A 55576-nucleotide genomic window follows, 5' to 3' on the forward strand; every position below is an offset into this window, starting at 1 on the left:
GGGCGTGCCCTATGTGACCATTCCGGTCGCCAATCTCGAAGCGGCGGGCCGCATCCGTCTGGACAACCAGGCGTGGTCGGAACTGGCGCCGCGCAAGAGCGAATGGGCCTTCGCCAGCCCCTACATCTATTGCCGCGAGACCGTGAACCACGAAAGCGCCTTCCATGTCCGCATGATCGTGCCCGGCACGCCGTCCTATGAAGACCCGGCGACCGGCTCGGCGGCGGCGGCCTTCGCCGGCGCCATCATGCATTTCGACGGCCCGACGGATGGCATTTCACAGCTGTGGATCGAGCAGGGGCTGGAGATGGGCCGGCCGTCGCGCATCCGTCTCGAACTGACCGTGCAAGGCGGAAAACTGGCCTCGGCGCGCATTGGCGGCCATGCGGTCAAGGTGGCGGAAGGCAAGCTTTTCGTCTGATCGCGGAAAGGGTTTGTCGATTTGTCGGGAAATGATTCCGGCAGGGCTAGACATGACCGATGGTGGCGGCTATATGCCCGCCAACGCCGGTTTTTGCCGGCCGAGTGGGTGCGTAGCTCAGTTGGTAGAGCAGCTGACTCTTAATCAGCGGGTCCACAGTTCAATCCTGTGCGCACCCACCAAATTTCCGCTGATATTTCAACATGCTACAGGCGATATGGGGAGCCAGTTTGGCCCCGCCAAATCTCCAAAAAGGTAAAATCCCCGGTAACAGGCCTGCGAGGGCGGGCAAGACCGCCGTACATGCCGACAACAAGGGCGCGATCCTGCATTGTCCAACGGCAACTCCCAGCGCTGGGCTAGGGCTAAAACCCAATCCCAAGGTCATTCATCCCGCCAGTATGGGTGGGAACAGCTGAATTGGCGCGAGCCAACCAGACGGCGTTTGGTCCCCGATATCGTTGTTTGGACCTGCGGATCATTCGCGGTCATGTCGGGTACGACAATGTAACCCTGATCGACAAGCTGCAGTTTCAGCTCTGCCAGGTGGCGCCTGAATCCGTTTTCGACGTAGCTGCGAGGATACCGCCATCCGTTCCTGCATGCTCGCACGAGGATGTCGGAATACAGTTCAGCGCTGGCAGCTTTCACCGCTTCTTCGGAAATCAGTTTGCCGTTAGTTTGGGTGCCTTCGGACAAGCATGGCCCCGCCGACACCGATAGCACCAGTATTGCGGTCAAGACAGACAACCTTGTCATGGAGGCCCTCCGTGCTCTGAATCGACCAGGGCCTGCCAAGCGACCAGACCCTGCCGACCTGCGGAGGCTAGGATGCTGACCCGTCGGATGGAATCGTGCAAATGCAGTGTTTTCGATGTCGCATCTGTAGTATTTCACTAAGGCAAGGCCATCGGTTCTCAGCCACAGGTCGGCAGCGGATGGGGAGTTCGAAACAATGCTTCGCGCCGTAGGCAATCCACTCGCCGGCTTGTCGGAGCGGGAGTTGGTGGTCGCGGCAAAGTTCGCGGAGGGAATGACCTATCGCGAAATCGGCGAAACGCTCTTCATAGCGCCTACCACCGTTCGGACCCATCTTTCGGCCATTTATCGGAAGCTCGATGTTCGCAGCAAAGTGGCGCTTGCTGCGCTACTTGCCGCTCATCGCCAGCAGGACCTCAGCCAGGCACTACCCGGAAGCCTTTCGACCGACGAGTCGGGTCCACCGGTCCTCGCAGTTCTCCCGTTCGACAATCTAAGCGGAGAAGAACGCTGGACTCGTATCGCTGATGGTTTGTCGGCGGACCTCATAGTTGATCTCGCCCGCTACCGGGACCTTGCGGTGATCGCCCGCCAAACAATGCTTTCCTACAAGGGACGGCGTGTTGACGTGCGAGCCCTCGGACGAGAGTTGAATGCCGACTACGTGATCGAGGGAAGTTTTCAAGTGGACGGGCAGCGGGTGCGCATCCGCGTTCAACTCGTCGACGCCCATACAGGGGTCGATGTTTGGACGGTGCGTTACGATCGTTCCGCGAACAACCTGTTTGCGATGCTGGACAGCGTGACCGAAAACGTCATCAATGTCCTTGCAACTTGCCACGGTCAGCTCGCCAATCTGCGACGCGATGCGGCTCGTCGGAAGCCTCCAGCAAGTTTGCAGGCCTATGACTGCTATCTGCTTGGGCTTGAACAGAAGCACCTTTTCACCCGTGAGTCGAACAAGGAGGCGATACGGCTACTGGCGCGTGCAATCGAACTCGACCCGGGTCTAGCAAGAGCCTGGACCGCGCTGGCACTTGCGCATGCTGTGGATGCTATCAACGGGTTTACCGACAACGTTTCCGGCTCGATCGAGAGCTGGAGCAAATGTGTCAAGCAAGCGCTGGCGCTCGATCCGGCCGATGTTTACGCCCGCATTATGCTTGCCGATCTTCGGGCATTGCAGGGCGATGTCGAAGCTGCTGTCGAAGAACATGACCGAGTGTTGGCGGCTGCTCCAAATGACGCTGACTCGCTTGCCCTTCTTGCGGGTAGCCTTGCTCTTGTTGGTAGCGACCCGAAGCGTGGCTACGAACTGGCCAAGCGAGCGGTCCAGCTAAATCCTTATGTTCCCTGGTATTATGGAATGCTTGCGCGATGCAGCTACGTTCTAGGCCTTTATCGGGAATCGCTGCTCGCGCTACGTCAATCTGCGCCAGATTCGCCCGCCACACTTCTGTTTCTGGCAATGGCTCATGCGATGCTCAATGAAACGCCTCAGGTCGCTAAGATCAATTCGCGACTGAAGGACGAGTTCCCGGACTTCACGCCCGAAGTGTTCATCAGAACCTATCCGGTTACCAATCCTCTCGCCATTGCTGCGATCAGAGAAGGCGCCCGTTGTGCGGGTTTGGCATAGCCTCGAATAATCAAGATGACGTTATTTCGATGTTTCAACAGTGTTGAAATTTCGATGGAGTTTAATTCTCCGACACACCAGCCTCGGCAAAGCTTGCCATCCTTGCATGGCACTCCAGCGCCGAGCGGACGATGTTGACGGCGAGGCAGGCGCCGGAGCCTTCGCCGAGCCGCATGCCGAGATCGAGCAGCGGCGGCAGGCCGAGCGCTTCGAGCAGACCACGGTGGCCCGATTCCGCCGAGACATGGGCCGCGATGGTGTGGGAGAGGCCAGTCGGATGCAGCCTGGCCAGCGGGGCAGCGGCAGCCGTGCAGACGAAGCCGTCGAGCAGCACGGGTATGCCGAGGTGGCGGGCGGCAAGCGTGGCGCCGAAGATGGCGGCGAGTTCGCGGCCGCCGAGTGCGGCCGCAATGCTCAGCGGATCGGCAAGGGCGGCGGCATGGCGCTTGAGGCCTGCTTCGATGGCGACCACCTTGCGCTTGAGACCGGCGTCGTCGACGCCTGTGCCGCGTCCGGTCCATTTTTCCGCGCCACCGCCGAACAGCGCCGCTGAGATGGCGGCCGCCGGCGTGGTGTTGCCGATGCCCATTTCGCCGAAGCAGATCAGGTCGAGGTCCTTTGTCACGGCGTCATAGCCGGCTGAGACGGCAGCGAGGAAGGCCTTCTCGTCCATTGCCGGCACTTGCGTGAAGTCGCCCGTGGGATGATCGAGGTCGAGCGGGATGACGTCGAGCTCGGCGCCGGCGATGCGGGCAAGCTGGTTGATGGCGGCACCGCCGCCAGCGAAGTTCGCCACCATCTGCACGGTGACTTCTGAAGGGAAGGCCGAAACACCTTGCGCGGTGACGCCGTGATTGCCGGCGAAGACGAACACCTTCACCCGGTCGAGCCTGGGCATGTCCCGGCCTTGCCAGCGCGCCAGCCAGGCGGCGATGGTTTCCAACCGGCCGAGGCTGCCTTGCGGCTTGGTCAGCGTGTCCTGGCGGCTGGCAACCGCCTTTGCGGCGGTATCACTGCCGGCGGGCAGATCGAGGCAGGCGGCACGCAATTCATCGAGGGATTTGAAGGGCATGGGGGCAAGGTCTCCAAAAGGGAATCAGGTCAAGGGGAATCAGGAAAGCGCGACGGAAGCGACGAGAAGCACCGCGATTTCGCTGACCTGCTGCAAGGCGCCGATCGTGTCGCCGGTCTGGCCACCGATCTGGTTGAGGCAAAGGGCATGGAAAGCGGCAAAGAACAGGCCGAGCAGGATCAGCGCGGCGACGGCGCCGCCGACCCCGAGCAGGAGAAGCGGGATCGCGCCAAGCACGGCGCCGGCAATCGCGGTTTCAAGCGAGACGGTGCCGGCGCCGGCCGAGAGGCCGTCGGAGCGCGCCGGGGGCAGGAGGTGCATGAAGGCGCCCAGCACGCCGCGCGAGGCCGAATGCGCGGCAACAAGGGCAAAGAGCGCCTGCGTGGGATCCACGAGCTCGGAAAGCACGTTCCAGCGGATCAGCAGCGACAGGGCCAGCGCCATGGCGCCATAGGCGCCGATGCGGCTGTCGCGCATGATGTCGAGTTTGCGGCCGCGCGACTTGCCGCCGCCAAAGCCGTCGGCGACATCGGACAGTCCATCCTCGTGCAGGCAGCCGGTGGTGATCACGGTTGCAACAAGGGCAAGTGCTGCCGCCGGCCCCATGGCGAGGCCGAATCGCTCCGCCGTGGCAAAGACGATGGCGCCGATCAGCCCGACGACGAGGCCGGCGATCGGTGCGGCCCAGATCGCGGCGGCGAGGCTGCGACCGCGAAAGTCGAAATCGGGCAAGGGCAGGCGGGTGAAGAAGACCAGGCAAAGCGCGACGTCGTCGAGGATTTGCCTGGGTGATAGGGTCAAATTCGGGAGCTTCATGCGCTGGCCCTCGCTATCGCATGGAAGAAGGTGCCGCTGACAGGACCGCGTCGGTAGCCGGAGGCGCCGATCGGATTGCCCTGGCCGTCGGCGAGGTCGGCCAGCGGTTCGTCATTACCGGTGGCCGTCATCTGCGCATAGTGGAATTCATGGCCGCGGATCAGCGCGCCTTGCGAGCCCAACGGGCAATCGGCGCGCAGCCGCGCCTCGCGATAGCCGAGGTTCATTTTTCTCCTGGCGAAACTGGTGGCATGGCCGAGCAGGCCGAGCATGCGATGCGTTTCGCCGGCGGCATCCTCCAGCGCTTGACCAAGCACCATGAAGCCGCCGCACTCGCCGTGGACGGGTTTTGTCGCGGCGAAACGCGCCATGCCGGCATGGAAATTCGTGGCAGCGGCAAGCTTCCCGGCATGAAGCTCGGGATAGCCGCCGGGCAGCCAGCAGACATCGCAGCTGTCGCTAGGTGCCTCATCGGCAAGCGGCGAGAATGGAACGATCTCCGCGCCGGCCTTGCGCCAGCAGGCGGCGACATGCGGGTAAAGGAAGGTGAAGGCGGCGTCCTCGGCCAGCGCGATGCGTTGGCCGGGCGGTTGCAGCGCATCGCCAAAGCCGCCGGCTGCCGGGGCGAGGGGCGTTGCCAGCCTCATCACGGCATCGAGGTCGAGCGATTTCTCCGCCATGTCCGCCAGCCGGTCGAGATGGGCCATCAGATCATCATATTCGCCGGCCTGGACCAAGCCGAGATGCCGCTCGGGCAGACTGAGCGTGGGATCGCGTAAGATGGCGCCGACGACGGGCAGGCCGATGGCCTCGATGGCGTCGCCGGACAGGCGGCGATGACGCTCGCTGCCCAGCCGGTTGAGCACGACGCCGGCCATGCGCACATCCGGGTCGTAGGTGGCAAATCCCTTGGCGACGGCCGCCGCCGTGGTCGACTGGCCGGACACGTCGAGTACCAGCAGCACCGGCAGGCCGTAGAGCCGCGCGAGGTCGGCCGCCGAACCGGTGCGCCCCGGCGCGGCCGGAATGCCGTCGAACAGGCCCATCGCGCTTTCGAGGATGACGAAATCGGTGTCGTCGGCCTGTTGCGCGGCGAGCGCGTTGAGCAGCGAGGGTGGCATCGCCCAGCTGTCGAGGTTGACGCCGGAAAGCCCGGTGGCGGCGGTGTGGAAACCGGGGTCGATATAGTCGGGGCCGGACTTGGCGCCGCGCACTTTCAGGCCGCGCCGGGTGAGCGCGCGCAAGATGCCGATGGTGACGCTGGTCTTGCCCGAACCGGAGCGCGGCGCGCCGATGATGATGGCGCGGGCGGTCATGCTTGCTCCATTAATGCCGCGCGCATGGCGACGATGCCGCCGACGACGATCAGCGCCGGCGAGGTCAGCCCGGCGGCGGCCGCTTCCTCGGCGATGGTGGCGAGCGTGGCGACGACGGTCCGCTCCTGCGGCGTGGTGGCGGCGACGATCACCGCCGCCGGTATCGACGGCGCCAGCCCGCCATCGAGCAGCGCTGCCGCGATCAGCGGCAGGTTCGCCATGCCCATATAGACCACGACGGGCTGGCCGGTGCGGGCGATTGCGGCCCAGTCGATGTCGTCGTCGGTGCCGGCGGCATGGCCGGTTGCCAGGATCACCGCCTTGTTGATGCCGCGCATGGTGGCCGGGATGCCGGTGGCGGCGAGCGCACTGAGCCCCGATGTCAGGCCTGGCAGCACGCGGAACGGGATGTTTTCGCGTGCCAGCGCCAGCGCCTCTTCGCCACCGCGGCCGAAAATATAGGGATCGCCGCCTTTCAGCCTGACGACACGACGGCCCTCACGCGCCAGCCGGACCAGCAGAGCGGTGATGTCGTCCTGCTTCATCGACGGTTTTCCGCCGCGCTTGCCGGCGAAGAAAAGCTCGGCGCTTGCAGCAACCGCCACGACATCCGGTGAAACCAGCGCATCATAGACCAGCGCGTCCGCCTCCGCCAACGCCGCCAGCACTTCCAGCGTCAGGCAGCCGGGGTCGCCGGGGCCGGCGCCGGCCAGCCAGACATGGCCCGGCTCCAGCGGGCGCGGCTTGAAATTCAGCCGCGCGAGCGCCTGTTCGAGCGTGGCGTTTTCGCCCTTGGTTTTGGTGCTGCCGCTCACAATCCGTCCCGTCCGCGAAAACGCCGCTGATAGTGGGCGTCGTACAATGAACTTTCGCCAAAACCTTCCGCCGCCAGCGAGCGGCCGACGAAGATGATCGCGGTGCGCTCCATCGGATCGGCGGCAAGCTTCGCCTCGATCGTTTCCAGCGTACCGGTCAGCACCCGCTCGTCCGGCCAGGAGGCGCGGAAGACGATCGCCACCGGGCAATCGCCGCCATAATGCGGCGTCAGCTCAGTGACGACGCGATCGATGGCGTGGATGGCAAGATGAATGGCGAGCGTGGCGCCGGTGCGGCCGAAGCCGGCCAGCGTTTCGCCGGGCGGCATTTTTGACGCGCGGCCGGAGACGCGGGTCAGCACCAGGCTCTGCGCGACTTCGGGAATGGTCAGCTCGCGCCGCAGCGCTGCGGCGGCAGCAGCGAAGGAGGGCACGCCCGGCGTCAGCGTGTAGGGGATGCCGTGCTTGTCCAGCCGGCGAATCTGCTCGGCCACCGCGCTCCACACCGACAGGTCGCCGGAATGCAGGCGGGCCACATCGTGGCCTGCCTTGTGGGCCTCGACATAGGCAGCCTCGATCTCGTCGAGCGACATCGGCGCGGTGTCGATCAGTTTCGTGCCTGGCGCGCAATACTGCAGCAATTCGGGGGCGACGATCGAGCCGGCATGCAGGCAGACCGGACAGCTTGCCAGGAGTTTTGCGCCGCGCAGCGTGATGAGGTCGGCGGCACCCGGACCGGCGCCGATGAAATGGACGGTCATGGCGCGTCTCCGCTGATGGCGATGGCGCAGGTGACCGGGCCAAGCACGGTGCGAGGGCCCAGCAGTTTTGCCCCGGCGCCAGCGACCGCAAGGGCTGACGCTTCGGAAACCGACGGCGTGCCGGCCAGTTCCTGCGAGAGGCTGGAGCTGCTGAGCGTCGCTGGCGAGGCGGCCTGAAGTGCTGCGTCATCGACGATGATGACCGGAAGGTTCAGTGCGCGGCCTGCGGCGGCGATTGCGTCTTCGTCCTTCTTGAGCGCGGCTGTTGCCAGCGCCGAAAGCGCAGTCATCGCCAGCCCGTGCGCTTCGAGAGCGGTTTCAATCGCGGCAAGCACGTCTTCAACGCTCACGCCTTTTCGGCTGCCGATGCCCGCGACCATCATGGCTTCACCCAGCTCCATTGGGTGACCGGCAGGGCCGGCCGCCAGGCCTGCATCGAGCCGACCGGCGAGGCGCGCGAAATGTTGATCCGGGTAAGATCGCCGCCCAGTTTCAGGTGCTGCGCGAGAAGCAGGGCCTCCATCTCCAGCGTCACAGCATTGGCGACGAGCCGGCCGCCGGGGCGCAGCGCCTTGATGGCGGCGTTCAAAACGCCGGTGTCACTGCCGCCACCGCCGATGAAGATCGCATCCGGCGTGTCCAGCCTGGCCAGCGCCTTGGGTGCGCTGCCTTCGACCACGACGAGGCCGGGAACGCCACAGGCGGCGGCATTGCGGTGGATACGGGCGGCGCGGCTCGGGTCGGCCTCGATGGCAATGGCGCGCATCTGGGGGTGGGCGAGCATCCATTCGATGCCGATGGAGCCGGAGCCGGCGCCGATATCCCACAGCAATTCGCCGCGCCTCGGCGCCAGCGACGACAGGGTGATAGCGCGGATTTCGCGTTTGGTGATCTGGCCGTCATGGTCGAACAGATGATCGGGCAGGCCAACCGTGAGCGGCAGGATGCGGGCCTGCTGATTCGAATCAATTTCGATGGCCAGCACGTTGAGCGGATTGATGTTTTCGAGGTCGAAGGCATCGGCGCGGGCGGTCCGCTGGCGCTCTTTTGGGCCGCCCAACGCTTCCAGAACCGTCAGCCGCGATGCGCCGAAATCGAGTTCGGTGAGCAGGCGGGCAATCGCTGCCGGCGCTTCGGCATCCGACGTCAGCGCCAGGATGCGTGCATTGGGCTGCAGCAGCGGCCGGATCAGGTCGAGCGGACGGCCATGCAGCGAGACAGTCTCAATATCCTGCAACGCCCAGCCCAGTCGAGCGGCTGCCAGCGAAACGGCCGACGGCGCCGGGATGACATGCATCTCCTGCGGCTCGACCTTGCGGGCGAGGGTCGCGCCGACGCCGTGGAAGAAGGGATCGCCGGAGGCGAGCACGCAGACGTTTCGGCCGGCAAGGGCCAGCACATCAGCCATCCCTGCATCGAAAGGCACCGGCCAGGGACGTGGCTCGCCCTTGGCGAAGGACGCGACCAGCGCCAGGTGCCGCTTGCCGCCGAAGATGATCTCGGCCTTGGCAATCCGCTGCTTGGCCTCGTCGCCGAGACCCGCTAAACCGTCCTCGCCGATGCCGATCACCGTCAGCCATTTCGACGTATAGCCGGCTCCGCGCGGATTTTCAGCAGGCATGATGACCCACCGTATTCTGATCCTCGGCGGCACCACGGAAGCCCGGCAACTGGCCGGAAAGCTGGCGGTACGCGCTTCGGTCACGCTGTCGCTGGCTGGTCGCACCGAAAGCCCCGTGGCGCAAGGCGTGCCCGTGCGAACCGGAGGGTTTGGTGGTGCCGATGGTTTGGCCGCCTACCTCAGGGAGACAAGCACCGATCTGTTGATCGACGCCACGCATCCCTATGCGGCGCGAATCTCCGCCAATGCCGCGCAAGCGGCGCAAGCGACCGGCGTGCCGATCTTCGCTCTGCGCCGTCCGGGCTGGGAGCCCATCGAAGGCGACCGCTGGACTGAGATCGATAGCGTCACCGATGCCGTGCAGGCACTTGGACCGGCACCGCGCCGTGTCTTCCTGGCGCTTGGCCGACAGGAGGTCGCGGCCTTCGAAGCCGCCCCCCAGCACCATTACCTCATCCGCAGCGTCGATCCGGTCGAGCCGAAGCTCGCCGTGCCCGGCGCTGACTACCTGCTGGCGCGCGGTCCGTTCCGCGAAGCTGACGAGCGTGCGCTGCTGGAAAGACACAGCATCGATGTTGTCGTGTCCAAGAACAGCGGCGGCGCTGCCACTTACGGCAAGATTGCCGCCGCGCGAGCGCTTGGCATCGAGGTGATCATGGTCCGCAGACCTGATCTGCCGGAGGTGCCTTCGGCTGAAACCGTCGATGAACTCACCGCGATTGTTGACCAATTTGGGGTCGATCATTTTGTCGAACCCGCAGCCGAACGTGGCGTGTAGACCAGCGCTGGCCTGTCACCGCGCTTGATGATGCGGGTTTCCGGTGAGCCGATGATGATGCAGGTCGCCATATCGGCCTTCTGCGCGTCGACATCGGCCAGCAGATAGACCTCGATGCGCTCGTCCGGCCGGCCGGCGGCGCGGCCGAAAATGACAGGCGTGGTGCCGGGCAGGATCGCGGTCAGGCACTCGAAGGCGCGGCCAAGCTGCCAGGGGCGCGCCTTGCTTATCGGATTGTAGAGCGCGATGACGAAGCCGGCGCCGGCGGCCGCCAGGAGGCGCAGCTCGATCAGATCCCAGGGCTTCAGATTGTCGGACAGCGAGATGGCGCAGAAATCATGGCCGAGCGGGGCGCCGATACGAGCGGCAACGGCGAGCATTGCGGTGATGCCAGGCACGACCGCCACGTCGACAGCGCGCCATTCGGCCGGCCCGGCCTCGATCGCCTCGCAGACGGCGGCGGCCATGGCGAACACGCCGGGATCGCCACCCGAAACCACGGCGACGTCATGGCCCTCGGCGGCCTTGATCAAGGCATCCTTGGAGCGGGCGAGTTCCTCGCGATTGTCGGAGGCAACGCGGGTCTGGTCCGGGCGCAGGTCCAGCCGGTCGAGATAGGGCTTGTAGCCATAGAAGAATTTTGCCTCGGCCACGGCGCGGCGGGCTTCAGGGGTGACCTGATCGGCATTGCCAGGCCCAAGGCCGATGACGGTGAGACGGCCGCTCATGCCTGCGCTCCCATGGCACCGGGCCGGCCGGACCAGCCGGCGACCAATATGATGGCGAAGTAGGGCGCCTTGTCGTCCTGTTTCTCGGCGAGCTTCATCGAAACGCTGCCGGCCATGGTGCCGCGCTCGACATAGACGGCGCGCGTCAGCTTGCCGGTGGCTTCCAGTGCCCGCCTGATCTTGGGCAGGTTGCGGCCGACCTTCATGATGACGGCGGCATCGGTGTCGGCCAGCCGGCGCGTCAGCTCGAACTCGCTCATCGTGCCGGGCAGCACGGTCAGCACGTCGTCGCCCTGGACGATCGGTACCCCGGTCTGCGACCAGCAGCCGGACATGGCGGTGACGCCGGGAATGACTTCGGTCGGGAAACGATGGGCAAGCCGCACATGCAGATGCATGTAGGAGCCGTAGAACAGCGGATCGCCTTCGGACAGGACGGCAACCATTCGGCCGGCTTCAAGGTGTTCGGCGACCTTCTCGGCCGACTCCTCATAGAACCCGGTGATCTGCGAGCGGTAGTCGTCGTGATCCTTGTCGATCTCGGTGGTGACGGGATAGAGCAGCGGCAGTTCCAGCATGTCAGGCCGGAAGCGCGCCTCAACGATGGCCCGCGCATTGCTGTTGTTGCCGCGCTTGGCGAAATAGGCGACGACATCGGCCTCGGCCAAGGCGCGCGCGGCCTTCAGCGTCAACAGTTCGGGATCGCCGGGACCGGTGCCGACGCCGACGAGCCGGCCTTTGGGGAGCGCGTTCACAGGCCCGGCCTCGCCAGCGAATTGAGCGCGGCTGCGGTCATGGCGCTGCCGCCAAGCCTGCCGCGCACGATGGCATAGGGCACGCCATAGGAATTCTCGGCCAGCGCATCCTTGGATTCGGCCGCGCCGACGAAGCCGACCGGCATGCCGATGATGGCCGCCGGCTTCGGCGCGCCGTCGCGCAGCTTCTCCAGGAGATAGAACAGTGCCGTCGGCGCATTGCCGATGGCGACGACCGAACCGGCCATGCGCTCGCCCCACAGGTCGATCGCGGCCGCCGAGCGGGTGTTGCCGATCGCCTTGGCAATGTCGTGCGTGCGCGGGTCGCGCAGCGTGCAGATCACCTCGTTGCCGGCCGGCAGCCGGGCGCGGGTGACGCCATGCGAGACCATCTCCGCATCGCAGAAGATCGGCGCGCCGGCGGCAAGGGCCTTGCGCGCGGCGGCGACGAAGTCGGGCGAAAAAACGAAATGGCTCGATGCTTCGACCTGGCCGCAGGCATGGATCATGCGGATGGCTACATCGGCCTCGGCTTCGGAGAAGCGAGACAGGTCCGCCTCGGCGCGGATGATGGCGAAGGAGCGCTCGTAGATCGCCGTGCCGTCGTGGATGTAGTCGTAGGCGGCCATGCTCATTTCCGTTTTTCAGTTTGCGCCTGTTGGTAAGTCTCGGCGATTGCCGCCGGCCCGAGCCTTGTCAGGCAAGCGGCGGCGGTCTCGCCCTGAAATCGTGCGCTGCGGATCACTGCTGCGACGCGACTGAAGCCGCGCGCGGCGTCATAGCCCGGCCTGTAGCCGGCAGGAAGGGCCTTTGCCGTCGCGTTCACGACAAGTCCGGCTCCATTTTCGCCGCCGACGATTGTCAGCGCCGCCGGACCGGGATGCGCGCAGCCCTTGGCGCAGCCGGAAATGTGCAGCGTGAAGTCGAGAATATCGGCGTTTTCGGCGGCGATGGTCTCGGCGATGTTGCGCGTCGCAATGCGGCCGGAGGCGCAGGCCGGCGTGCCGGGGCACGCGGCGATGCGGGTGCGCGGATCGGTGGGGGAGGTAACGAAGCCGAGGGTGGCGGCGGTGGTTTGGAGGGGGAGGTTGGTATCCGCCGGTTGGCCGACGAAAAGCATCGCACGACCTGGGGCGAGGCGGATTTCGGCGGTGCCGAGGGTGAGGGCGCTTTTTGCGAGGCTGATGATCTTGTCTGCTGGCATGCTGCCGTAGGGGAGGCCGATGCCGAGAGCGAAAGTGTCGCCGGCTAAGGGGAAAATGCCGATGGGGTTGCGCGAGGCGCCCCCCTCTGTCCTGCCGGACATCTCCCCCACTTGGGGGGAGATCACACTGTCATCTCGGCTTTCGCCAATCTTCGGCGTTGTTAGAAGAGAGCCGACGTCCGAGCTGCCAATCTCCCCCCTAGTGGGGGAGATGTCCGGCAGGACAGAGGGGGGCGCCTCGCGCAAACCTGTCAAGCATGCCCAACCGGCGAGAGACGCCAATTGCCTCTCAGACAAATCACGGGCATGAGCGTCGCGCCCCTTCTCAGCGACCATCCTCAGTGCGGCCACGGCGATGTCTCTCGCGGTATCCGCATCGACCTTTGCCAACACCTTCGCGTTTTGGCCGTCGCCGGCAACCGATACGCTCCAAACGATGTCGTTGTCGGCTCGCACCGCCTTCAGCCGCACATCGGCCGTCACCGCATTCATCGTCAGTTGCCCACCACCGTCGACAACCACTGACACCTTCGGCCCCAGCCTTAGCGTCAGTCCGGCGTCCTCGAGCGCCACCCTGATCCGCTCAGCCAGCGGCCGCGGATCGGCGATCTCTTGCGGGTCGATGCCCGCGAGCGGTCCGGTCTCCACCGGTACGCCGGTGCGCACCGCAATGCCCAGTGCGTCCACCTCCGCTGCCAGCAGCGCAGCACTTTCTGTTGTCAGACCGCGTATCTGCAAACTACCCCGTGCGGTGACTTCCATGATGCCGTTGCCATGCCGCAAGGCGGATTCGGCCAGTCCGATCAGAAGCTTGGGCGACAATCCTCCCGAGATCGGGTTGAGCCGCACCAACAGCCCGTCGCCGGTCTGCATCGGTGCCGACAAGGCCGGGCAGGCGCCGCGGCGCGAGAAGGCGTTCATGCCGCCACTCCCAGCGCCTCGGCCTCGGCAATCAGCGCGGCGAGATCGTCGTCGATGGAATTGCGCAAGGGATGCCACAGGCCACGCCGGCGCGCCGACAGGAAGCGCTCGGCGATGACCTTGGCCGCCGCCGGATTCTCTCGCAGGATGAAGGCGCGAACTTCCGCGTCGCCGACATAGGCGTCGTGCACGGCCTCGATCAGTGCGCCTGAAATGGCATGGGTGGTTTCGGCGAAGCCAACCAGCCGGTCGACGGTCTCAGCGAATTCCGAGGCGCCGCGCGGGCCGTGCCGCATCTGGCCTGAAATGAAGCGGGCATTGACGGCGCGGGCGCGCACCACCCGCGATACGGCCTCACCGACCGAGCGTGGCTTTGGCTTTTGCGGGTCTGTCGTGTCGAGCACGATGACGTCGGCATTCCGGCCAAGTGCTGCAAGCGCGGCCGAAAAACCGCCGATGAAGGCGACGTCGGCGGAGCCTTCGAGGATGTCGCGGCCGGGATCGTCGCCGGTGTGGACGAGAAGATCGGCCTCGGCGATGCGGGTTTCGAACGCGCCGGGCGCCGAGATGCCTTCGCCGCCGGCACCGCCATAGGCGTGCGAAGTGGCGTCGAGATAGGCGCGGCCGATCTCTTCGCGCGCACCCCAATCGCCTCTGGACAAAAGATCCTCGACGCCGGCGCCGTAAGTGCCGGGCGAGGTGCCGAAAATGCGTGGGCTGATCTTGCCGTCCGCTCGGGTCCGGGCCGCGAGCGGGTTCTCCGAAGCCTCCTCGTCGCGGGCGGCGACAGCGTTGGCGGCGGCGTCGATCAGCGCGATCTGCGTCGGAAACATGTCGCGGAACAGGCCCGATATGCGCCAGGTGACGTCGACGCGCGGGCGGCCGAGTGCTGCCGGCGGCAGCACTTCGATGCCGGTGATGCGGCCGGTGGCGGCATCCCATTGCGGCCGGCAGCCCATCAGCGCCAGGCCTTGCGCGATCTCCTCGCCGCCGGTGCGCAGCGAGGCCGAACCCCAGAGATCGATGACCAGCGAGCGCGGCCAGTCCCCATGCGACTGCATGTAGCCGCGCACGACCTCTTCCGCCGCCGCGCGGCCTAGGTCATAGGCAGTAGGCGTGGGCATGGTGCGTGGGTCCGAGGTGAACAGATTGCGGCCGGTGGGCAGTACGTCGGAACGGCCGCGTGCGGGCGCGCCGGCCGGGCCGGCCTTGACGTGGCGGCCATCGAGCGCGGCAAGCAGCGCGGCCTTTTCAGCCTTGGCGCTTTGCCGGCGCATGGCATCGGGCTCGTCCTCGGAGGCGCGGCCATAGATGTGCAGCCCGTCCTTGATGGCGAAGTCCTTGAGGTCGCAGAGCCAGGCGTCGATACGGCGCAGCGCCTCGTCGGGCGCGTCGGTCCTGGCGACACCGGCTTCGGCGGCGAGGCCGGTTTTTTGGGCGGTGTCGACGATCAGTTTTGCCAGGCGGTCACGGCGGCGGCGGTCGAGACCGTCGGCCTGGGCGTATTCGTCGACCAGCCGTTCGAGTTTGTGCTGATCCTCGTCCAGCCCGGCGCCGGTCAGCGGCGGCGGCAGGTGGCCGAGGGTGACGGCGGCGATGCGCCGCTTGGCCTGTGCCGCTTCGCCCGGGTTGGAGACGATGAAGGGGTAGATGACGGGCAGGGCGCCGGTGACGATCTCGGGGAAGCAGTTTTGCGAGAGCGCAACGGTCTTGCCCGGCAGCCATTCCAGCGTGCCGTGGGCGCCGACATGGATCAGCGCATGGACGCCGAGCAACTTGCGCAGCCAGAGACCGAAGGCAAGCAGGGCATGGCGCGGCGGCAATGTCGGGTCGTGGTAATCGGCGCGGCGATCAGCGGAGCGGCCGCGATCGGGAGCCAGCGCCACGGTGATGTTGCCGAAGGTCGCGGCGCGGAAGGGGAAGTGCTGTTTGGTTGATAGCGAAGGTTTGCGCGAGGCGCCCCCCTCTGTCCTGCCGGACATCTCCAGGACAGAGAGGGGGGCCTCGCGCAAACCTGTCTCTTCTGCCTTTCCCCATGCCGCCTCAACGGCAGTCATTGCCTGAGCAGGCAGTTCCTTAGAGAAATCGAGATACTGCCCCAACTCCAGCCCTTGCGCGCCTCCCTCCAGCAACCCCAGCAGCGCCCGCGGCGATTGCGGAATCCCCTCAACCACATAGCCCTGTTCGCTGAGGTCATGCAGCATCGCCAGCACGCTGGACGGCACATCGAGGCCGACCGCATAGCCAGTCCTGCCAGGCGCACTCGGGTAATCCGGGATCAGGATGGCCAGCTTGCGTGCGGCACGGGGCGTCTCCTGCAGCTTGATGAAGGCGACCACACGCTCCGCCACCTGCGCCACGCGATCCGGTTCCGGCCGGTTGGCGAAGGCACGATGGCCAAGTGCCGGATCGACATCGCTTTCGCCCTTGAAGGAAATGGCGCCGGCGAGGATGCGGCCGTCCAGTTCGGGCAGCACGACATGCATGGCGAGGTCGGCGGGGGCCAGGCCGCGCTGGTTGTTTTCCCAGACGTCGCGGCGGGTGGTGGCGACGATGACCTGGAAGACGGGAACGCCGGCGCGGTCGAACAGGGTTTGAACGCCCGGTTCGGCGCCGGAGGCGAAAGCGGTCGCGGTGATGATGGCGGCGGGTCTGAGCGTGGCGAGTGCCGTTTCCACGAAGGCCAGGGATGTCGGGTCTTTCAGGCTGGAGGCGAAGATGGGAACAGGCGCCATGCCGCGCTGCCGCAGTGCGTCGAAAAGGGCGTCGATGGGCGCGACGTCGGCGGCCAGCAGCATCGAGCGGTAGAAGAGAATGGGCACGAATTTTCCCTCGCCCTTGAGGGAGAGGGGGACGACGCCGCGGCCTGGCTCGTAGTAGCCGGCTTTTGGCACCGCCACCGGCTCAACAATGGCCGCGTCCTGTCCGGCCAACCCCGCCAGCCGCAGCACCAGCGCGCCCATATTGGCCGGCCCGCCCTCGCGGAAATAGCTGAGCAGCGTGTCCAATTCCCGGCGCGGCAGCGTCGAGGCTTCGATCAGCCTGATATCCTCGTCGTGGCTTTCACCGGGAAGCAGCGCCAGTTTTATGCCGCGTTCGCGGGCGATCGAGGCCAACTGGTCGCAGCCATAGCGCCACCAGTCGTAGCCGCCGAGGATGCGCACCAGGATGATCTTGGCGTGGCGGGCGACGCTGTCGATCCAGAGGTCGACGGACATGGGATGGCGCAGGTCGCGCAGAGCGGCCAGTCGCATCGAGGGCAACCGGCCGGCGTCGGCCTTCCACGCGGCCGCCAGGCCGGCGAGGTCGCTGTCGGTGAAGGACAAGGCCACGATATCCGCCGGCGTCTGCCGCAGATCGACCGGCTCGGCGAGATCGTCGAGCGAGGCGGAGGTCGTGGTGAGGATATGCATCGCGGCCCGTGTCTGAAATCAGCCGGCGAGTATACGCTCGATCGCCGGGCGGTTCAGCCCCTTCAGGCCGATGACGACGAGGCGCGAGCGGCGGTCGTCCTCGGCGGTCCAGGCGCGGTCATAGTAATGATTGACGCGCGGGCCGACGGCCTGCAGCAGGAGCCGCATCGGCTTGCCGCCGACCTCGACGAAGCCTTTCACGCGCAGCACGTTTTCCTGTTCGGCGGCGGTGGCGACGCGCTTGGCCAGTTCGTCCGGATTGGCGATCGAGGCAATGTCGACGATGAAGGTGTCGAAGTCGTCATGCTCATGGTCGAAAGCGCCGTCATGATGCGATTTGCGGTTCTCGATGTCGTCCTCGACCGCGAGACCAAGTCCGAGCAGCACCGAGGGATCGACCTTGCCATGCGACGTCGGCACGATTTTTACTGCGCGGGCGGAATGTTCATTGATGATGGCGTTGGCTCGGGCCGAACCAGCGGCGTCCATCAGGTCGCTTTTCGACAGGATGATCAAATCGGCGCAGGCGATCTGGTCCTCGAATACTTCTTCGACCGGGTCGTCATGGTCGAGGCTGTCGTCAGCAGTCCTCTGCGCCTGCAGCGCGTCCATATCGTTGGCGACACGACCTTCGGCCAGTGCCGGGCCATCGACCACGGCGATGACGCCGTCGACGGTCACGCGGCTCTTCACCGTCGGCCACTGGAAGGCCTGAACCAGCGGTTTGGGCAGAGCGAGGCCCGAGGTTTCGATCAGGATATGGTCGACCTTGGGGTTGAGCGACAGGATCTGGTCGAGCGCCGGCACGAAATCGTCGGCGACGGTGCAGCAGATGCAGCCATTGGCCAGTTCGACGATGTTTTCCTCGGGGCAGGTGTCGATGCCGCAACCCTTGAGGATCTCGCCGTCGATGCCGATGTCGCCAAACTCGTTGACGATGATCGCGATACGCTTGCCGCCGGCGTTTTCCAGGAGATGGCGGACCAGCGTCGTCTTGCCGGCGCCGAGAAAGCCGGTGACGACGGTGCAGGGAACGCGGGAGACGGAAGCGGTCATGGTTAGTCCTTCAGCATGTCGAGGGGTGGAATGCGGGCCACGAGGCCGCGCTTGAGGGAATCGGGCCGGCCGCGCCAGGGGATGAGGCCGTCCGTTGACGTGGCGAAGAGCTTTGCGCCAGTGACGAGGTCGGCGCCGCTGGCCGCAGTCAGGTCGCCGAACACATAGCTCCAGCAGCCGTCGCGCAGGATCGCCGCGCTCAGCCGGCGCTTGCAGTTGCCAAGGCACTCGACCGTGCGCACTCGGATATGGTCGTCAGACGCTGCATGGCGCGTGTCCTCGGCCAACAGTTCGCCGGCGCGGGGATGGGCGTCGGAGCCGGTTTCGTCGCGACAGGAGGCGCAAACGATGACCGTGATGCCGGCCAAGGCTTCGCTGTCGGCGGACGAGATATCCGCTGTGCCAGCCGAAAAACTGCTGTTCTGGTCCAAAAAGCCGGGCTCCTTGCCCGGAAACCCGCCGGGCGATCGGATTCTTCTGTCGCAGACGGCAGGTCTCCTGGCTCGCGGGTCATCGCCTTGGGTGCCGCCTTCCCGGGAAACTCCCAGTGGCTTTCGGCCTTGGCTCTTCGCTTACAGTTGCGGGGACAGCCGCGGATTTGAGATTTTCATCCCGCACCGCATTCCCTCTTAGCCCCTGCCGTTGCGGGCAAAGGACCGTCTGGACCGGATTTAGGCTTTTGCAGGCAGCGGTGTCAACGCGGGCTTACGACACGGCGATGTCGGCCAACGCCGGGCCCAGATCGCCGGCCGGTGTCACCTCCATGCGTTCAAGGCCGAGCCAGCCCTGCATCTGCTTCAGTTCCTCAAAGAGCTGCGCAGCGGTTTCAGGCGGTGCGTTGGGCTCAGGGTAGGCGGCATGGATGCGCAGGACGCTGGCTGGCCGGTCTGCCTTGAGGTCGACGCGCGCGACGATCCGGTCGCCGAACAGGAAGGGCAGGACGTAGTAGCCGTATTGGCGCTTTTCGGCCGGCGTGTAGATCTCGATGCGGTAGTGGAAATCGAACAGCCGCTCCGAGCGCGAGCGCTCGAAGACAACCGGGTCGAACGGTGCGAGCAAGGCGCGCGCCTCGATTTTTCGGGGCAAGCGGGCGTCCTTATGAAGGTAGGCCGGCTTGTCCCAGCCTTCGACGCGCACCGGCACGAGCTCGCCCAACTCGACCAGTTCCTCCAACCGGCCCTTCATGTCGGCCGGCGACAGTCGAAAGTAGTCGCGCAAATCGCCTGATGTCGCGATGCCATGGGCGCGGGCGGAGATGCTTAGCAATTCGCGATGCGCGTCCTCCGGGGCAGGCACCGGCAGATCGAGGATCGCCTGCGGCAGGACGCGCTCGGGCAAATCATAGAAGCGCTCGAAGCCGCGGCGGTGCGCCGTGGTGATGCGCCCGGCCCAGAACAGCCATTCGAAGGCATGTTTGGCATGGCTCCAGCCCCACCAGCCGCCCGAACCCTTCTGGCCTTCGAGCGCGGAGGCGGCGATCGGGCCGCGCTCGGCGACCGCGCGGTAGATCTCTTCTATATAGGCGGCGTGTTCGCGGCCCCATTTGGCCAGGCCCAGATACATCTCGTCGCCTTGCTCGGCGCGCTGCATGCGCCAGCGCATCAGCGGGTAGGTCTCGACCGGCAGGAAGGAGGCCTCGTGCGCCCAGTATTCGAACACCGTGCGCTTGCGGGTCACCGCGGCATTGTCGAGTAAGGCGAGCGGGTAGGGGCCAAGGCGCGAATAGAGCGGCATATAGTGAGCGCGCACCACCGCGCTGACGGAATCGATCTGCAGCAGGCCGGTGCGGGAGAGCACGCGGGCGAGGTGGCGGCGGTCAGGTGTGCCATTTGGGCGCGGATCGAGAAATCCTTGAGCGGCGAGCGCGATGCGCCGTGCCATGGCAAGCGAGATCTTTTCGTTCATGCAGCTGTCACTCTAAGGGCGTCCAGGTCGAGAGTCCGATGGGTGATTCCGGCCCATGCTAGCAGGGTTTTGGCGGCAACCCTGTCAGGAGAGAAAAGTGGAGTAAAAAGCGAAGGAAATCAAACAAGAGCGGATCGGACCAGTTTCTCCGGATATGCCGTCCAGGTCGGGCTTTTGAACAAGGTTTGACTTGCTTCGCTGGAAGTGCTGCGCTAACCCTCGCCGCGTTGCAGCATAGGCCCCTTAAAACGGTTCAGCGGTTAATCTGTCACGCTTCCGCATTAAGGTCCGGTGCTGTAATCAAAGTGGATTGGCGCCAACGGAAAGCCGCTGCATGAACGCACTCCTCAGTTCGTACCTGCCCATCGTCCTGTTCATCGGCGTGGCGCTGGTCGTCGGCCTGGCGCTGCTGGCCGCACCGTTCCTGGTGGCCTATCGCAATCCCGATCCCGAAAAGCTTTCCGCCTACGAGTGCGGTTTCAATTCGTTCGACGATGCCCGCATGAAATTCGACATCCGCTTCTACCTGGTGTCGATCCTGTTCATCATCTTCGACCTCGAAGTGGCCTTCCTGTTTCCCTGGGCGGTGTCCTTCACGAAGATCGGCATGCTGGGTTTCTGGTCGATGATGGTGTTTTTGGCAGTGCTGACCATCGGCTTTGCCTATGAATGGAAAAAAGGAGCGCTGGAATGGGATTGAACGACAGTTCAGGCACCCTCGTCGCGCCGAAGCCGAAGGGCATTATCGATCCCAACACCGGCCGGCCGGTGGGAGAGGACGATCCCTTCTTCCTCGAAATCAACAATGAGCTTGCCGACAAGGGTTTCCTGGTCACCTCGACCGAGGCGCTGATCACCTGGGCGCGCAGCGGCTCGCTGATGTTTATGACCTTCGGTCTGGCGTGCTGCGCCGTCGAGATGATTCACACCTCGATGCCGCGCTACGATTCGGAGCGCTTCGGTGTGGCGCCGCGCGCGTCTCCGCGCCAGTCCGACATCATGATCGTCGCCGGCACGCTGACCAACAAGATGGCGCCGGCGCTGCGCAAGGTCTACGACCAGATGCCGGAGCCGCGCTACGTCATCTCGATGGGCTCGTGCGCCAATGGCGGCGGCTATTACCACTATTCCTATTCGGTAGTGCGCGGCTGCGACCGCATCGTGCCGGTCGATATCTATGTGCCCGGCTGCCCGCCGAGCGCCGAAGCCCTGCTCTACGGCATTCTTCTCTTGCAGAAGAAAATCCGCCGCACCGGCACGATCGAACGGTAAATCCATGGCCGCATCCCTTAGCGAACTGTCGACCTATCTCGGCGAAAAGCTGATCGGCCGCGTCTCTGACGAGGCGATCGCCTATGGCGAGCTCACCATCCATGTCGAGCCGGGCAACCTCATCGAAGTGGTGACGTTCCTGCGCGACGATGCGCGCTGCCAGTTCATCTCGATCATCGATGTCTGTGGCGCCGACTATCCGTCGCGCGCCAAGCGCTTCGACGTTGTCTACCACCTGCTTTCGCCGAAACAGAATGTCCGCATCCGCGTCAAGGTGCAGGCCGACGAAGAGACGATGGTGCCGTCGATCACCGGCGTGTTCCCGGGTGCCGACTGGTTCGAGCGTGAGACTTACGATCTCTATGGCGTGCTGTTCTCGGGCCATCCCGATCTGCGCCGCCTGCTGACCGATTACGGCTTCGAAGGCCATCCGCTGCGCAAGGATTTCCCGCTGACCGGCTTTGTCGAAGTGCGTTACGACGACGAAGCCAAGCGCGTCATCTACGAGCCGGTCGAGCTCAAGCAGGAATTCCGCAATTTCGATTTTCTTTCCCCTTGGGAAGGCACGGACTATGTGCTGCCCGGGGACGAAAAAGCCAAGACGAATTGAGGCGCCAGAATGGCTGAAACCTCCGTCCGCAATTTCAACATCAATTTCGGGCCGCAACACCCTGCGGCGCATGGCGTTTTGCGCCTCGTGCTGGAGCTCGACGGCGAAGTCGTCGATCGCGTCGATCCGCATATCGGCCTGCTGCATCGCGGCACCGAGAAGCTGATCGAGGCCAAGACCTATCTGCAGGCGGTGCCTTATCTCGATCGGCTCGACTATTGCGCGCCGATGAACCAGGAGCATGCCTTTGCACTCGCCGCCGAGCGCCTGCTCGGTATCGAGGTGCCGAGGCGCGGCCAGCTGATCCGTGTGCTTTATTGCGAGATCGGCCGCATCATGTCGCACATCCTCAATGTGACGACGCAGGCTATGGACGTCGGCGCGCTGACGCCGCCGCTGTGGGGCTTCGTCGAGCGCGAAAAGCTGATGGTGTTTTATGAGCGCGCCTCCGGCTCGCGCATGCATGCCGCCTATTTCCGGCCCGGCGGCGTCCACCAGGATCTGCCGCGCCAGCTGGTCGAGGACATCGGCAAGTGGATCGACCCGTTCCTGAAGTCGATCGACGACCTCGATCGTCTGCTGACCGGCAACCGCATCTTCAAGCAGCGCAATGTCGATATCGGCATCGTTTCGCTGGCCGATGCGTGGGCCTGGGGCTTTTCCGGTGTCATGGTGCGCGGTTCCGGTGCGCCGTGGGACCTGCGTAAGTCGCAACCCTATGAATGCTATTCGGAAATGGATTTCGATATTCCGATCGGCAAGAATGGCGACTGCTACGACCGTTACCTCGTGCGCATGGAAGAGATGCGCCAGTCGGCCCGGATCATGCGCCAGTGCGTCGATCTCTTGCTCGGAAAGGAAAGCACCGGCCCGGTATCGAACTTGGACGGCAAGGTGGTGCCGCCGAAGCGCCAGGCAATGAAGCGGTCGATGGAAGCGCTGATCCATCACTTCAAGCTCTACACCGAGGGCTACCGTGTGCCGGCCGGCGAGGTCTATGCCGCCGTCGAGGCGCCGAAGGGCGAGTTCGGCGTCTATCTCGTCTCTGACGGCACGAACAAGCCGTACCGCTGCAAGCTGCGTGCCCCTGGCTTTGCGCATCTGCAAGCCATGGATTTCCTCTGCCGCGGCCACATGCTGGCCGACGTCACCGCCGTTCTTGGCTCCCTCGACATCGTGTTTGGTGAGGTCGATCGCTAAATGTCAGTCCGCCGTCTCGCAGAAGCCAGCGTCCAGCCAGCCTCCTTCGCCTTCAACCGGGCGAACGCGGCAGCAGCGAAGCAATGGATCAAGAAGTACCCGAAAGGCCGCGAGCAGTCGGCGATCATTCCCTTGTTGATGATCGCGCAGGAGCAGGAAGGCTGGGTCACCAAGGCAGCGATCGAGACGATTTCCGACATGCTCGGCATGCCCAGGATTCGCGGGCTCGAGGTCGCTACTTTCTACACGCAGTACCAGCTCAATCCCGTCGGCACCCGCGCCCACATCCAGGTCTGCGGCACCACGCCCTGCATGCTGCGCGGCTCGGAAGCGCTGATGGATGTCTGCCGTTCGAAAATCCATCACGACCAGTTCCACACCAACGACAAGGGCACCTTGTCGTGGGAAGAGGTCGAGTGCCTCGGCGCCTGCGTCAACGCGCCGATGGTCATGGTGTTCAAGGATACGTTCGAGGATCTGACGCCAGAACGGCTGGCCGAAATCATCGATCTCTATGACGCGGGCAAGGGCGCCTCGGTGGCGCCGGGACCGCAGAACGGCCGTACCGGCTCGGAGCCGGCCTCCGGCCTGACGACGCTGAAGAGCGAAAAGGCGATCCTCAAGTCGACCCGTGACAGGGAGGCCAGGGAGGCTGCAAAGGCCGCCAAGGCGGCACCCGGCGCGATCATTGCCGCGCCCGTTCCGGCACCCGATGCCGCTCCCGTCGCACCGTCCAATGCCAGCAAGCCGAAGACCGATGCGCCTGAAACCAGCCCGGCGTTGAAGACACCGTCAAAGACCGAGGTGGCGCCGGCGGCGGAGAAGGCGGCGAGCGTTTCGGCGCCGCCGCATTCGGCCGCCAACGCCAACACGGCAGCGCCGGAAGTCGAGAAGGTCTCCAAGCAGCGCAACGGGCCGACGGCCAAGGCCGAACCGGCCGCTGCCTTCAAGGCGCCGGAAGCCAAGGCGCCGGCGGCAAAGCCGGCGAAACCGTCGCTGGAGGACAAGAACCGTCCGGCCGGCATCGACAGGCCGGCCGCGGTCGACGATCTCAAGCTCATCTCCGGCGTCGGCCCGAAGATCGAGGGCGTGCTGCATACGCTGGGTATTTTCACCTTCGCACAGGTCGCGTCGTGGAAGAAGGCCGAGCGCGAGTGGGTCGACGGCTATCTTTCCTTCCACGGCCGTATCGACCGCGACGACTGGGTCAAGCAGGCCAAGGCGCTCGCCAAGGGCGGTGTCGCCGAATACATCCGCGTTTTCGGCAAGAAGCCGGTCTGAGGGACGAAAAATGCTTCAGGACAAAGACCGCATCTTCACCAACATCTACGGCCTCTTCGACAAGTCGCTGGCTGGCGCGATGGCGCGCGGCGCCTGGGACAACACGCCCGGCATCGTCGCCAAGGGGCGCGAATGGATCGTCAACGAGATGAAGGCGTCGGGCCTGCGCGGCCGTGGCGGCGCCGGCTTCCCGACCGGCCTCAAATGGTCGTTCATGCCCAAGCAGAGCGACGGCCGGCCGAGCTACCTGGTCATCAATGCCGACGAATCCGAACCCGGCACCTGCAAGGACCGCGACATACTGCGCAACGATCCGCACACGCTGGTCGAAGGGGCGCTGCTCGCTGGTTTCGCCATGGGCGCGGTTGCCGCCTACATCTATGTGCGCGGCGAGTTCATCAGGGAGCGCGAGGCGCTGCAGCGCGCCATCGACGAGGCCTACGAGGCCAGGCTGATCGGCAAGGGCAACACGTCAGGCTACGATTTCGACGTCTACATGCATCATGGCGCCGGCGCCTATATTTGCGGCGAGGAGACGGCGCTGCTGGAGAGCCTCGAAGGCAAGAAGGGCCAACCCAGGCTGAAGCCGCCATTCCCGGCCAATGTTGGGCTGTACGGTTGTCCGACAACCGTGAACAATGTCGAGTCGATCGCGGTGGCGCCGACCATCCTGCGCCGTGGAGCGGCCTGGTTCTCGTCCTTCGGCCGGCCCAACAATGTCGGCACCAAGCTGTTCTGCGTGTCGGGCCACGTCAACAACCCGTGCACCGTCGAAGAGGCGATGTCGATCCCGTTCCGCGAACTGATCGAGACGCATTGCGGCGGCATCCGCGGCGGCTGGGACAATCTGCTCGCGGTCATTCCGGGCGGGGCCTCGGTACCGCTGGTGCCGGCCGAGCAGATCATCGACACGCCGATGGATTTCGACGCGCTGCGCGACCTCAAATCCGGCCTCGGCACGGCGGCCGTCATTGTCATGGACAAGTCGACCGACGTCGTGAAGGCGATCGCGCGGCTGTCCTATTTCTACAAGCATGAGAGCTGCGGCCAGTGCACGCCGTGCCGCGAAGGCACCGGCTGGATGTGGCGGGTGATGGAACGGCTGGTGCGCGGCGAGGCGCAGAAGCGCGAGATCGACATGTTGCTCGACGTCACCAAGCAGGTCGAGGGCCATACGATCTGCGCGCTGGGCGATGCCGCGGCATGGCCGATCCAGGGCCTGATGCGGCATTTCCGTGGCGAGGTGGAGCGCCGCATCGACGAGTTTTCGCGCAACGCGCACCGGGCCGAACCGGTGATGGTGGCGGCCGAATAGACGAATTTGTGAGTTTGGGAATAACGGGGCGGGGCGAACGAAGAAACGACCAGGAGAACTCTATGGCGGCGTATTCGACACCCTACCCAATGATGCCCAATTTGGACCAGATCGAGAAGATGAACCAGGACCTGACCAGGATGATGCCGAAGGAGATGGCCAGCGCCGTCAACCTTTTCGTGCATCCTGTCGCGGGTGCGGCGGCGATGTCGGCGCTTGGCATCGGGCTCGCCAACCACGCCTTCGGCGTCTGGCTGGGCGCGCTCACAGGAGCGGCCGAGGCATCGCAGCGCCTCATGCAGCCGCTGATCGAGGATTTCGAGGCGCGCGTCGAGCAATTCGAGGACACGTCGTCCATCAAGGCGCGGGCGACGGCCAAGACCCTGATTGCCGAGGCGCAGTCCTTTGCGCAGGAGGTCACCGACATCGCTGCGAAGGAGGCCGCCACCGCGGTGCCGGTGACGAATGCCGCTCCGGCAACGGGCGAGGCAGCCGAGGTGCTGCTGCCGGAGGATTTCAGGCAGCCCAAGGCCATGGACAAGCCGGCGAAACCGTCGGACCTGAAGGCAATATCTGGCATCGGCCCGAAGCTGGAGAAGGTGCTGAACGGGCTTGGCATCTGGACGTATGCCCAGATCGCCGCCTGGTCGCCGCAGGAGATCGCCTGGGTCGACGATTATCTGTCGTTCAACGGCCGCATCGGCCGCGACGACTGGACCGCCCAGGCGGCTGTGCTGGCTGTGAAGAAGTGAATGAAATGCCGGACGCTGCGTCTGCCGCGCCCGGGAAATGAGATTGCGGGAAATCCGCAGGGGTTTGAAGCGAAATGGCAAAGCTCAAGGTCGACGGGAAAGAGATCACTGTACCCGACCACTACACGCTGCTGCAGGCGGCGGAAGACGCGGGCGCGGAAGTGCCGCGCTTCTGCTTCCATGAGCGGCTGTCGATCGCCGGCAATTGCCGCATGTGCCTGATCGAGGTGAAGGGCGGGCCGCCCAAGCCGCAGGCCTCCTGCGCCATGGGCGTGCGCGACTTGCGCCCCGGCCCCAATGGCGAGCCGCCGGAAATCTTCACCAACACGCCGATGGTCAAGAAGGCCCGGGAAGGCGTGATGGAGTTCCTGCTGATCAACCATCCGCTGGATTGCCCGATCTGCGACCAGGGCGGCGAATGCGACCTGCAGGACCAGGCGATGGCCTTCGGTGTCGATTCCTCGCGCTATCACGAGAACAAGCGCGCGGTGGAGGACAAGTATATCGGGCCGCTGGTCAAGACGGTGATGAACCGCTGCATCCATTGCACGCGCTGCGTCCGCTTCACCACGGAAGTTGCCGGCATTTCCGAACTCGGCCTGATCGGCCGCGGCGAGGATGCCGAGATCACCACCTATCTCGAACAGGCGATGACGTCGGAACTGCAGGGCAATGTCATCGATCTCTGCCCGGTCGGCGCGCTGACCTCCAAGCCCTTCGCCTTCCAGGCGCGGCCGTGGGAGCTCACCAAGACCGAATCCATCGACGTGATGGACGCGGTCGGCTCGGCGATCCGCATCGATAGCCGAGGCCGCGAAGTGATGCGCATCCTGCCGCGCGTCAACGAGCAGGTGAACGAGGAGTGGATCTCCGACAAGACCCGCTTCATCTGGGACGGATTGCGCACGCAGCGCCTCGACCGCCCCTATGTGCGCAAGGACGGCAAGCTGGTTCCGGCAAGCTGGGCCGAGGCGTTTGCCGCGATCAAGGACGCGGTGTCGAAGGCAGCGCCCGAGAAGATCGGCGCTATCGCCGGCGATCTCGCTGCGGTGGAAGAAATCTACGCGCTGAAGCAGCTGATGGCTTCGCTCGGTTCGAAGAACACCGACTGCCGCCAGGATGGCGCCGCACTCGATCCGTCGCTCGGCCGCGCCAGCTACATCTTCAATCCGACCATCGAAGGCATCGAGCAGGCCGACGCGGTGCTGATCATCGGCGCCAACCCGCGCTATGAAGCTTCGGTGCTCAATGCGCGCATCCGCAAGCGCTGGCGGGTCGGCAATCTGCCGGTCGGCGTCATCGGCGATATCGGCGACACGCGCTACGAGTATGAACTGCTCGGCGCCGGGCCGGATTCGCTGAAGGATCTGGCCGACGGCAATGGCAAGTTCTTCCAGACGCTGAAGAAGGCGACGCACCCGCTGATCATCATCGGCCAGGGCGCTCTGGCGCGCGCCGATGGCGCGGCGGTGCTTGGCCAGGCGGCGAAGCTCGCTGCTTCTGTCAACGCAGCACGCGCCGACTGGAACGGCTTTGCCGTGCTGCACAATGCGGCGGCCAGAGTCGGCGGCCTCGATCTCGGTTTCGTGCCGGGCGAGGGCGGCAAGGACGTTGCCGGCATGCTGGGCGAAACGGACGTGCTGTTCCTGCTCGGGGCCGACGAGATCGACATGGGCAAGACCGGTGGCGCCTTCGTCGTCTATATCGGCACCCATGGCGACCAGGGCGCGCACCGCGCCAATGTCATCCTGCCGGCTGCCGCCTACACGGAAAAGTCGGGCACCTACGTCAACACCGAAGGGCGTGTGCAGCAGACCAACCGCGCCGGCTTCGCACCGGGTGATGCCCGCGAAGACTGGGCGATCCTGAGGGCGTTGTCGGACGTGCTGGGCAAGAAACTGCCGTTCGATTCGCTGCCGCAGCTGCGCGCGAAACTCTATGGCGAGTATCCGCATCTGGCCCGCATCGATCAGGTAGCCGCCGGCAATGCCGAGGACATCGCCAAGGTGGCGAAGCTCGGCGGGCGGCTGAACAAGGGTACCTTCACCTCTCCGGTCAAGGATTTCTACCTGACCAACCCGATCGCGCGGGCGTCCGCCGTGATGGCGGAATGCTCGGCACTGGCCAAGAGCGGCTTCAAGCAGGCGGCGGAATAAGCATGGACACCTTCTTCTCCTTCTACGTGCTGCCGGCGCTGCTGATCCTCTTGAAGTCAGTCGTGCTGATCGTGGTGCTGCTGGTCTTCGTCGCCTACATCCTCTACGCCGATCGCAAGATCTGGGCGGCGGTGCAGTTGCGCCGCGGCCCGAACGTCGTCGGCCCCTGGGGCACGCTGCAGGCCTTCGCCGATCTGTTGAAATTCGTCTTCAAGGAGCCGGTCATCCCGTCCGGCGCCAACAAGGGCGTTTTCCTGCTGGCGCCGCTGGTCTCTGCCGTGCTGGCGATCTCGGCCTGGGCCGTCATTCCGGTCAATGAGGGTTGGGCGATCGCCAACGTCAATGTCGGCATCCTCTATGTCTTCGCCATTTCCTCGCTCGAGGTCTATGGCGTGATCATGGGCGGCTGGGCGTCCAACTCGAAATATCCGTTCCTCGGCGCGCTGCGTTCGGCCGCGCAGATGGTGTCCTACGAAGTCTCGATCGGCTTCGTCATCGTCACCGTGCTGCTCACCGCCGGCTCGCTCAACCTCAGCGATATCGTGCTGTCGCAGCAGGGTGGAATTGGCACGCGGCTTGGCCTGCCCAACACCTTCCTCGACTGGAACTGGCTCGCGCTGTTCCCGATGTTCATCATCTTCTTCATCTCGGCGCTGGCCGAGACGAACCGGCCGCCTTTCGACCTGGTCGAAGCCGAATCGGAACTGGTTGCCGGCCACATGGTCGAATATTCGTCGACGCCGTTCCTGCTGTTCTTCCTCGGCGAGTATGTCGCCATCGTCCTGATGTGCGCGCTGGCCACCATCCTGTTCCTCGGCGGCTGGCTGCCGCCCTTCGACTTCGCGCCCTTCACCTGGGTGCCCGGCGTCATCTGGTTCGTGCTGAAGGTCTGCTTCGTGTTCTTCGGCATCTCGATGGTGAAGGCCTTCGTGCCGCGCTACCGCTACGACCAGCTGATGCGGCTGGGCTGGAAAGTGTTCCTGCCGATCTCGCTGTTCATGGTGGTCGCCACCGCAGCCTTTCTCAAGATCACGGGGTTTGCGTGATGTCCGCTCTCGGCCAAGCCGCCAAATCGCTGCTGCTGCAGGATTTCGTCAGCGCCTTCTTCCTGTCGATGCGCCAGTTCTTCGCGCCGAAGGAGACGATCAACTATCCGCACGAGAAGGGGCCGACCAGCCCGCGCTTCCGGGGCGAGCATGCACTGCGCCGTTATCCCAATGGCGAGGAACGCTGCATCGCCTGCAAGCTGTGCGAAGCAATCTGCCCGGCGCAGGCCATCACCATCGAGGCCGGCCCGCGCCGCAATGACGGCACGCGCCGCACGGTGCGTTATGACATCGACATGGTGAAGTGCATCTATTGCGGCTTCTGCCAGGAAGCCTGCCCGGTCGACGCCATCGTCGAGGGGCCGAATTTCGAGTTCGCGACGGAGACGCGCGAGGAACTCTACTACGACAAGGACAAGCTGCTGGCGAATGGCGACCGGTGGGAGCGCGAACTGGCGCGCAACATCTCGCTGGATGCGCCGTACCGCTGATATTTGACGCATGGACGGGGCGAGGGGCCTCGTCCAGAGGATGACCCCGAAAAGTTGCAGACTTTTCGGACCAGATCATCCTCCGGATGAAAAGAGTGTCGCATGTTTCTTTCGATCGGGTCTTTCAACCCGATCGGAACATGCGATAGGAACACGCAACTTGACGACCGGAGGCGGTCGCAGAAATCAAACAGGACGAACGTCCTGTTTGGACAGGAACCCGGGGGAACCCCAATGCTGAGTGGACTAGAGGCGGCCTTTTTCTACCTCTTCGCCTTTGTCGCCGTGGCGTCGGCGTTCATGGTCATTTCGTCGCGCAACCCCGTGCATTCGGTGCTGTTCCTGATCCTGACCTTCTTCAACGCCGCCGGCCTGTTCATGCTGACCGGCGCCGAGTTCCTGGCGATGATCCTGCTCGTCGTCTATGTCGGCGCGGTCATGGTGCTGTTCCTGTTCGTCGTCATGATGCTTGACGTCGATTTCGCCGAGATGAAGGAAGGCGCCCTGCAATATGCGCCGATCGGCGCGCTGGTCGGGCTGATCCTGGCGGCGGAGCTGATCGTGGTGCTGGGCGGCTACACCTTCGCGCCGAAGCTGGCCGCGACGGTTTCGAAGCCTATTCCCGATCTCGCCGCGCGCTCGAACACGGCCGCACTCGGCGACATCCTCTATACCGACTACCTCTACTACTTCCAGATTTCGGGCCTCATCCTGCTGGTCGCCATGATCGGCGCCATCGTGCTGACGCTGCGCCATAAGGAAGGGGTCAAGCGGCAGTCGATCGCAGCCCAGGTCGGCCGCACGCCGGCCACCGGCATGGAAATCCGTAAGGTCAAGTCGGGCGAAGGAGTCTGAGATGGTCGTCGGCATTGCACATTATCTGACCGTATCGGCGATCCTGTTCACGCTCGGCGTGTTCGGCATCTTCCTGAACCGCAGGAACATCATCGTCATCCTGATGTCGGTCGAGCTGATCCTGCTCGCGGTCAACATCAATTTCGTCGCCTTTTCGGCGGCGCTGCATGACCTTGTCGGCCAGGTGTTCGCGCTGTTCGTGCTGACGGTCGCTGCCGCCGAGGCTGCCATCGGACTTGCCATTCTCGTCGTCTTCTTCCGCAACCGCGGCTCGATCGCGGTCGAAGACGTGAACCAGATGAAGGGTTGACGGAACCACCATGTATCAGGCCATCGTCTTCCTTCCACTGCTCGGCTTCCTGATCGTCGGCCTGTTCGGCACGTCGCTCGGCGCCAAGGCGTCCGAATACATCACCTCGGGTTTCCTGGTGATTTCGGCCGTGTTGTCGTGGGTTGCCTTCTTCAGCGTCGGCTTCGGCCATGGCGAGGTGTTCACCGTGCCGGTGCTGCACTGGATCCAGTCCGGCGGGCTGGACGTCTCCTGGGCGCTGCGCATTGATACGCTGACAGTGGTGATGCTGGTCGTGGTCAACACTGTCTCGGCGCTGGTTCACATCTATTCGATCGGCTACATGCACCACGATCCGAACCGGCCGCGCTTCTTCGCCTATCTGTCGCTGTTCACCTTCGCCATGCTGATGCTGGTGACCGCCGACAATCTGGTGCAGATGTTCTTCGGCTGGGAAGGCGTGGGTCTCGCCTCCTACCTGCTGATCGGCTTCTGGTACAAGAAGCCGTCGGCCAATGCCGCGGCGATCAAGGCCTTCGTCGTCAACCGTGTCGGTGATTTCGGTTTCGCGCTGGGCATTTTCGGCGTGTTCGTGCTGTTCGGCTCGGTCAATCTCGGCACCATCTTCGCCAACGCGGCGACGTTCATTCCGGCCGAAGGCGCGCCGCAAGGGGCGGCCGTGCTGACCTTCCTTGGCCATGCGCTGGACAAGCAGTCGGCCATGACCGTCGTCTGCCTGCTGCTGTTCATGGGCGCCATGGGCAAGTCGGCGCAGGTGCCGCTGCACACTTGGCTGCCGGACGCCATGGAAGGCCCGACGCCGGTCTCCGCGCTCATCCATGCCGCCACCATGGTGACCGCGGGCGTGTTCATGCTGGCGCGGCTGTCGCCGCTGTTCGAGCTGTCGCATTCGGCGCTGACCGTGGTGACCTTCATCGGCGCCTTCACCGCCTTCTTCGCGGCGACCGTCGGTCTGGTCCAGAACGACATCAAGCGTGTCATCGCTTATTCGACCTGCTCGCAGCTCGGCTACATGTTCGTGGCGCTCGGCGTCGGCGCTTATGGCGCGGCGATCTTCCATCTGTTCACGCATGCCTTCTTCAAGGCGCTGCTGTTCCTCGGCTCGGGCTCGGTCATCCATGCCGTCTCCGACGAGCAGGACATGCGCAAGATGGGCGGTCTGCGCAAGCTGATCCCGACCACCTACTGGATGATGGTGATCGGCACGCTGGCGCTGACCGGCGTCGGCATTCCGGTGACGGTCATCGGCACCGCCGGTTTCTTCTCCAAGGACGCCATCATCGAGGCTGCCTTTGCCGGGCACAATTCGGTCGCCGGCATTGCCTTCATCCTGCTAGTCATCGCCGCTTGCTTCACCTCCTTCTACTCCTGGCGCCTGATCTTCATGACCTTCCACGGCAAGCCGCGGGCGAGCCATGAGGTGATGCACCACGTCCATGAATCGCCGCCGGTGATGCTGGTGCCGCTGTTCGTGCTGGCCGCAGGCGCGCTGTTTGCCGGCATCATCTTCCACAATTCCTTCATCGGTGAGGGCTATGCCGAATTCTGGAAGGCGTCATTGTTCACATTGCCGGACAACCACATCCTGCATGAGATCCATGAATTGCCGCTGTGGGTCGAACTGTCGCCCTTCATCGCCATGCTGATCGGCTTCGCGCTGGCGTGGAAGTTCTACATCCGCTCGCCGGAAATGCCCGTCAATCTCGCCGCGCAGCATCGCGGGCTCTACGCCTTCCTGCTCAACAAGTGGTATTTTGACGAGCTTTACGACTTCCTGTTCGTTGGCCCGGCCAAGCGCCTCGGCCATTTCCTGTGGAAGACCGGCGATGGCACCATCATCGACGGGCTCGGGCCGGACGGTATTTCGGCGCGCGTCGTCGATGTCACCAACCGCGTCGTCAAGCTGCAGACCGGCTACCTCTACCACTATGCCTTCGCCATGCTTATCGGCGTTGCCGCACTCGTCACCTGGATGATGCTCTGATGACCGCCTGGTCCAATCTTCTCTCGCTGGTCACCTTCCTGCCGCTGGTGGGTGTGCTGCTCATCCTGTTCATCAGGGATGACAGCGAAAACGCGCGCCGCAACATCCGCGCCATCGCGCTGTTGACGACGACGTTCACCTTCATCATCTCGCTGTTCATCTGGACCGGCTTCGACAATTCGCAGGCCGGCTTCCAGTTCGTAGAGAAATACGCCTGGCTCGACTCCGGCATTTCCTACCATATGGGCGTCGACGGCATTTCCATGCTGTTCGTCATCCTGACGACCTTCCTGATGCCGCTCTGCATCCTCGCTTCATGGGAAGCGATCGAGAAGCGCGTCAAGGCCTACATGATCGCCTTCCTTTTGCTCGAGACGCTGATGATCGGCGTGTTCTGCGCACTGGACATCGTGCTGTTCTACGTCTTCTTCGAAGCCGGCCTGATCCCGATGTTCATCATCATCGGCGTCTGGGGCGGCAAGCGGCGCGTCTATGCCTCGTTCAAGTTCTTCCTCTATACGCTTGCCGGTTCGGTGCTGATGCTGCTTGCCATCATGGCGATGTTCTATCAGTCCGGCACGACCGACATCCCGACGCTGTTGACGCACCAATTCCCGGCCAACATGCAGACATGGCTGTGGCTGGCCTTCTTTGCCTCCTTCGCGGTGAAGATGCCGATGTGGCCGGTGCACACTTGGCTGCCGGATGCCCACGTCGAGGCGCCGACGGCAGGTTCGGTTATCCTGGCCGCCATTCTCCTGAAAATGGGCGGGTACGGCTTCCTGCGCTTCTCGCTGCCGATGTTCCCGTTGGCGTCCGAAATGTTCGCGCCGCTGGTGTTCACGCTGTCGGTCGTCGCCATCATCTACACCTCGCTGGTGGCGCTGATGCAGGAGGATATGAAGAAGCTGATCGCCTATTCGTCGGTCGCCCATATGGGCTTCGTCACCATGGGCATCTTCGCCATGAACCAGGAAGGCGTGCAGGGCGCGATCTTCCAGATGCTCAGCCATGGCCTCGTGTCGGGCGCGCTGTTCCTCTGTGTGGGCGTCATCTATGATCGCATGCACACGCGTGAGATCGTCGCCTATGGCGGGCTGGTCAACAACATGCCGAAATACGCCACCGTGTTCATGGTCTTCACCATGGCCAATGTCGGCCTGCCGGGCACCAGCGGCTTCGTCGGCGAGTTCCTGACCATGCTTGGCGTGTTCCGGGTCAACACCTGGGTGGCGTTCTTCGCCGCCACCGGCGTCATCCTGTCGGCGGCCTACGCGCTCTGGCTCTATCGCCGGGTGATTTTCGGCGCGCTGACCAAGGACAGCCTGAAGGGGCTGCTCGACCTGTCGGCGCGTGAGAAGGCGATCATCTACCCGCTGGTCGTGCTGGTCATCTTCTTCGGCGTCTATCCCGCTCCCGTCTTCGATGCGACGGCCCAATCGGTCAAGTCGCTCGTCACCAATGTCACCGCATCCATCGGCGCCGCGCAGACCGCGGCGGCGAACTGACCAGAGGTTTTGCGAACCATGACGCCGGACCTTCTCTCCAGCCTGTCGCTCTCGACGCCCGAGCTGATCCTTGCCATCGGTGCGCTCGCGCTGCTGATGGTTGGCGCCTATTCGCGCGCCAACACCGCCAACACCGTGACCGGCCTTGCCGTGGCCGTGCTGGTGGTCGCCGGCGCCTGGCTGATCTTTTCCACCGGGCTGGGCAGCGCCTATGGCAATGCCTTTATCCAGGATCCGTTCTCCCGCTTCATGAAGGTGCTGGCGCTGGTCGGCTCGGCGGTGACGCTGATCATGTCGATGCGCTTTGCCAAGGCGGAGCATTTCGACAAGTTCGAATACCCGGTGCTGATCCTGCTGTGCACGCTCGGCATGATGCTGATGATCTCGGCCAACGGCATGATCGGGCTCTATCTCGGCCTCGAACTGCAGTCGCTGGCAATCTACGTGCTGGCGGCGATCAACCGCGACAATCTGCGTTCGACTGAAGCCGGCCTGAAGTACTTCGTCCTTGGCGCGCTGTCGTCAGGCATGCTGCTCTACGGCATCAGCCTGGTCTACGGCTACACCGGCAACACCGGCTTCCAGGAAATTGCCTCGGCACTTGGCAGCGGCGAGCGCCAGCTTGGTCTCGTGGTTGGCCTCGTCTTCGTGCTGGCCGGCCTTGCCTTCAAGATCTCGGCGGTGCCGTTCCACATGTGGACGCCCGACGTCTATGAGGGCGCGCCGACGCCGGTGACGGCATTCCTCGCCGCAGCCCCCAAGATGGCGGCGATGGCGCTGATCGTGCGCGTCACCATGGGCGCGTTCAAGCCGATCGCCGCCGACTGGCAGCAGATCATCGTCTTCATCTCGATCGCCTCGATGGCGCTCGGCGCCTTTGCCGCGATCGGCCAGACCAACATCAAGCGCCTGATGGCCTATTCCTCGATCGGCCATATGGGCTACGCGTTGGTCGGCCTTGCCGCCAACAGCCAGGCCGGCGTGCGTGGTGTTGCCATCTACATGCTGATCTATCTGGTGATGACGCTCGGCACCTTCGCCTTCATCCTCGCCATGCGGCGCAAGGAAGGCAATGTCGAACAGATCAGCGACCTGGCCGGACTTGCCTCGACCAATCCGATCATGGCGACGATTCTCACCATCCTGATGTTCTCGCTGGCCGGCATCCCGCCGCTCGCCGGCTTCTGGGGGAAGTGGTACGTCTTCCTCGCAGCCATCAACGCCAACCTCTACGCGCTGGCGATCATTGGCGTGTTGGCCTCGGTGGTGGGTGCCTATTATTATCTGCGCATCATCAAGATCATGTGGTTCGATGAACCGGTCGGCGGCTTCGTACCGATGGCCAGTGAACTGCGCCTCGTGCTCGGCGTCTCCGGCGCCTTCGTGCTGTTCTATGTGCTGATCGGCGGGCCGATCGGTACCTATGCCGAAGCCGCCGCCAAGACATTTTTCTGACGGGATGGCATTTCGGCTGGCTCCAACCTCGGCGTCGGAAGGGTTCCGGCTTGAGGCCCATGACAGTATCGGTTCCACCAACACGGTGGCGCTGGACCACGCAAGGGCATGCGACCCGGGCAGGCTATGGGTCGTTTCCAAAAAACAGGAAAGCGGGCGTGGCCGGCGCGGCCGCGCTTGGGTGTCGCCCGAAGGCAATCTGGCGGCGACCTTGCTCGTCGTCACCGGCGGTGAGCTTCGCCTGGCCGCGACGCTGGGTTTCGTCGCCGGCCTGTCGCTAGCCGATGCGCTCGACGCGGTTGTGCCAAAGGGCAGGATCGCCATCGGACTGGATGGCGCAAGCCAGGGACAAAACCGTTTCGAGCTGAAATGGCCGAACGACGTGCTTGCTTCCGGCGCCAAGCTCGCCGGCATCCTGCTGGAGTCGGCGATACTGGATGGCGGTCGCTTCGCGGTCGCGGTCGGCATCGGCGTCAATGTGGTGGCGCATCCAACGGATTTGCCTTATCCCGCGACATCGCTGCGAACTCTGGGCGCGACATGCGATGCCGAAACGCTGTTCCTGGCGCTGTCGGATGCCTGGAGCGAGAATGCCCGCCTGTGGGATGAAGGGCGCGGTCTTGCCGCTGTCAGGCGGCGCTGGCTGGCGCGCGCGGCGGGGCTTGGCGGCGAGGTTGCTGTCAGAATTGACGGTAATGTGGTGCGTGGGGTGTTCGAGACCATTGACGAGGACTGCCGTTTCGTGATCCGCGACGATGAGGGGACTGTCCTGACGATCGCCGCCGGCGATGTGCATTTCGGCGCTGTGGCGTCCGCACGGGTATAATGGGCTTGGCCTGAGGGCCAGGAAGGGAAAAATCATGGCGAAAGCGGAAAACGCCGAACTCGTCTTCGTGCCGCTCGGCGGCGTCGGCGAGATCGGCATGAACTTCGCCCTCTACGGCTACGGCCCGCCGAGCGCGCGCGAATGGATCGTCATCGATGTCGGTGTCACCTTTCCCGACGCGGCGCATCCGGGCGTAGACCTGATCCTGCCCGACACGCGCTTCATCGAGGAGAATCTCGCCAATCTGCGCGGCATCATCATCACCCACGCGCATGAAGACCATTACGGCGCGCTGCTCGACACCTGGCCGAAGCTGAAGGCGCCGGTGTGGATGACGCCGTTCAGCGCCGGGCTGCTGGAAGCCAAGCGGCAAGGCGAGCAGGGCGCACCGAAAATCCCGCTGACGATCTACCGGGCGGGCGAGAAATTCACCGTCGGCCCCTTCGAGATCGAAGCCATTCCGGTGGCGCACTCTATTCCTGAGCCGATGTCGCTGGCGATCACCTCGCCGGCCGGCACCGTCATCCACACCGGCGACTGGAAGATCGATCCGGAGCCGACGATCGGACCCAAGACAGACGAGGCGCGGTTCCGTGCCTATGGCGACAAGGGCGTGCTGGCGCTGATCTGCGATTCGACCAATGCGCTGCGCGAAGGCGAGTCGCCTTCGGAAGTCGCCGTCGGCGAGGGCCTCAAGGGCGTCATCCAGGCCGCCAAGGGCCGCGTCGCCGTCACCACATTCTCCTCCAATGTCGGGCGTATCGTCTCCATCGCCAAGGCGGCACGCGACGCCGGCCGCCAGTGCCTGGTGCTTGGCCGCTCGCTCAAGCGGGTCATCGATGTTGCGGACGAGCTTGGCTATATGGACGGCCTGCCGGAATTCATCGCCGAGGAGGATTTCGGCTTCATCCCGCGCGAGAACCTGGTCATCATCTGCACCGGCAGCCAAGGCGAGCCGCTGGCGGCGCTGGCGAAGCTGTCGCGCGAAGAGATGAAGTCGGTGTCGCTGACGGCGGGTGACACGGTAGTGTTTTCCTCGCGCACCATTCCCGGCAATGAGAAGGCGATCCTCGAGATCAAGAACCGCCTCATCGATCTTGGCATCAAGATCATCGAGGATGGCGACGCGCTGGTGCATGTCTCCGGCCATCCCCGGCGCAGCGAGTTGCGCAAAATGTATGAATGGGTACGCCCGCAGATCGGTGTTCCCGTGCATGGCGAGGCGGCGCATCTGGTGGCGCAGGGCTCGCTGATGTCGACCTCCGGCATCGGCCAGGTGGCGCAGGTGCGCGATGGCGACATGCTCAGGCTCGCTCCCGGTCCTGCCACCATCATCGACCAGGTGCCGTTCGGCCGCATCTACAAGGACGGCAATCTGATCGGCACCGACCAGGCGATGGGCATTCGCGACCGGCGCAAACTGTCCTTTGCCGGCCATGTCGCGGTCAATGTCGTGCTCGACGACAAATACGAGCTCGCCGGCGACCCCGACCTGGTCGCCATCGGCGTCGCCGAGGCGGATGCCAGCGGCGAGACGCTGGAAGATTTGATGATCGATGCGGCCGTCGGTGCGGTGGACTCGATTCCCCGCCAGCGGCGAAAGGACCTCGACCTCGTGCAGGAAGCAGTGCGTCGCGCGGTGCGCGGCGCCGCCAACGAAGCCTGGGGCAAGAAACCGCTGGTGACGGTGTTCGTCACCAGGTGAGGGCGAGAGCTAGACGTTCAGCTGATAGCTGACCGGAAGCCAGCGAAAAGAACCGTTCGCCGATTCGATGTAGCCCAGGCCCGGAAACGGCATGTGGTGGCCGGCCACCAGCAGGCGCTGTTCGGCGGCCATCTTCAGCAGGCGCTTGCGGGTCTCGACCGCCTGTTCCTTGTCATCATCGAAATCGGCATGCCACTGCGGCTGCTGGATGGACACGACATAGTGCAGGAAGGCGTCCGACCAGATCAGCAATTTCTGGCCGTCGCTTTCGACGAGAAATGCCAGGAGACCAGGGGAATGGCCTGACGCGTCGATGGCGGTGATGCCCGGCATCACCTCATCTCCGGGCGTTACGAAAGTTGCCCGGCCGGCCAGCCCGGTACAGATCTGCCTGAACAGATCGCGGTTGGCCAATCTGGCCTCGCGGACCGCGGTTCCCTCGGTCCAGAAAGCGAATTCAGCCGCGCCGAATACATAGCGTGCCCGGGAGAAAACGGGTTCGCCATTCCTGACGAGCCCGCCGATATGGTCCGGGTGGCCGTGCGTGATGACCACCACATCGATATCATCAGGCCCAAGCCCAAGGTCCCGCAAACAGTCCAGCAGTGAACTGTCTGCATCTCCGCATCCGGTGTCGAACAGGATCTTTTTGGCGCCGGTGTCGATCAGCGTCGGGATGAAACAATGTTCGTATCGATCCTGGTCGATGAAGTTCGAAACCGCGAGTTCGAGCACGGCGGCTGGCGACTGTCCGGCTGCGAAGGCCGATGCAAGGTTGTCTCTGATATCGACGGCGTCAAGCAAGGCAGCAATCTTGAATGAACCGAGATCGAAGGTGAAAACGCGGGCGCGGGTGGGGCGGATGCAAGACATTGCCGTTTGTACTTTGCGGTTGCCGGTCGGACCAGCCTCGATCGTGATTGGGGAGAATGTCACCAAAGTGCGACAGTGCGCGCCTCGTGAATGGCTGTTGATCTCAGCCGATTTGACGTATGACGCGAGCCATTGGACAGAGGAGAGACAGCGCGCACATGCTCGGACGGCTGAACCATGTCGCGCTTGCGGTGCCGGATCTGGCCGCCGCCGTTGCTGCTTACCGCAACACGCTTGGCGCCGAGGTGACGGAGCCGCAGGCTTTGCCGGAGCATGGCGTCACCGTGGTGTTCGTCAATGTCGGCAACACCAAGATCGAATTGCTGGAGCCGTTGGGCGAGGCCTCCCCGATCGCCGCTTTCCTCGCGAAGAGCCCGTCCGGCGGCATGCATCATCTCTGCTACGAGGTCGACGACATCCTGGCCGCGCGCGATCAGCTCAAGGCCGCCGGTGCCCGCGTGCTGGGCGACGGCAATCCCAAGATCGGCGCGCATGGCAAGCGGGTGCTGTTCCTGCATCCGAAGGATTTCTTCGGCACGCTGATCGAACTGGAGCAATCATGAGCTGGGTTTCGTTCACCGCCCTGTTTTTCGCGACCTGGTGGGTGGTGCTGTTTGCCGTGCTGCCGTTCAGCGTCCGCACACAGGATGACGATCATGACGTGACGCTGGGCACGGTTCCAAGCGCGCCGCGCGGACCGCATATGCTGCGCGCAGTGATCCGCACGACCATCGCCACGGCGATCCTGATGGGCATTTTCTATGGCCTGACGCACGGGCTTGGATACAGCCTCAACGACATCCCCCACATCGTGCCGGATTTCGGCCAGACCCCGGCAAAGTAGATCGCTCGGCGAGGGCGCTCTTGCCGCATCGGAGCGCCGCGGAAGGGGATCGGATTGCCGTCACATCCGGCGACCGTACGCCTGTTGACGCAAGGTCATGCATCGTGACAACTCGCCGCGCTAACCAGATGATTGCACAAAAAAAATGCAAGGCACGAGGCCTTGCAATTAAACGCGTCCGATCTGTTTCCGGTTTCCGGCGGCAGCGAATAACCGCGCCTAGATCGCATCCTCCCAAGACTTTGACCGCGTAGGAGAGCAGATTTTTCTCCGCCCTCTCGGTTATCGCGGCACACTAGCCTAAGCCGAATGAAAATGTCACGAAGAATTTTGCCTCGAAACAGGCATTCTCGTGCTGCACTGCACAATAGTATGGCATGCTTTGCTTTCGAAACGACCACGGAGCCTTTGCGGCATGTCCTGAATTGACGCGCGCAAAGAATTGGCGGCCAAGTCCGAAGACGTTCGCTATGCTCAATCGCCGGCGCGGCTGATCCTGGAAACCGAAGGATTCCGGGCCGTAACGCGCTGATGTGCCGCCATGTCCGGGTTTCCATTCCGCCATGAAATGGCTATGAAGCCGGGTCAAGCAAGCCTGCGTCGCGCCGATTCTGGCGTGGCCGTTCTCATTCACGGACCAGTCCATGCGTTTGTCGCGCTATTTCCTGCCCATCCTCAAAGAAAATCCGCGTGAGGCCGAGATCGTCTCGCACCGGCTGATGCTGCGTGCCGGCATGATCCGCCAGCAGGGGCAGGGCAGCTTCTCCTGGCTGCCACTTGGCAAGCGGGTGCTGGACAAGGTCTGCCAGATCATCCGCGAGGAGCAGAACCGCGCCGGTGCGCTGGAAATCCTGATGCCGACCATCCAGTCGGCCGATCTGTGGCGCGAAAGCGGCCGCTACAACGACTATGGCAAGGAGATGCTGCGCATCAAGGATCGCCAGGATCGCGACATGCTCTACGGTCCGACCAACGAGGAAATGGTCACCGAGATTTTCCGCGCCTATGTGAAGTCCTACAAGGATTTGCCGCTGAACCTCTACCACATCCAGTGGAAGTTCCGCGATGAGGTGCGGCCGCGCTTCGGCGTCATGCGTTCGCGCGAGTTCCTGATGAAGGACGCCTATTCCTTCGACCTCGACTTCGAGGGCGCGAGGGCTGCCTACAACAGGATGTTCGTCTCCTACCTCAGGACGTTCACGCGCATGGGCCTGCAGGCGATTCCGATGCGCGCCGACACCGGGCCGATCGGCGGTGACCTCAGCCATGAATTCATCATCCTGGCCGATACCGGCGAGAGCCAGGTTTTCTGCCATCGCGACTATCTTTCGCTTGCCGTGCCCGGCGCCAATACCGACTTCGCCAATGACGGCGAGATATCCGATATCGTCAAGACGTGGACGACGCCCTACGCCGCCACCGACGAGATGCATGACGAGGCGGCCTGGGAAAAGGTCCCCGAGAGCGACAAGGTTTCGGCACGCGGCATCGAGGTTGGCCACATCTTCCATTTCGGCGAGAAGTACTCCAAGCCGATGGGTGCCAAGGTGACCGGACCCGACGGCAAGGATCATTTCGCCTCCGGCGGTTCCTACGGCATCGGCCCGTCGCGGCTGGTCGCCGCGATCATCGAAGCCAGCCATGACGAGAACGGCATCATCTGGCCGGACGCCGTGGCGCCGTTCGACATCGGCCTGATCAACATGAAGGTGGGCGACGCCGACTGCGACCGCGTCAGCGACGAGCTCAATGCCGCGTTCACCGCCGCCGGCAAGGATGTGCTTTACGACGACACCGACCAGCGGCCGGGCGGCAAGTTCGCCACCGCCGACCTGATCGGACTGCCTTGGCAAGTGATCGTCGGGCCGCGCGGCGTGGCTGCCGGCGAGGTCGAGATCAAGAATCGCAAGACCGGCGAGCGCGAAACGCTGCCGATCGCCGATGCGAAAAAACGCTTCGGTGTCGCCGCATGAGCGAGGCGGCGGCGACAAGATCGGCGGGCGCCGGCCCGTTCTCCTTCTTCGAGCGAACAGTTGCCTGGCGCTATCTGCGTTCGCGGCGCAAGGAGACGGTGATCTCAGTCATCGCCTCGATCTCCTTCCTCGGCATCATGCTGGGGGTGGCGACGCTGATCGTCGTCATGGCCGTGATGAACGGGTTCCGCGCCGAGCTGTTGACGCGCATCCTCGGCGTCAACGGCCATCTGATCGTTCAGCCGCTCGATTCGCCGCTCGAGGACTACGCCCAGGTCGCCGGCCGCATCAATGGCGTGCCCGGCGTCAAATACGCCATCCCGCTGATCGACGGCCAGGTGCTGGCCCAAGGCAATGTCGGCGGCGGCACGGGCGCGCTCGTGCGCGGGATACGCGGCGAAGACCTCGGCAAGATCGCCATCGTCGCCAACAACATCAAGCAGGGTTCGCTCGCCGGTTTCGACTCGGGTGAGGGCGTCGCCATCGGCAAGCGCATGGCCGAGAATCTCGGCTTGACGCTCGGCGACACCATTACGCTGATCTCTCCTGATGGCGACGTCACGCCGATTGGCACGACGCCGCGCATGAAGGGCTACAAGATTGCGGCGATCTTCGAAGTCGGCATGTCGGAATATGACACTTCCATCGTCTATATGCCGTTCTCCGAAGCGCAGCTCTATTTCAACATGGATGGCCGCGCGCAGACGATCGAGATCTATGTCGACAATCCCGACAATGTCGACGCGCTGAAACCGAAGGTGGAGGAGGCGGCGCAACGGCCCATCGACATGGTCGACTGGCGCCAGCGCAACGAGACCTTCTTTTCCGCCCTGCAGGTCGAACGCAACGTCATGTTCATGATCCTGACGCTGATCGTGCTGGTGGCGGCGCTCAACATCATTTCCGGACTGATCATGCTGGTGAAGGACAAGGGGCACGACATTGCCATCCTGCGCACCATGGGCGCCTCGCGCGGGGCGATCCTGCGCATCTTCCTGATGACTGGGGCGGCGATCGGGGTGACGGGTACGCTCGCCGGCGTGCTGCTCGGCGTGGTCATCTGCACCAACATCGAATCGATCCGCCAGTTCTTCTCCTGGATGACCGGCAAGGTGCTGTTCAACCCGGAGCTCTATTTCCTCAGCCAGCTGCCGGCCAAGATGGATCCGCGCGAGACGACCTATGTCATCATCATGGCGCTCGGCCTGTCCTTCCTGGCTACGGTGTTTCCGGCATGGCGGGCGGCCCGCCTCGATCCGGTCGAAGCCTTGAGGTACGAATAGTGGCCGAGGTCATTATCGAACTGAAGAGCGTCGAGCGGCACTATGTCCAGGGGCCGCGCAAGCTCACCATCCTGAACGGCGCCGATTTTTCGTTGAAGCGCGGCGAGATGGTGGCGCTGGTGGCGCCGTCCGGCACCGGCAAGTCGACGCTGCTGCACACGGCTGGCCTGTTGGAACGCCCCGACGCCGGCGACGTGATCCTGTCCGGCCGGGCCTGCGGGCGGCTGTCCGACGACGAGCGCACCTCGATCCGCCGCAACGATGTCGGCTTCGTCTACCAGTTCCATCACCTGCTGCCGGAGTTTTCCGCGCTGGAAAACATCATGATGCCGCAGCTGATCAAGGGCCTGCCGCGCAAGGAAGCGGCCGAGCGCGCCGCGCAACTGCTCGACTACATGCAGATCGGCAAGCGCGCCTCGCACCGGCCGTCCGAACTCTCCGGCGGCGAGCAACAGCGCGTCGCCATTGCCCGCGCCGTCGCCAACGCCCCGCTGGTGTTGCTGGCCGACGAGCCGACCGGCAATCTCGACCCGGTCACCGCCTCCTATGTCTTCGAGGCGCTGGGCGCGCTGGTCAAGCAATCGGGCCTCGCGGCGCTGATCGCCACCCACAACCACGAGCTGGCATCGCGCATGGACCGGCGCGTTACGCTCGCCGACGGCAAGGTTGTCCCTTTGTAGGCTGCGCGATGGCGCGTCTGGCCGCCTGTGGTTCGCACACCCGTCTCGTGTTATCGTAGGCTCTGGGAGACGGCGGACGCGCCGTGAGTGCCCGCCCGCTCCCTACTGTGGGAGGAACGAATGGCTTACTACGTACTGCTGTCGAATTTCACAGATCAAGGTATCAAGACCATAAAGGATACGCAGAAGCGTGCTGAGGCCTTCAAGGCGATGGCCGGCAAGAGCGGTGTCAAGGTTCACACCCTGTTGTGGACGCTTGGCCAGCATGATGTCGTAGCGATTGCCGAAGCGGACGACGACATTGCTGCGACGGCACTAGCCCTGTCGATCGCATCGCTGGGCAACATCAGAACTCAGACACTGAGGGCGTTCGACACGGCAGATATGGCCAAGATAATGGCAAAGATGGCCTGACAGGTCTTGTGCTGCCTTGCGCGGGTGATCGAAGCCGGCGCCATGGGCTGGAGGAAATATTGTGCCTTGGCTGGCAGTAGCCTGTCGCTCAAATGGGGCAGCGGCAATTGGCTGCGCCAGCCCCTTCAAATGGCATAGGCCTTATGGCGTCCTGGCTGGTCGCAGCGGCTCGCATCAAGGCGTTGAAGGCTTCCTGCCTGCGGCGGGCTTAATGGTGGCAATCGCAGTCGCGACTTCCGGATCGTTGGGAACCGCCCGGCTGTAGGCGAGAAGATCGCCTGCCGCGGCGTTGGGATCACCAAGGGCGAGGTGCGTCATACCGCGCTGCTTGAGGGCGGGCAGATTGCCGGGGTCTTGGGCAATGGCGCGAGAAAGGTCCTCGATGGCCTCACTTGTACGGCCGGCTTCCGCCTTGATTCTCGCACGCTCAACGATGAACCCCGGATTGTTGGGGTTGAGGGAAATTGCCTGGTCGAAATCGCTCAAAGCTGCAGCAAACTGTTTCAGGTCTTCAAAAACAAGCCCTCGGCTGTGACAGACAAAGGCTTTGTGCGGCGCCAAGTGTACCGCGCGGTTGGCGTCCGCGAGAGCCTCTTGAAAAAGGCCGAGGGATCGCAGGGCGACCGTGCGATTGTCGACATAGCCAGCCACGGTCGGATGCGCCACGATGAGGCGCGAGAAATCCTTGACGGCTTCGGAGAATATTCCGAGTTGCATCAGCGCGTTGGCCCTTCGAAGAAGAAGGCGATCGGTCATCTCTCCGCTAGGTCTGCCTCTCAATGCAATCGAGCAATAATGCAACCTGTCGTTCGGTGTCTTCGAATGAATGCAACGCTCCACGTCAGCGTTGGCGGCCTTTGCGTCCGAAGTGCTGATAAGGAACACGGCCTGGATCAGGCCTATCGCCAAAACTCCGCAAATCCGCCACGCCATCACGGTACTCCCCTCAGCCATTGGCGAAATATCACGAGAAATTTGCCAATGACGAGGGTACTTTCATGAGAAGGATGCATTGTCCTCCCCCAAAATCGCGGGGGAAATGAACAAGCGACCGAAGGTCGGCGCGCCGTTCTCGGGCGGGGCGTTGGGGTTGGATGGCGGAGAGCAGGTCCAACACACCAGAGCCTCGTGCAACCGGCCGGTCACTCGCGAAATGGCGTAATCGCGGAACCGCTTAGGCGTGATATTGTGTGGGCACTCGCTGGTCGGAGGCCGCCGTGAAAAAGATCATTCTCGGGGTTGCGGCATTGCTCTTCTTGGTAGTCATCCTGGCGACCGTCTATTCATTGATCTTCGGCTGCCCGCATGGCGGTTCATACCGGTGCGAGCAAGGCTTCAACCGGGAAGTCTGTGGCTGCCCGCAATCGTAACCTTCGCGGCGCTGCTCGGGGATGGCCTGCCTCGTGAGGTCAATAGCAGCTTCACTCGCCTCCCAGCGAGCGGTTAACCTTTTACTAACCGTCCCAAATTCCCGTCCTATCACCATATCTCTGCGGGCGTTGACATTGAAACAAAATTAGAACAAATTGCGAACATATCAACAACAGGAGAGAGTTATGACCGATCTGGTTCAGGATGTCATCTCGCTGGTTTGCATGAGCACATTCCTCATTTCCATGGCGATCTGGATCGGCGCCATGTGATTTGGCGGCTCTCGCCGCCTTGGTTTCCGGCGGGCGAAAACCGCTCCGCCGTTAAGCCTTTCTTGCCGCCGCGACGCTAGGGTAGCTGCTCTAAGGCAGGAGCAATGTCCAGGTGTCGCCCATCGTCACGGTCATTCTGGTGGCCAGCAATCTCGGGCTGATCTTTCTCTTGATAACCGTGCCGCTTGGTTTGCGCACGGTCAGGATGAGCCGCGCGATTGCGATGGACCGCCAGCGCCTCTGGCAGGCGCTGTGGCCGCTTGGCAGCGATGCCGGCTGGTCCGGCGAGATCCTGTCGGCCCAGCCGCTGGACAGGGAGGGTGTGTCCCGCATCATGCTGTCGTGGGAAGGCCGCGACGGCAAGCCGATCGAACGCAGGGCGCGGTTTGAAGACGTCGTCGAGGGCAGCCGCTTCGCCATGCGCGTCCTCGAGGATACCGCGCTCGATGGCTCGTTCTGGAAAGACTATCGCGAAACCGCCGAGCTCGTCTCCGAAGGCAGCGGCACGCGGGTGACGCTCAGCCAGACGGATCGTTACCGCGGCGTTGCCTTTCTGGTATTCCGCTACTTCGCCATGCGCCGCGAGCTGTCCAAGCTGCAGCGCTGGGCGGTAACCGGACAGTACCGCAAGGGCGGCTGGTTCGAGCATCCGCTGAGCCAGGTCGGCTTTGCCGTGCTGTCGGCATTGATCCTGTGGCCGTTCTTCGGTCTCCATCTCGGCGGCTTGGCGCTGGCCGCGATCCTCACCTCGGTCGTGGCCCTGCACGAGCTCGGCCATATGGCGGCGTTCCGGCTGATGGGCCATCGCAAGGCGCGGATGATCTTCATTCCGTTGCTCGGCGGCATCGCCATTGGCGGCCGGCCCTATAACAGCCGTTTCGAAGTGGCCTTCGTGGCGCTGATGGGGGCGGGGTTTTCCGCCTTCCTGGTACCGATCGTCATTGCCGCCAGCGCGTTTGCCGGTAGCGAGGGGCACAAGGCCGCAGCCGCGCTGCTGGCAGCGCTGGCAGGCTGCGCGGCCCTGTTCAACATCGCCAATCTGGTGCCGGTGTGGAAGTTCGACGGCGGCCAGGTGCTGCGCCAGATCTGCCCGGGACCGGTCGCGCTGGCGCTGGCGTCGTTCTTCCTGCTTTCCGTCTTCTTGGCACTCGGCCGACAGGCAGGCTTCTCCTCCGGCTTTCTAATTGTGGCGGGAGCGGTCTTTTCGATCCTCAGCCTGCTCACGGTCGGCAGCGGCGTGAAGCCGCGCTACGAGTTGGAGCCAATCCGCACCATTGACCGCTTCGCCATCGCCGGCGCGCTGCTGGCGGTGTTCACCATTCATGGCTGCGGTGTGTTGTGGGCGTCGGCGCAATTGCTTTGAGCTCGTGCTGAGCCCGAAAGGTTCAACCGGCCTTGCGTGTCGCTTGGATAGGCACGGCGGTCGCTGCACCAAACACATCCTCGAAGGCTGATTTCAGCGCCAGATCAAGGTCGGCCATGCCGACGGGGAGGCCGAGGTCGACGAGGCTGGTGACGCCGTGATCCTGCACGCCGCACGGCACGATGCCGCCGAAATGGTCGAGCTCCGGCTCGACATTGATGGCGATGCCGTGAAAGCTTACCCAGCGCCGCAGCCGGATGCCGATGGCCGCGATCTTGTCCTCGGCCGGCGAGCCGTCCGGCAGGGCAGGGCGATCGGGCCGCACCACCCAGACGCCAACCCGGTCCTCGCGCCGTTCGCCGCGCACGTTGAAGGTGGCGAGCGTGCCGATGATCCACTGTTCGAGCGCGGCGACGAAGGCGCGCACATCCTCGCGCCGCCGCTTCAGGTCAAGCATGACATAGGCGACCCGCTGGCCGGGTCCATGATAGGTGAATTCGCCGCCGCGCCCGGCCGAAAAGACCGGAAAGCGATCAGGATCGATCAGGTCCTCGATGCGGGCGCTGGTGCCGGCGGTGTAGAGCGGGGGATGTTCGACCAGCCAGACCATTTCGCCGGCGGCTCCGCTGCGGATCGCCTCGGCGCGGGCTTCCATGAAGGCCAGCGCATCGGGATAGGCGGTGAGGCCAGGCTCGATGCGCCACTCGACCGGTGCCGAACCGGGGAGCGGCAGGAACGACGTGGCGATCTGGCTGCGTTCTGGCATGGGTTTTCGTTTTTCGCTTGTGCCGTCGCGATCCCGCTGCACTTTCGGGCGACATGCATCTGTCTCCCATATGGCGTCAATCGCTGGAAACGTCCAGTTCCGGCCCTGCATTCCAATCCTGTGGACCGTTATGCCAATCGCCCGAGATTATTGCGTCCGGCGCACTTGTTTCGCCGGAAACGATTTGCTACACGCCGCGAGCCGGTTGGTTCCGGCTCCTACCACGTGCGGTCGTGGCGGAATTGGTAGACGCGCAGCGTTGAGGTCGCTGTGGGGCAACCCGTGGAAGTTCGAGTCTTCTCGACCGCACCAAAATTTCCTGAAGCAAGCCTTCGGACGCCTTGAAGTAACCTCCGGCGATCATCAGACCCTGAGTACGGCGCCGGCCGCTCTATTGCGGCTGGACCTCGGGTCCATTCGGCAGATCGACGGTCACGACGAGGCCGGTTGGCTGGTTGTCATGCAACTCGATCTTGCCGCCATGGCCCTGGATGATATCAGCCACGATCGAGAGGCCCAGACCGAAACCGTGTTTCGAGGCAACGCCGCGTGACATGTCCTCCTTGAAGAAGGGTTCGAAAACGCGGGAGCGCGCCGTCATCGAAATGCCTGGTCCGTCGTCGCCCACCGCGATGCGCGCCGCCGTGTCGGTCTGTGTCAATGCGACGGTGACATTGCCGGCGAATTTGACCCCGTTGTCGCACAAATTGGTGATCGCGCGCGCCAGCGCATTGGGCTTGCACCAGCCCAGAAGCCTGTCCGGCCCGGAATAGGAAACCGAAAACCCGACATCTGAGAATTCGGCGCAGACGGTTTGCAGCACGCTGGCTATGTCGGCCCGCTGCAGCTTTTCCGTCGAGACGTCGTTGCGCAGATAGGTCAGGGTCTCGTCGATCAGATCCTCGATGTGCCTGATATCGGACAATATGGCGGTTCGAACGGGGCCGTCATCCATGCGTTCGGCGCGAAGCCGCAGCCGCGTCAACGGCGTGCGCAGATCATGGCTGACGCTGCGCAGCATGCGCGTGCGGTTCTCGATCATGGTGCGGATACGCGTTCTCATCCTGTTCAGCGCGCGTGCCAGGCCGATCATTTCGATGGAGCCGCGTTCGGCGAAAAGCTCGTTGCCATTCTCGATCTCGGCCTCTCCCACTGCCGCCGAGATGCGCTTCAACGGCTCCGTCACGGCCCAGACCGCAAACAGCCAGATCAGCACGGGCAAGGCGATGAAAGCCATGAACCTGTAGAACGAGACGCGGACGAAGCCTGATGTCAGCCAGGAATCGGGCATGCCGAAATGCGCCAGGACGCTCTGCTGGTCCAGATCGATAACAAACGCGTATTGGCCGCCGATCCTTATCCAGCGTCCAGCGATCGAGCTGCTCTCGATCTGGAGAAGCCATGTGATGCTTCGCCATTGCAGATAGGAATCCGGAATATTGCTGACCTGCTGCCTGGGCAGGATCTTGAAATCAAAGCCGGCGCGTGTCGCCGCGGCCAGAACAGCACCGCGGGCTTCGGTTGGCGTTTGGCGCAACAAGGCAGCGACAATTGCAGCCCGCCTGGCGCTGTCTTCCACGACGGGAAGGTCGACGTTCTCGATCAAACCTTCGAAGGCCGATCCGGCGGACATGATCACGATCACGGCCATGAAAATGATCGCCGCGAACTGCCCGCGCACCGACTGCGGCAGGAAGCGGCGGACCAGATCCCTCACGCTTCCTCCACCGTGGCAGTGAAGATGTAACCACCCAGCCGCACAGTCTTGAGAAGAACCGGATCGCGCGCATCCTTTTCGATCTTCTGGCGGATCCGGCTGACATGGACGTCGACGCTTCGCTCGATCGGGCCGGCAAGCCCGGCATGGGTGACGCTCAGAAGCTCCTCGCGCGACAGAACCCGGCCTGCATTGCGGCAGAACGCCAGCAGCAGATCGAATTCATGCGTCGTGGTCGCAACCCGCGCATTGCTGGGATCATGCAATTGCCGGCGAACGGGATCGAGGCGCCAGCCGTTGAACCGAAGTACCTTCGTGCGGTCGCGTTCGTCGGGAGCGTAGGCCGTGCGGCGCAGCAACGCCCTTATTCTTGCCGTCAGTTCGCGCGCGCTGAACGGTTTGGTCACGTAGTCGTCGGCGCCGATCTCCAGTCCGAAGATGCGGTCGATTTCCTCGCCAAGGGCGGTCAGCATCAGGATCGGAACGTTCGTTTGCGCGCGAAGCCGGCGGCAGATGCTGAGGCCGTTCTCGCCAGGCAGCATGATATCGAGCACGATCAGATCGAATTTCTGGTTGCGAAGCGCGGCGTTCATGCGGACGCCGTTGGCGGCGATTTCCACGATCATGCCGTTTTCCGCGAGCGTCTCGCCCAGCATGCGCGCGATCTCGATATCGTCTTCGACAATGAGGATCTGCGGGCCTTGCCTCGGCGATTTGAAGTCGGCGTTCAGATCGATCTGGCTGGAGCTTACCGCGGCCTGCATTGCATTATGTGTGGGCATCAAAACCGATATCCGACGAGAAGCATCCCCGAGGGCTGGACCTTGTCGACAACAACAGGGCTGTCGGCAGCGTCCCCCATAAGAATGCCGACCCCCGCCTGGCCACGCACCATCCAGTTGTGATTGAGCATATATGTGGCGGAAATCGAAAAATCGGCGCGCTTCAACCCCGCGCCGGCGTTGTATTGGGTCAGCCCCGAGCGAGCCGATTGTTCCGGCGTGACGCCGAAATAGGCCTGCATGTATTTCTCGTCGGCGAAGACGACCGACGCGCCGGCGCCGACCATCCATGATGGGGACAGAGGCTGGGTCACCTCGATGCCAAGCGTACCCTCCATCCCGTCGCTGCCGCCAATGGTCTTGTCCAGCTGCGCGAAGATTTCGGCCGGGCCGAACTTCATCGCCGCCTTGGCGCCGACGATGGCGCCGATGTCGACATCCCCCAGGCCGCGCAAATGATCGGAATCGTCTTCCTTGCGGCCCATGTCATAGCCAAGGCGCGCGCTGAATTCGAACGGTCCTTGCTCATAGAGGGCGATGTTGGCGCCCGTCGGGTCGATCCTCACCGTGTCGAGGAATGTCGCCGATATGAAAGGCACCGGCATGACCTTGAACTCGTTGCTGCCCTCATATTTGGGGACGATGATGGCGCCGCCGCCCAGGACGACATGCCAGTCGGCCAGTTTCTGTTCGAAGCGCCCGAAACGCGTGGGATCGGGCGGCGGGGTCAGATCCTCGGTGTCGACCGCAATGGCGTCCGCCGCCTGCACGATCTCCGTTGAAAACACGATTGCCATCGCCGCGAGCGAGACCCGGCGGGCCACCATTCCAGAAACCATTTTGAACATGCATGCTCCAGAGCAGCGAGGCAGTAAGAGCCCCCGATGCTCGGACTATTTCAGGCGAAGATGGCTGCATGCGTGAAGTGATGTTAAGTTTTGTTGCGCAATCTTGGCCTGATCTTGTCGCACGGCCACAAGCGCGGGAGGTCAATCGGCGACTTCTGCTTCCAGAACGCCACCTTGCCCTCGGCCACCGTCAGACCGGCGAACTGCTCGGTAGCGGCCAGGCGATAGGCCGTGATGTCGATGGAACAGCTTCGAAAACGCGGCCGCGGTCTCATAGCCGACACGGGTCGCAATCCGCGCAATCGCCTCGTCGCTTGTTTCGAGCAGAAATGCGGCCTCCGACATCCGGCGTGAGATCAGATAACGGTACATGGGCTCGCCAACGAGCCTCGTGAAGCGAGCCGAAAACGCCGACCGACCAAGCCCCACGCTTTGCCCGAGCTCGCCAAGCGTCCAGGGCCGATCCGGTCGTTCGTGGATCAACTGAAGGGCCGGTCCTATGTGCGGGTCCGCCATCGCCCCCAGCCACCCACCTTCTCCGGGGCCGAGCGACTTGATCCAGCTTCGCAACACCTCGACGAAGAGCACTTCAGTCAGACGTGACAGCGCGACGCCTTGTCCGGGACGCTCGAGCGCCGCCTCGCTCACCATGCGTTGCAGAATCGCCTCGAGCCATCCTCCGTCTTCCGTCGGCTTCAGGAGAAGCAGGGGCGGAAGCAATTCCAAAACGCTGCCGCGCGACGGCCGCGCCACAGTGAAATTACCACAGATCATCGTCGCGAGCGGCTGCTCGCCGCCTCCGTGACGAATGAGGCCAAGACGCCCGGCCAGCCGATCAATGTCGACAATCGGCAACGGCTCCGTCCGGCTATCCGAGTAGATCACATGGGGCTCGCCACGCGTGACGACGACAAAGTCGCCCTCGGTCATGTGGAGTTCTCGTCCCTCTTCGAGTGCGAGGGTAGCCGAGCCACGGCTGAGATAGTGGAACAGGGCGTAGGGGCGCTTTGGCAACGCGACATTCCAAGGATGGCCGAGCTCGAAGTGGAACAGCAAGGTTCCGCCAAGGCGAACGCGATCGAGCACTTCAGCGAGGATGTCCATCGTCCCGATGTTAATATGACGGACGGTCAGACACAATATTCGGACGATTGAGGCCTAACGTCCAAACGCTCCACGTACTAGTTGATCGCTAGTCGAGCCAACAGGTGGCGCGGCGACCATCACCCGAACGGCAGATGGGAGAACCACGACTGTTGCCGACACGCCTGCCTTTCCTCGGACCCGCGTCGTCCGTCATCACAACAGGAGCAATCAATGCGAAATCTTCTACTCTCAGTCGCCACCGTGCTCATGGCCGGAGCAACTGTTGCCGCCCCCGCCCAACCAGCTCAACTGCCCAAGGGGGCGGCTCACAACATCGTGCTCGTCCATGGCGCTTTCGTCGACCAGACGAGTTGGAAGCCGGTTGCCGATATCCTCACGAAGAAGGGCTACAACGTAACGCTCGTCGAAAACCCGCTCACCTCCCTCGCGGCGGACGTCGATGCCACCAAACAGGCGCTCGCCAAACAGGACGGCAAGACCGTTCTCGTTGGCCACTCCTGGGGCGGTGTGGTCATCACGCAGGCAGGTGACGATCCTAACGTCTCGGCGCTTGTCTACGTCTCCGCATTCGCGCCGGACGTGGGAGAATCTTTGGCAAGCTTAGCCAAGAGCGGTCCGGCAACTGAAGGCGGCGCGGCGATTCATCCCGACGAAAAGGGCAACCTCTACATCGATCCCAAAGTGTTTCCTTCGGCAGTCGCGGCTGATCTTCCTGCGGAGATCGCCGAATCCCTGGCAAATCATCAGCTCCCGTTGAACCACACAGCGTTCGAGGCTCCGGTCGATACCGCAGCTTGGCACGACAAGCCGACATTCTACGTGATCAGCACGAAGGACAAGGTCATCGCACCCGAGGTCCAGAATATCTTCGCCACCAGGATGAAGGCCAAGACGACGGAGGTCGCCGGCAGCCATGCCTCCCTGGTCGTCCACGCGAAGGAAGTCGCCGCGGTGATTGAAAAGGCCGCACTCGTGAAGTGACGATACCGCTCCCGGCACTTTCGTGCCGGGAGCACCACCCCGCTCGGCGGACTACGGAATGCGTTGGACCGCGAGCGGCTCAAACCTAGCCAAAAAACCGCGCCAGCTACTCCCACTCGATTATCCAATGCCAAGCACCCGGAGGATGACATGACTGAACTCGACACCGCGAGCCAGGACGCCACCACACTAGAAACGGCGCCCACCCTTTACATCGAAGGCAGCGGAATCCGCTTCGCCTATCGCCGCCTCGGCCCATCAACCGGAACGCCGCTGGTTCTCCTGCAGCATTTCTCGGGCAACATCGACGCCTGGGACCCCGCCGTCGTGAATGCCCTGGCCACCGATCGACCGGTGATCGCTTTCGATAACGCCGGGGTCGGCCGCTCGACAGGCCAAACGCCCGACAATATCGTGGCGATGACCCGGGACGCGGTCGCTTTTATCGAACTGCTCGGCCTCTCCGAAGTCGACCTGCTGGGCTTTTCCCTCGGCGGCTTCATCGCGCAGCAGATCGCCGCCGAGCACGGAATGCTGGTCCGCAAGCTCATCCTCGTCGGCACTGCTCCGAAAGGCGGAGAGGAACACCTGTTGGCGGTTTTGCAGGACGCGTTTTCCCAAACGGAGGCGCCGGACCCCCGCCTGCCGCTGTTCTTCACGAAGTCGTCCGCCAGCCAGTCGGCCGGCCTGGCGTTCCTGAACCGGGCGAAGGTGCGTAAGGAAGACCGGGATACCGATAACGGCAGCACGGTAACCGATCCGCAGGCAAAAGCGCTTATTACCTGGTGCGCCACTCCTGATCCCGAGCACGCTATTCTGCGCGCCATCCACCAGCCCACCCTTGTGGTCAGCGGCAGCCACGACACCATGCTGCCGGCGGACAACGCCTACGCAATGTTCAAGGCTCTAAGCAACGCCCAACTGGTCCTCTATCCCGATTCCGGCCACGGCGCCCTGTTTCAGCACCACGAATTGTTTGTCAGCCACGTCCGGACCTTCCTGGAAGCGTAATCGGCGGTGGCATAATCCGGCGCGATTGGCCGCGCCTTTATTCATGAGAGCTGCAGCGGAGAAAGAAATGACAATCGCAAAGGTCGAGGTTGAGCGTTTCAGCCTGACGTGTTCCAAACCATTCGACGCCGTTGTGGCCGCGCTCAAGTCAGCGGTCGGGCAACCTGACATAGTCGAATTTTTCAAGGCGACGAGGGCCGCAAGTTCCTTTCCGGAATTGGAGCGCGTCGTGCAAAGCGGCCTCGGCCGCACAGGTCTCATGCTCTTCGCTGAATTCGACCTGGGCGCCATTCTGCGCCGCGAAACTGGAACCGAGACTCCCAAGAGCATGCGGTTCCTGGTGGGCAATCCACTCATCATGAAAGAAATGGTCAGGCACGTTCCCGATGCTGGATCCTACGCGCCAGTCACAGTCCTTGTTGATGAACGTCTCGATGGCGTGCATGTCTCCTACGACACAATGGAGAGTTGTCTGCTCCCTTATAGCAGTTTGGAGGCTCTTGCAGTCGCTCGCGATCTTGATGCGAAAATCACAAGCTTGTTAC

Annotated in this window: 55 protein-coding genes, 2 tRNA genes and 1 riboswitch (2 of these 58 running past the window's edge); of the genes, 33 read left to right on the forward strand and 24 right to left on the reverse strand. The window is 63.6% G+C overall.

Going from position 1 to position 55576, the window contains the following annotated elements; translation table 11 throughout:
- On the forward strand, positions 1 to 421 hold the 3' portion of the coding sequence (locus tag AC04SF_RS10340; protein ID WP_488477705.1) for a PhzF family phenazine biosynthesis protein. It extends 488 nt beyond the left edge of the window; only the last 421 of its 909 coding nucleotides appear in the window; the start codon falls outside the window, past its left edge; its stop codon occupies positions 419 to 421.
- 106 nt (positions 422 to 527) lie between these two features.
- Positions 528 to 603: transfer RNA gene (locus AC04SF_RS10345), tRNA-Lys, on the forward strand.
- A gap of 202 nt (positions 604 to 805) precedes the next feature.
- Here the strand turns inward: AC04SF_RS10345 and AC04SF_RS10350 are convergent.
- A complete protein-coding gene (locus tag AC04SF_RS10350) occupies positions 806 to 1120 on the reverse strand; it encodes a hypothetical protein (protein ID WP_488477706.1) in 315 nt (104 codons plus the stop codon).
- 256 nt (positions 1121 to 1376) lie between these two features.
- Between AC04SF_RS10350 and AC04SF_RS10355 the strand changes: the two genes are divergently transcribed.
- Positions 1377 to 2819: a LuxR C-terminal-related transcriptional regulator gene (locus AC04SF_RS10355; protein ID WP_488477707.1), complete on the forward strand. Its 1443-nt coding sequence runs from the start codon at positions 1377 to 1379 to the stop codon at positions 2817 to 2819.
- A 61-nt stretch (positions 2820 to 2880) separates the two neighbouring features.
- On the opposite strand, the gene cobT is transcribed toward AC04SF_RS10355, so the two are convergent.
- From cobT to cbiE, 7 genes are read right to left on the reverse strand one after another with little or no spacing between them, the layout of a single operon-like run.
- Positions 2881 to 3891, reverse strand: coding sequence for a nicotinate-nucleotide--dimethylbenzimidazole phosphoribosyltransferase (cobT, locus tag AC04SF_RS10360; RefSeq protein ID WP_488477708.1), 1011 nt, complete (start codon positions 3889 to 3891; stop codon positions 2881 to 2883).
- Positions 3892 to 3930: 39 nt separating this feature from the next.
- Positions 3931 to 4707: an adenosylcobinamide-GDP ribazoletransferase gene (gene cobS / locus AC04SF_RS10365; RefSeq protein ID WP_488477709.1), complete on the reverse strand. Its 777-nt coding sequence runs from the start codon at positions 4705 to 4707 to the stop codon at positions 3931 to 3933.
- Positions 4704 to 6023 carry a cobyrinic acid a,c-diamide synthase CobB gene (locus AC04SF_RS10370; protein ID WP_488477710.1) on the reverse strand — a complete coding sequence of 440 codons (1320 nt, stop codon included), beginning with the start codon at positions 6021 to 6023 and terminating at the stop codon, positions 4704 to 4706. The genes cobS and AC04SF_RS10370 overlap by 4 nt, the downstream gene beginning before the upstream one ends.
- Positions 6020 to 6838 (reverse strand): uroporphyrinogen-III C-methyltransferase, encoded by an 819-nt coding sequence (gene cobA / locus AC04SF_RS10375; protein ID WP_488477711.1) that lies wholly within the window; start codon positions 6836 to 6838, stop codon positions 6020 to 6022. Before cobA ends, AC04SF_RS10370 begins: the two co-directional genes overlap by 4 nt.
- On the reverse strand, positions 6835 to 7599 hold the full coding sequence (gene cobM, locus AC04SF_RS10380; RefSeq protein WP_488477712.1) for a precorrin-4 C(11)-methyltransferase: 765 nt from the start codon (positions 7597 to 7599) through the stop codon (positions 6835 to 6837). Before cobM ends, cobA begins: the two co-directional genes overlap by 4 nt.
- A complete protein-coding gene (locus AC04SF_RS10385) occupies positions 7596 to 7982 on the reverse strand; it encodes a cobalamin biosynthesis protein (RefSeq protein ID WP_488477713.1) in 387 nt (128 codons plus the stop codon). Before AC04SF_RS10385 ends, cobM begins: the two co-directional genes overlap by 4 nt.
- Entirely contained in the window at positions 7979 to 9220 is a 1242-nt protein-coding gene (gene cbiE, locus AC04SF_RS10390) for a precorrin-6y C5,15-methyltransferase (decarboxylating) subunit CbiE (RefSeq protein ID WP_488477714.1), read from the reverse strand. Before cbiE ends, AC04SF_RS10385 begins: the two co-directional genes overlap by 4 nt.
- 1 nt (position 9221) lies before the next feature.
- Between cbiE and AC04SF_RS10395 the strand changes: the two genes are divergently transcribed.
- Positions 9222 to 9998, forward strand: a complete 777-nt coding sequence (locus tag AC04SF_RS10395; protein WP_488477715.1) for a cobalt-precorrin-6A reductase — start codon at positions 9222 to 9224, stop codon at positions 9996 to 9998.
- Here AC04SF_RS10395 and AC04SF_RS10400 read toward each other — a convergent pair.
- The 8 genes from AC04SF_RS10400 to AC04SF_RS10435 form a co-directional block, all read right to left on the reverse strand.
- The gene (locus AC04SF_RS10400; protein ID WP_488477716.1) at positions 9962 to 10726 is read right to left on the reverse strand and encodes a precorrin-3B C(17)-methyltransferase; all 765 of its coding nucleotides are present in this window, start codon (positions 10724 to 10726) and stop codon (positions 9962 to 9964) included. The genes AC04SF_RS10395 and AC04SF_RS10400 overlap by 37 nt on opposite strands.
- The gene (locus AC04SF_RS10405) at positions 10723 to 11481 is read right to left on the reverse strand and encodes a precorrin-2 C(20)-methyltransferase (protein WP_488477717.1); all 759 of its coding nucleotides are present in this window, start codon (positions 11479 to 11481) and stop codon (positions 10723 to 10725) included. Before AC04SF_RS10405 ends, AC04SF_RS10400 begins: the two co-directional genes overlap by 4 nt.
- Positions 11478 to 12110, reverse strand: a complete 633-nt coding sequence (locus tag AC04SF_RS10410) for a precorrin-8X methylmutase (protein WP_096447192.1) — start codon at positions 12108 to 12110, stop codon at positions 11478 to 11480. The genes AC04SF_RS10405 and AC04SF_RS10410 overlap by 4 nt, the downstream gene beginning before the upstream one ends.
- A gap of 2 nt (positions 12111 to 12112) precedes the next feature.
- A complete protein-coding gene (gene cobG / locus AC04SF_RS10415; RefSeq protein ID WP_488477718.1) occupies positions 12113 to 13606 on the reverse strand; it encodes a precorrin-3B synthase in 1494 nt (497 codons plus the stop codon).
- A complete protein-coding gene (gene cobN, locus AC04SF_RS10420) occupies positions 13603 to 17019 on the reverse strand; it encodes a cobaltochelatase subunit CobN (RefSeq protein WP_488477719.1) in 3417 nt (1138 codons plus the stop codon). Before cobN ends, cobG begins: the two co-directional genes overlap by 4 nt.
- Before the next feature lie 18 nt (positions 17020 to 17037).
- Complete coding sequence (gene cobW / locus AC04SF_RS10425) at positions 17038 to 18075, reverse strand: cobalamin biosynthesis protein CobW (RefSeq protein WP_488477720.1); 1038 nt, start codon at positions 18073 to 18075, stop codon at positions 17038 to 17040.
- A 2-nt stretch (positions 18076 to 18077) separates the two neighbouring features.
- Complete coding sequence (locus AC04SF_RS10430; RefSeq protein WP_488477721.1) at positions 18078 to 18506, reverse strand: DUF1636 family protein; 429 nt, start codon at positions 18504 to 18506, stop codon at positions 18078 to 18080.
- Between the two features lie 40 nt (positions 18507 to 18546).
- Positions 18547 to 18751, reverse strand: a riboswitch (cobalamin riboswitch).
- A 29-nt stretch (positions 18752 to 18780) separates the two neighbouring features.
- Positions 18781 to 19980 carry a winged helix-turn-helix domain-containing protein gene (locus AC04SF_RS10435; protein ID WP_488477722.1) on the reverse strand — a complete coding sequence of 400 codons (1200 nt, stop codon included), beginning with the start codon at positions 19978 to 19980 and terminating at the stop codon, positions 18781 to 18783.
- 334 nt (positions 19981 to 20314) lie between these two features.
- Between AC04SF_RS10435 and AC04SF_RS10440 the strand changes: the two genes are divergently transcribed.
- The 17 genes from AC04SF_RS10440 (at position 20315) to AC04SF_RS10520 (ending at position 38746) form a co-directional block, all read left to right on the forward strand.
- Positions 20315 to 20680 (forward strand): NADH-quinone oxidoreductase subunit A, encoded by a 366-nt coding sequence (locus AC04SF_RS10440; RefSeq protein ID WP_095204098.1) that lies wholly within the window; start codon positions 20315 to 20317, stop codon positions 20678 to 20680.
- A complete protein-coding gene (locus AC04SF_RS10445; RefSeq protein WP_013531090.1) occupies positions 20671 to 21252 on the forward strand; it encodes a NuoB/complex I 20 kDa subunit family protein in 582 nt (193 codons plus the stop codon). Before AC04SF_RS10440 ends, AC04SF_RS10445 begins: the two co-directional genes overlap by 10 nt.
- A 4-nt stretch (positions 21253 to 21256) precedes the next feature.
- Positions 21257 to 21862: an NADH-quinone oxidoreductase subunit C gene (locus tag AC04SF_RS10450; protein WP_488477723.1), complete on the forward strand. Its 606-nt coding sequence runs from the start codon at positions 21257 to 21259 to the stop codon at positions 21860 to 21862.
- A gap of 9 nt (positions 21863 to 21871) precedes the next feature.
- On the forward strand, positions 21872 to 23062 hold the full coding sequence (locus tag AC04SF_RS10455) for an NADH-quinone oxidoreductase subunit D (RefSeq protein ID WP_096447178.1): 1191 nt from the start codon (positions 21872 to 21874) through the stop codon (positions 23060 to 23062).
- Positions 23063 to 24343, forward strand: coding sequence for an NADH-quinone oxidoreductase subunit E (locus AC04SF_RS10460; protein WP_488477724.1), 1281 nt, complete (start codon positions 23063 to 23065; stop codon positions 24341 to 24343). It begins immediately after the preceding gene.
- Positions 24344 to 24353: 10 nt separating this feature from the next.
- Positions 24354 to 25658 carry an NADH-quinone oxidoreductase subunit NuoF gene (gene nuoF / locus AC04SF_RS10465; protein WP_488477725.1) on the forward strand — a complete coding sequence of 435 codons (1305 nt, stop codon included), beginning with the start codon at positions 24354 to 24356 and terminating at the stop codon, positions 25656 to 25658.
- A gap of 62 nt (positions 25659 to 25720) precedes the next feature.
- Entirely contained in the window at positions 25721 to 26410 is a 690-nt protein-coding gene (locus AC04SF_RS10470; RefSeq protein ID WP_488477726.1) for an NADH-ubiquinone dehydrogenase, read from the forward strand.
- A gap of 74 nt (positions 26411 to 26484) precedes the next feature.
- Positions 26485 to 28566 carry an NADH-quinone oxidoreductase subunit NuoG gene (gene nuoG / locus AC04SF_RS10475; RefSeq protein WP_488477727.1) on the forward strand — a complete coding sequence of 694 codons (2082 nt, stop codon included), beginning with the start codon at positions 26485 to 26487 and terminating at the stop codon, positions 28564 to 28566.
- A gap of 2 nt (positions 28567 to 28568) precedes the next feature.
- Positions 28569 to 29612, forward strand: a complete 1044-nt coding sequence (gene nuoH / locus AC04SF_RS10480) for an NADH-quinone oxidoreductase subunit NuoH (RefSeq protein WP_488477728.1) — start codon at positions 28569 to 28571, stop codon at positions 29610 to 29612.
- Positions 29612 to 30103, forward strand: a complete 492-nt coding sequence (gene nuoI / locus AC04SF_RS10485; protein WP_096447170.1) for an NADH-quinone oxidoreductase subunit NuoI — start codon at positions 29612 to 29614, stop codon at positions 30101 to 30103. The genes nuoH and nuoI overlap by 1 nt, the downstream gene beginning before the upstream one ends.
- Before the next feature lie 234 nt (positions 30104 to 30337).
- The gene (locus AC04SF_RS10490) at positions 30338 to 30958 is read left to right on the forward strand and encodes an NADH-quinone oxidoreductase subunit J (protein WP_095204088.1); all 621 of its coding nucleotides are present in this window, start codon (positions 30338 to 30340) and stop codon (positions 30956 to 30958) included.
- A gap of 1 nt (position 30959) precedes the next feature.
- On the forward strand, positions 30960 to 31268 hold the full coding sequence (gene nuoK, locus AC04SF_RS10495; RefSeq protein ID WP_095809415.1) for an NADH-quinone oxidoreductase subunit NuoK: 309 nt from the start codon (positions 30960 to 30962) through the stop codon (positions 31266 to 31268).
- 10 nt (positions 31269 to 31278) lie between these two features.
- Positions 31279 to 33252 carry an NADH-quinone oxidoreductase subunit L gene (nuoL, locus tag AC04SF_RS10500; protein ID WP_488477729.1) on the forward strand — a complete coding sequence of 658 codons (1974 nt, stop codon included), beginning with the start codon at positions 31279 to 31281 and terminating at the stop codon, positions 33250 to 33252.
- A complete protein-coding gene (locus AC04SF_RS10505) occupies positions 33252 to 34760 on the forward strand; it encodes an NADH-quinone oxidoreductase subunit M (protein WP_488477730.1) in 1509 nt (502 codons plus the stop codon). The genes nuoL and AC04SF_RS10505 overlap by 1 nt, the downstream gene beginning before the upstream one ends.
- A gap of 18 nt (positions 34761 to 34778) precedes the next feature.
- On the forward strand, positions 34779 to 36215 hold the full coding sequence (gene nuoN / locus AC04SF_RS10510; RefSeq protein WP_183460559.1) for an NADH-quinone oxidoreductase subunit NuoN: 1437 nt from the start codon (positions 34779 to 34781) through the stop codon (positions 36213 to 36215).
- A 4-nt stretch (positions 36216 to 36219) separates the two neighbouring features.
- Positions 36220 to 37041, forward strand: a complete 822-nt coding sequence (locus AC04SF_RS10515; RefSeq protein ID WP_488477731.1) for a biotin--[acetyl-CoA-carboxylase] ligase — start codon at positions 36220 to 36222, stop codon at positions 37039 to 37041.
- Positions 37042 to 37075: 34 nt separating this feature from the next.
- Positions 37076 to 38746 carry a ribonuclease J gene (locus tag AC04SF_RS10520; protein ID WP_096447160.1) on the forward strand — a complete coding sequence of 557 codons (1671 nt, stop codon included), beginning with the start codon at positions 37076 to 37078 and terminating at the stop codon, positions 38744 to 38746.
- Between the two features lie 9 nt (positions 38747 to 38755).
- On the opposite strand, the gene AC04SF_RS10525 is transcribed toward AC04SF_RS10520, so the two are convergent.
- Positions 38756 to 39550, reverse strand: a complete 795-nt coding sequence (locus AC04SF_RS10525) for an MBL fold metallo-hydrolase (protein WP_488477732.1) — start codon at positions 39548 to 39550, stop codon at positions 38756 to 38758.
- 227 nt (positions 39551 to 39777) lie between these two features.
- Here AC04SF_RS10525 and mce point away from each other — a divergent pair, with 227 nt between their 5' ends.
- Both mce and AC04SF_RS10535 read left to right on the forward strand, forming a co-directional pair.
- The gene (mce, locus tag AC04SF_RS10530) at positions 39778 to 40182 is read left to right on the forward strand and encodes a methylmalonyl-CoA epimerase (protein ID WP_488477733.1); all 405 of its coding nucleotides are present in this window, start codon (positions 39778 to 39780) and stop codon (positions 40180 to 40182) included.
- Complete coding sequence (locus AC04SF_RS10535) at positions 40179 to 40463, forward strand: DUF1467 family protein (protein WP_010910093.1); 285 nt, start codon at positions 40179 to 40181, stop codon at positions 40461 to 40463. The genes mce and AC04SF_RS10535 overlap by 4 nt, the downstream gene beginning before the upstream one ends.
- Before the next feature lie 295 nt (positions 40464 to 40758).
- On the opposite strand, the gene AC04SF_RS10540 is transcribed toward AC04SF_RS10535, so the two are convergent.
- Positions 40759 to 41109: a hypothetical protein gene (locus AC04SF_RS10540; RefSeq protein ID WP_488477734.1), complete on the reverse strand. Its 351-nt coding sequence runs from the start codon at positions 41107 to 41109 to the stop codon at positions 40759 to 40761.
- On the opposite strand from AC04SF_RS10540, the gene proS reads away from it, so the two are divergent.
- The 4 genes from proS to AC04SF_RS10560 all read left to right on the forward strand — a co-directional run bounded on the left by proS (position 41108) and on the right by AC04SF_RS10560 (position 44813).
- Positions 41108 to 42436, forward strand: a complete 1329-nt coding sequence (gene proS, locus AC04SF_RS10545; protein ID WP_488477735.1) for a proline--tRNA ligase — start codon at positions 41108 to 41110, stop codon at positions 42434 to 42436. The genes AC04SF_RS10540 and proS overlap by 2 nt on opposite strands.
- The gene (locus AC04SF_RS10550; protein WP_095204079.1) at positions 42433 to 43719 is read left to right on the forward strand and encodes a lipoprotein-releasing ABC transporter permease subunit; all 1287 of its coding nucleotides are present in this window, start codon (positions 42433 to 42435) and stop codon (positions 43717 to 43719) included. Before proS ends, AC04SF_RS10550 begins: the two co-directional genes overlap by 4 nt.
- Complete coding sequence (locus AC04SF_RS10555) at positions 43716 to 44399, forward strand: ABC transporter ATP-binding protein (protein WP_202353763.1); 684 nt, start codon at positions 43716 to 43718, stop codon at positions 44397 to 44399. Before AC04SF_RS10550 ends, AC04SF_RS10555 begins: the two co-directional genes overlap by 4 nt.
- Positions 44400 to 44519: 120 nt before the next feature.
- Positions 44520 to 44813 (forward strand): GYD domain-containing protein, encoded by a 294-nt coding sequence (locus AC04SF_RS10560; protein WP_096447146.1) that lies wholly within the window; start codon positions 44520 to 44522, stop codon positions 44811 to 44813.
- A 174-nt stretch (positions 44814 to 44987) separates the two neighbouring features.
- On the opposite strand, the gene AC04SF_RS10565 is transcribed toward AC04SF_RS10560, so the two are convergent.
- Entirely contained in the window at positions 44988 to 45746 is a 759-nt protein-coding gene (locus AC04SF_RS10565; RefSeq protein WP_488477736.1) for a tetratricopeptide repeat protein, read from the reverse strand.
- A gap of 284 nt (positions 45747 to 46030) precedes the next feature.
- Between AC04SF_RS10565 and AC04SF_RS10570 the strand changes: the two genes are divergently transcribed.
- Positions 46031 to 46183, forward strand: a complete 153-nt coding sequence (locus AC04SF_RS10570) for a hypothetical protein (RefSeq protein WP_202350009.1) — start codon at positions 46031 to 46033, stop codon at positions 46181 to 46183.
- A gap of 385 nt (positions 46184 to 46568) precedes the next feature.
- Positions 46569 to 47819, forward strand: coding sequence for a site-2 protease family protein (locus tag AC04SF_RS10575; RefSeq protein ID WP_488477737.1), 1251 nt, complete (start codon positions 46569 to 46571; stop codon positions 47817 to 47819).
- Between the two features lie 22 nt (positions 47820 to 47841).
- On the opposite strand, the gene lipB is transcribed toward AC04SF_RS10575, so the two are convergent.
- On the reverse strand, positions 47842 to 48585 hold the full coding sequence (gene lipB, locus AC04SF_RS10580; protein WP_488477738.1) for a lipoyl(octanoyl) transferase LipB: 744 nt from the start codon (positions 48583 to 48585) through the stop codon (positions 47842 to 47844).
- Positions 48586 to 48812: 227 nt separating this feature from the next.
- Here lipB and AC04SF_RS10585 point away from each other — a divergent pair.
- Positions 48813 to 48897, forward strand: a tRNA-Leu gene (locus tag AC04SF_RS10585).
- Between the two features lie 79 nt (positions 48898 to 48976).
- Here the strand turns inward: AC04SF_RS10585 and AC04SF_RS10590 are convergent.
- The 4 genes from AC04SF_RS10590 to AC04SF_RS10605 form a co-directional block, all read right to left on the reverse strand.
- Positions 48977 to 50302, reverse strand: coding sequence for a sensor histidine kinase (locus tag AC04SF_RS10590; RefSeq protein ID WP_488477739.1), 1326 nt, complete (start codon positions 50300 to 50302; stop codon positions 48977 to 48979).
- Complete coding sequence (locus AC04SF_RS10595; RefSeq protein WP_488477983.1) at positions 50299 to 51066, reverse strand: response regulator; 768 nt, start codon at positions 51064 to 51066, stop codon at positions 50299 to 50301. Before AC04SF_RS10595 ends, AC04SF_RS10590 begins: the two co-directional genes overlap by 4 nt.
- Positions 51067 to 51083: 17 nt before the next feature.
- The gene (locus AC04SF_RS10600) at positions 51084 to 51932 is read right to left on the reverse strand and encodes a MipA/OmpV family protein (protein WP_488477740.1); all 849 of its coding nucleotides are present in this window, start codon (positions 51930 to 51932) and stop codon (positions 51084 to 51086) included.
- A 141-nt stretch (positions 51933 to 52073) separates the two neighbouring features.
- Entirely contained in the window at positions 52074 to 53036 is a 963-nt protein-coding gene (locus AC04SF_RS10605; RefSeq protein WP_488477741.1) for a cupin domain-containing protein, read from the reverse strand.
- Between the two features lie 213 nt (positions 53037 to 53249).
- On the opposite strand from AC04SF_RS10605, the gene AC04SF_RS10610 reads away from it, so the two are divergent.
- From AC04SF_RS10610 to AC04SF_RS10620, 3 genes are all read left to right on the forward strand, one after another.
- The gene (locus AC04SF_RS10610; protein WP_488477742.1) at positions 53250 to 54020 is read left to right on the forward strand and encodes an alpha/beta hydrolase; all 771 of its coding nucleotides are present in this window, start codon (positions 53250 to 53252) and stop codon (positions 54018 to 54020) included.
- Between the two features lie 150 nt (positions 54021 to 54170).
- Positions 54171 to 55031, forward strand: coding sequence for an alpha/beta fold hydrolase (locus AC04SF_RS10615; RefSeq protein ID WP_488477743.1), 861 nt, complete (start codon positions 54171 to 54173; stop codon positions 55029 to 55031).
- Positions 55032 to 55098: 67 nt separating this feature from the next.
- Positions 55099 to 55576: the 5' portion of a DUF302 domain-containing protein gene (locus AC04SF_RS10620; RefSeq protein WP_488477744.1), read on the forward strand. 17 nt of this gene lie beyond the right edge of the window; 478 of the gene's 495 nt are visible here — the first part of the coding sequence; its start codon is at positions 55099 to 55101; its stop codon lies off the right edge, out of view.

Source organism: Mesorhizobium sp. CNPSo 4671 (genome assembly GCF_057784245.1).

What these genes read in the sequence shown, in the direction of transcription:
- AC04SF_RS10355 (WP_488477707.1), top strand. Translation starts at nt 1,377, where the DNA reads ATGCTTCGCGCCGTAGGCAATCCACTCGCCGGCTTGTCGGAGCGGGAG.
- AC04SF_RS10610 (WP_488477742.1), top strand. Translation starts at nt 53,250, where the DNA reads ATGCGAAATCTTCTACTCTCAGTCGCCACCGTGCTCATGGCCGGAGCA.
- AC04SF_RS10490 (WP_095204088.1), top strand. Translation starts at nt 30,338, where the DNA reads ATGCTGAGTGGACTAGAGGCGGCCTTTTTCTACCTCTTCGCCTTTGTC.
- cobG (WP_488477718.1), bottom strand. Translation starts at nt 13,606, where the DNA reads ATGAACGCCTTCTCGCGCCGCGGCGCCTGCCCGGCCTTGTCGGCACCG.
- AC04SF_RS10400 (WP_488477716.1), bottom strand. Translation starts at nt 10,726, where the DNA reads ATGAGCGGCCGTCTCACCGTCATCGGCCTTGGGCCTGGCAATGCCGAT.
- AC04SF_RS10615 (WP_488477743.1), top strand. Translation starts at nt 54,171, where the DNA reads ATGACTGAACTCGACACCGCGAGCCAGGACGCCACCACACTAGAAACG.
- nuoL (WP_488477729.1), top strand. Translation starts at nt 31,279, where the DNA reads ATGTATCAGGCCATCGTCTTCCTTCCACTGCTCGGCTTCCTGATCGTC.
- cobN (WP_488477719.1), bottom strand. Translation starts at nt 17,019, where the DNA reads ATGCATATCCTCACCACGACCTCCGCCTCGCTCGACGATCTCGCCGAG.
- AC04SF_RS10440 (WP_095204098.1), top strand. Translation starts at nt 20,315, where the DNA reads ATGAACGCACTCCTCAGTTCGTACCTGCCCATCGTCCTGTTCATCGGC.
- AC04SF_RS10395 (WP_488477715.1), top strand. Translation starts at nt 9,222, where the DNA reads ATGACCCACCGTATTCTGATCCTCGGCGGCACCACGGAAGCCCGGCAA.
- cbiE (WP_488477714.1), bottom strand. Translation starts at nt 9,220, where the DNA reads ATGCCTGCTGAAAATCCGCGCGGAGCCGGCTATACGTCGAAATGGCTG.
- AC04SF_RS10385 (WP_488477713.1), bottom strand. Translation starts at nt 7,982, where the DNA reads ATGATGGTCGCGGGCATCGGCAGCCGAAAAGGCGTGAGCGTTGAAGAC.
- cobW (WP_488477720.1), bottom strand. Translation starts at nt 18,075, where the DNA reads ATGACCGCTTCCGTCTCCCGCGTTCCCTGCACCGTCGTCACCGGCTTT.
- AC04SF_RS10435 (WP_488477722.1), bottom strand. Translation starts at nt 19,980, where the DNA reads ATGAACGAAAAGATCTCGCTTGCCATGGCACGGCGCATCGCGCTCGCC.
- AC04SF_RS10550 (WP_095204079.1), top strand. Translation starts at nt 42,433, where the DNA reads ATGAGCGAGGCGGCGGCGACAAGATCGGCGGGCGCCGGCCCGTTCTCC.
- cobT (WP_488477708.1), bottom strand. Translation starts at nt 3,891, where the DNA reads ATGCCCTTCAAATCCCTCGATGAATTGCGTGCCGCCTGCCTCGATCTG.
- nuoG (WP_488477727.1), top strand. Translation starts at nt 26,485, where the DNA reads ATGGCAAAGCTCAAGGTCGACGGGAAAGAGATCACTGTACCCGACCAC.
- AC04SF_RS10595 (WP_488477983.1), bottom strand. Translation starts at nt 51,066, where the DNA reads ATGCAGGCCGCGGTAAGCTCCAGCCAGATCGATCTGAACGCCGACTTC.
- AC04SF_RS10445 (WP_013531090.1), top strand. Translation starts at nt 20,671, where the DNA reads ATGGGATTGAACGACAGTTCAGGCACCCTCGTCGCGCCGAAGCCGAAG.
- AC04SF_RS10560 (WP_096447146.1), top strand. Translation starts at nt 44,520, where the DNA reads ATGGCTTACTACGTACTGCTGTCGAATTTCACAGATCAAGGTATCAAG.
- nuoH (WP_488477728.1), top strand. Translation starts at nt 28,569, where the DNA reads ATGGACACCTTCTTCTCCTTCTACGTGCTGCCGGCGCTGCTGATCCTC.
- AC04SF_RS10410 (WP_096447192.1), bottom strand. Translation starts at nt 12,110, where the DNA reads ATGGCCGCCTACGACTACATCCACGACGGCACGGCGATCTACGAGCGC.
- AC04SF_RS10540 (WP_488477734.1), bottom strand. Translation starts at nt 41,109, where the DNA reads ATGGACTGGTCCGTGAATGAGAACGGCCACGCCAGAATCGGCGCGACG.
- AC04SF_RS10605 (WP_488477741.1), bottom strand. Translation starts at nt 53,036, where the DNA reads ATGGACATCCTCGCTGAAGTGCTCGATCGCGTTCGCCTTGGCGGAACC.
- AC04SF_RS10450 (WP_488477723.1), top strand. Translation starts at nt 21,257, where the DNA reads ATGGCCGCATCCCTTAGCGAACTGTCGACCTATCTCGGCGAAAAGCTG.
- lipB (WP_488477738.1), bottom strand. Translation starts at nt 48,585, where the DNA reads ATGCCAGAACGCAGCCAGATCGCCACGTCGTTCCTGCCGCTCCCCGGT.
- nuoI (WP_096447170.1), top strand. Translation starts at nt 29,612, where the DNA reads ATGTCCGCTCTCGGCCAAGCCGCCAAATCGCTGCTGCTGCAGGATTTC.
- AC04SF_RS10505 (WP_488477730.1), top strand. Translation starts at nt 33,252, where the DNA reads ATGACCGCCTGGTCCAATCTTCTCTCGCTGGTCACCTTCCTGCCGCTG.
- AC04SF_RS10535 (WP_010910093.1), top strand. Translation starts at nt 40,179, where the DNA reads ATGAGCTGGGTTTCGTTCACCGCCCTGTTTTTCGCGACCTGGTGGGTG.
- cobM (WP_488477712.1), bottom strand. Translation starts at nt 7,599, where the DNA reads ATGACCGTCCATTTCATCGGCGCCGGTCCGGGTGCCGCCGACCTCATC.
- AC04SF_RS10470 (WP_488477726.1), top strand. Translation starts at nt 25,721, where the DNA reads ATGGCGGCGTATTCGACACCCTACCCAATGATGCCCAATTTGGACCAG.
- mce (WP_488477733.1), top strand. Translation starts at nt 39,778, where the DNA reads ATGCTCGGACGGCTGAACCATGTCGCGCTTGCGGTGCCGGATCTGGCC.
- AC04SF_RS10455 (WP_096447178.1), top strand. Translation starts at nt 21,872, where the DNA reads ATGGCTGAAACCTCCGTCCGCAATTTCAACATCAATTTCGGGCCGCAA.
- nuoK (WP_095809415.1), top strand. Translation starts at nt 30,960, where the DNA reads ATGGTCGTCGGCATTGCACATTATCTGACCGTATCGGCGATCCTGTTC.
- cobS (WP_488477709.1), bottom strand. Translation starts at nt 4,707, where the DNA reads ATGAAGCTCCCGAATTTGACCCTATCACCCAGGCAAATCCTCGACGAC.
- AC04SF_RS10515 (WP_488477731.1), top strand. Translation starts at nt 36,220, where the DNA reads ATGGCATTTCGGCTGGCTCCAACCTCGGCGTCGGAAGGGTTCCGGCTT.
- AC04SF_RS10600 (WP_488477740.1), bottom strand. Translation starts at nt 51,932, where the DNA reads ATGTTCAAAATGGTTTCTGGAATGGTGGCCCGCCGGGTCTCGCTCGCG.
- AC04SF_RS10370 (WP_488477710.1), bottom strand. Translation starts at nt 6,023, where the DNA reads ATGACCGCCCGCGCCATCATCATCGGCGCGCCGCGCTCCGGTTCGGGC.
- proS (WP_488477735.1), top strand. Translation starts at nt 41,108, where the DNA reads ATGCGTTTGTCGCGCTATTTCCTGCCCATCCTCAAAGAAAATCCGCGT.
- AC04SF_RS10520 (WP_096447160.1), top strand. Translation starts at nt 37,076, where the DNA reads ATGGCGAAAGCGGAAAACGCCGAACTCGTCTTCGTGCCGCTCGGCGGC.
- AC04SF_RS10565 (WP_488477736.1), bottom strand. Translation starts at nt 45,746, where the DNA reads ATGGCGTGGCGGATTTGCGGAGTTTTGGCGATAGGCCTGATCCAGGCC.
- nuoN (WP_183460559.1), top strand. Translation starts at nt 34,779, where the DNA reads ATGACGCCGGACCTTCTCTCCAGCCTGTCGCTCTCGACGCCCGAGCTG.
- AC04SF_RS10460 (WP_488477724.1), top strand. Translation starts at nt 23,063, where the DNA reads ATGTCAGTCCGCCGTCTCGCAGAAGCCAGCGTCCAGCCAGCCTCCTTC.
- nuoF (WP_488477725.1), top strand. Translation starts at nt 24,354, where the DNA reads ATGCTTCAGGACAAAGACCGCATCTTCACCAACATCTACGGCCTCTTC.